The sequence below is a fragment of the Gilvimarinus sp. F26214L genome (assembly GCF_054401055.1).
The window spans coordinates 1-57,113 of the sequence record NZ_JBTIYG010000014.1 but is presented as its reverse complement, the minus strand read 5'-3'; the positions used below and the strand labels follow the sequence as shown (position 1 = coordinate 57,113).

Genomic DNA, 57,113 nt, shown 5'->3' with positions numbered 1-57,113 from the left:
CGCCTGCAATTGTCTTGCTCGCCAGCCTGGCCTTCAATGTTGCCGCAGCGCAGGACTCGGAGCTCAGCTTTTTCGTCACCAGCAAAGGTGCGGGAGACGGCGCCAATCTGGGCGGCCTCGAAGGCGCTGACCGGCATTGCCAGATGCTGGCGGAAGCCGCGGGCGCCGGACAACGGGAGTGGCGCGCCTATCTCAGCACCCAGACGGACGATGGAAAAGCTGACGTGCATGCGCGGGACCGCATCGGCACCGGCCCGTGGCATAACGCCAAAGGCGAAATGATTGCGAAGAACGTGGAGGAGTTGCACAGCGAGGATGTCAACATTCGCAAGGAAACCGCACTGGACGAACGCGGAGAACTCGTGAACGGTCGCGGTGATTCCCCCAATCAGCATGACATCCTCACGGGCTCGCAACTGGACGGCCGCGCGTTTGACGACGGCAACAATCACACCTGCGCAAACTGGACGAGCAACGCTGAAGGAAGTGCCCAGGCCGGCCACCACGATCGAACCGGGGGCGGGCCGAACCCCACGTCCTGGAATTCCGCCCATGGCACCCGCGGCTGCTCTCAGGAGAATCTGATCAGCACGGGCGGCAACGGGTACTTCTACTGCTTTGCGGCCGACTGAATCCGGCCAACCTCATCGGGCTGGTCGGGTTGCGGTAACTCGTCCGGCTGCCCGGGCGGTATCTCATTGGGCTGGTCCGGCTGTGGCGTCTCCGACGGCGGGTTCGGCTCCATTGGAACCTCCTCGGGTTCCCGGGTGGGCACAACATCGGGGCCAGGCTCCGGGATCTCTCCCGGGTCGCCCGGCTGGACGGCCAGTACGTCAAGCCGCGCGGTAGCGGGTTGAAATTCCTTTCCTTTGCTCATCCTGATTTCCTTCATTGCTCCCGTTCAGCAGCGCCCGACCGAAGCCTACTGGGGGGAGAGCGGCGCCAGCGCCTTGGGCAGATAGCCGCGAAGCTCCTGTGGCCGCAACATGGTGAGTTCCTTGTCGAGTTCAAACGTTACGTCCTGCTTGAGGTTGTTGCTCAGCTGATTGCGAATTTCTCCGAGTACATCGGGGGCAGCCACCAGCACCAGTTTTGAAAAGCGTCCGTTGTGGTGGTCCTTTTCAAGTTTGCCCACCAGGTCACGGACGAACTTGGTTGCTGACTTCTCTCGCTCGCTGGTTCGCGAGTCCACACCGTGACGCGCACGACCGGTACCTCCCTGCCATTGGCGCCCGGGTTTTGGTTCAACGAGTTCACGGTCCTGGAACGCACTGTCCGGCTGAAAGAAGGAGTCGATTTCGGTGATGTCCTGGCTGTGAGGTCGTTCGGCGGAGAAGATGCGGGCGCGTCGGCGGTCGGCGGTAAGAATCCAGATGTCGTTGCTTTTTGGCATGGTATATATCCCCTCAGTATGGCTCGGATCGATTCACTGAAGAAACGCTCATCGAAACAGAGCTTCGCCCAAGGCCCACCGGATTGCAATGGAATCGGAGGACCAAAGCCCTGGCATTTGAATTGAGGCAATCGCTGTGCCAGTCACCCGGTGATCAGGGTCACGCTGCGTCTGACGATTCAGCCGATACGAGTTCGCAAAAGCATGCCGGTAAAGCAAAGAGACCGTAGCCAAAGAGACCGTGCAAAGTGGTAGGATTGCGGTGCCCCATCTTTCAGATCAACACAACAAACGGATAAACAAGGAGCGATCATGAAACGATTATCACAAACCATTGCCCTGCTCGCGCTAAGTCTTTCGTCCGCCCTGGCTCTCGCAGGTTCAGAAGCAAGCCAGACAATTGCCGCCATTCTGAAGGACTTGAACCACTTCCCTTCAGCCGAACAGAAAGAGAGGCTGGCCGCCATTACCCAGGATGACAGCAACAGTGAAGCGATGCGAACCATCGCCGTCGCGGTGGCCAACATGGAACACAAGGTGAAATCGGCCGATGCCGCCGAACTGGAAAAAATTGCCTCTGATTCCTCGGCCAGCGAAGAAGCGCGCACCCTGGCATCCATCACACTCAACATCAACCACAAGCCGGGCTCCGACGCCGTCGCCCAGCTCGAAGAGATGTCCAAGTAACGCGAAAAACCGAAGACGCACTGGCCGGCGGCAAGCCCGGCGCCGGCCATTCCCTGACTCCCCTCACAAAGACGACCTTCCCCGCCCCCTTCAAGCTCTGCGCGGCATGCGCTTTGCTCCATGTGTTTTTGCTCAAGTTACCGAGGAAGCTGTTAAACGATACTCGGCCAGGACAACCTGCTCAGCCCATCGAAGTGCGGGGCGGCGAGCCTGTCTCCCAACAGGAGGTCAACATGCGATTCAAGAACCTGCTTTACGTTTCTCTGTCTGTTCTGGCTCTGGCGGCCTGTGAGGTGGAACAGACCGAAGAAGGCGAGATGCCAGACGTCGATGTGGAGGGCGGAGAGATGCCCGAGTACGACGTGGAACCACGGGATATTGATGTGGATGTGGATACCCAGGAGCGCGAGGTGGAAGTCCCCTCGGACGTGGAGGTGGAAACCGAGACTCGCAGCATCGAAGTCCCGGATGTGGATGTTACTACGGAAGAAGAGCCGCCGGCGGAGAGCCGCTAACGGCCCCCACGGGGCACATGCCGCTCCAACTCTTCCGACAATGATCCGCGGCACATGGCAAAAAACATCTTGAAGTCCGCCAGCAGCGACCAGAGCGGATAGGTGAAGGTGGCGGGCCGGTTGCGCTCGATAAGCCCGTGAGCCACCCAGGCAAACCCGTACCCCACCACGGGCAGGAGCAGCAGCCAGTAGGCTGATTGCACCACTCCCAGGACGACCACGGGAAAAAGAAGCAAAGTCCCGATAAAGTGCAGGCGGCGGGTGGCGGGTTTGCTGTGCTCCCGCAGATAAAAGGGCCAGAACTCCTCAAAGCTCTGGTAACGCGCATCAGTGTTGCTCATCTCGTTTCCTCCTCGGCCCCATGCTGCAGCCCATAGTCGAAAGGGCGCGCCAGGGATAATTGACTCACGTCAACACGGTCAAGTCCCGGCCAGCCTGATCCTGGGCGTATAATTGTGCAAGTCGCAAACTTCCGGGAGACACCATGAACTCGACTACCTTCAAACGCCCGCTTGCGGGATGCCTCACCCTGGGAGCGGCTCTGTTGCTGCCCCACCTCCCCACCCAGGCCCAAGTCGGGGTAGAAGCGAGTATTGTGATCCCGCCTGTTACGGTCAAGGAGATCATGGTGGGCGCCATCGAACCGGCCAGCAACGCCCTGTGGGCCATAGCCCTCGAAGAGAACGCCCCGACAACGGAGGACGGCTGGACGGCCGTGGAACACGAGGCGATTCGTCTGCTTGCCGCCAGTTCCGCCATCAGCCTGGGCGGCAGTGGAGAACAGGATAGGGCCTGGGCGGCGGACCCCAGGTGGCAGCAGTACTCCCGGGACATGGCGGGGATCACTCTGAACATCCTCGAAGCGCTGCGGGCGCGGAACTACGACGCCGCTCTGGACGCAGGGAACGCCCTGATCGAGCCGTGCGGTGCCTGCCATTCGGATTTCCCGGGTAGCAGCCAGTAGCCCTTCCCAATCCTACTTGTGCGCTTCGTCACACTTTCAGCCGACCCAAGGGGGCCGGCTTCCTCGATTTCTACTCCCCGTCGAAATTAGAAATTCGCAACCCCTTCATCCTGATTCTAAGGAGCTACGGCGAGGCAATTTTTTGCGCCGCTGGTCCACTAATATCGGAAAATATTCGTAGAATAAGCAACAATATACCGCGGAGCGTCTCCAGCCTCTGGATCCAACGCTAGACCCGCGGTAGTCCGCACGGAAGGCCTTCACCCCAGGGTTCGGGAAACTTACTTGAAATGCGTCGTAGGTAATGCCCATGTCCCGAGGACTCGTGCCCCGAGGATTCACTCTGCTGGAGCTCATGGCCAGTATCGCCGTGCTGGCCATCGTGGTCGGCGTGGCCCTGCCCTCGTTCCAGGGAATCGTTGAAAGCAATCGGGTTCAGACCCAGGCCAATACCTTCTACACCTCACTCATCGCCGCCCGCAGCGAAGCCGTCAAGCGCAATCAGCCCGTGGTCCTTTGCAAATCAGCCGACGGCGCGTCCTGCACCACCGACGACCACTGGGAGCAGGGCTGGTTGACCTATGCCGACGCCAACGGCGACGGCATCAAGGACGCCGGCGAACCCATCGTTCAGAACTACCCGGCAACTCCAGGCATTACCATCCGCGCCAGCAATGGAGCCGACGACCTTTTCGCATTTCGGGGCGACGGCACCGTAGAAGACGCGGAAACTTTCAACTTGTGCGTGGACAACGACGTAACCCGTGGCAGGCGGATCGAGGTGAATGTGACCGGCCGCCCCAGCCGGGACAAGGAGGCCAGCGCATGTCCCTGACGTCCCTTCGCAAGCAATCCGGGATCGGCTTGATCGAGGTCCTGATTGCAATGATCATCTTCGCGCTCGGCATTCTCGGGCTGGCCAGCATGCAACTGAGCGCCAAACGCACAGCCTACGACGCCCTGCAGCGCTCCATTGCCACCAATCTGGCCCGGGATGTTCTGGAGCGAATCCGCAGCAATCCCTCGCCGGCCGCCCTTGCGGTGTACGGGGCTGCGGACGAGATCGGCGGCGCTACTCTCGGCAGCGAACCCACCCCCACCTGCAGCAGCGAAGCGACCGAATGCGAGCCCGCGCAATTGGCGACTCATGACCTGTGGGAGTGGGAGCGGGCCCTGGACGGCGCATCGGAAACGCTCGCCGGCAACATGGCGGGCGGTCTGGTCTCTCCCAAGGCCTGTATCACCAATACCAACAACGTAATCAAGGTGGTCATTGCCTGGAAGGGCTCGGAAGGTCTTCAGGACGCGATCGCTGCGGAGCCCTGCGGCCAGGACCTCGGCTTGTACGGAACCGACGATAAAGACCGCCAACTGGTGGTGATATCCACCTATGTGGAGCAGGTCTGATATGAAACAGTGCAATCGAAACCGCGGCTTTACCCTGGTCGAACTGCTAGTGGCCCTGGCACTGGGCATTCTGCTGTCCGTCGGCATCGTCAACATTTATCTGGAAAACCGTCGCAACTACCTGCAGGACGAAGAGCTGGCCCGGTTGCAGGAAAATGCCCGCTACGCCCTGCGGCTGTTGAAGCGGGAACTGACGATGGCGGGCTTCATTGCAAACCTTCCGGATTATTCAGCCGTTGTCACCGACACCGTGGACGGTGGTGGCTGTGTGGCTGGCAACGACTGGACCCTTGATCTGCAAGGGGACATGGTTGAACTGATCAACAATTACGATACGGATGCGGCTGGCACTTTTACCTCTAGTAGCGGTACGGAGTGGACCTGCCTGGTGGCCGCGGATCTGCAAGACGGGGCGGACATCGTCTCAGTGAAACGGACCGCCGACCGCCCCACTCTCCAGAACGGCTCGCTGACCACCGGGGCGGAAGAGAAGGATGGCCAGTGGTACCTGCGAACCTTCGACGAGAACTCCAGCTTGGGGTGGACCTACGTGGGCAGCGGGGGCAACTTCGGTGGGGACAAGAGTCCGGGATCCAAGGTGGATTACTGGCAGTATTTCAGCAGGATCTACTTTCTACGCAATTACTCACGCTCGGCCGGTGACAACATTCCCACACTCTGCACCCACAGCCTGGTTAACGACGCCATGGCCACTGAGTGCCTGGTTGAGGGCATTGAGGACCTGCAAATCGAGGTGGGCGTGGATATCGACGAGGACAGCGTACCCGACTTCTTTACCGCCACCCCCACCGCAGCAGAAATCGAAGAGGCTGCAGTGGCGCGGATCTACTTGCTGGTGCGAAGCGTGAATGAGCTTTCCAACTACACCAATAACAAATCCTACACCCTGGGCAGCAAGACCGTCGGTTCCAAGAACGACGGCTATATCCGCCGTGTATTTTCGACAACGGTTCAGATGCGCAACGCCAAATTGCCCAACGCTTAATTAACGAGAGTCGGTATGCGAACAATCAAACGAGAACAAGGTGCGGTGCTCATTGTCGCACTGGTCTTCCTCCTGCTGACCGCGATGATCTCCGCCACTGTCATGCAAACCAGTGTACTGGAAGTGAGAATGGCCGGTAACGAGCAGCTGCGCGAGGAGGCATTCCAGCGGGTGCATGCAGTCGCCAACGCCATCACCGCCGACGCCAATAACCTGGTGGTGACTGGCGATATTGGCTACAGGATCTGCGCGACCGGCGTTGGAGCCTGTGACAGCGCCTCTATTGCCCTGGACAGCGCAATCACCGACGTCCCCAATGGAGTAACCCTCAATTACCACGCCGAACGCCTGGCACCGCTCTTTGCACCGCTGCCTTTTCGTATGAGCGAGGCCAACGCAGGCAGCGCGAGTGTGTACTCGGCGGCATTGTTCGAGATCGATGCCAGGTACGAAGGAAGCGCCGCGGGCCTGGGCCGGTCCCACATCGCCCAGGGGATTGCCGTGCGTGTTGCCAACAACGGGCAATAGAAAGCGAACTTGATTGGAGCAACAACAATGAAACGATTGATTCTATCCGGTCTGGTCGCCTTTTCAGTCTGGCACTCGTTGGCGTTTGCCGACGATACGGACATCTACCTGCTGAGCCGCGACAACAGTCCCAAGCCCTATCTGATGCTCACTTTTGACTACCGCAACGACATGACGGCCACGTTCTGTAACGGTGAGTCGGCCTGTCGCGCGCTCATGTCTGACGAGCTTTTTGAGGAATTGCAGACCGTTGTAGGAACGGACGGAGGATTCAAGGCCACCAACCTGCACGCACTGATTGCCGTGATGCAGGAGGTTTTTGACAAGTTCCATGGCATCTACGTGGGCCTGATGATGGCCAACGTCAACAATGGCGGAACCATACTGCGCGGTTTCAAGGAGTTCGAGGAGGAGGATACCAACGGGGCAAAGCAGGAGTTGATTGACATTCTGCGTGCGATTCCCATCCCCAGCAAAGGCAATCAGTACCACGAGGTGGCCCCCAAGGAGATGCATTATGAACTGTGGCGCTACCTTAACGGTGCCGCGCCCGACCGGGGAATCCATGAGGGGGAAGTTCCGGCTCTTGGATTCAATACGTCCGGTAATTTTCCCGCCGGTGTAGAAGCGGGCAGCCCGCTGGATCTGCCGGCCAACCAATATTATTACGACACGTCCATTATTTCGAACCCGAATGACGCGTCCGTTGCAAACGACACCTACATTTCGCCCTTCAACGATCCGAACATGGATTATTCCTGCACCCGGCTCTACGAGGTTTATGCCACCTCCGGCAACGCGGGCAACAAGGATGGGAACCTGGACAGCCACATCCGTCAGGACATGTCAGATGGCGCAACGGACGGTAATTTCGACGGGATGCTGGCCTATATGGCCAATAACGACCTGGTGAACGACGACCTGGCAGCCGGCGACCAGACGCTGAAAACCTGGTTTATTCAAATGGGCAATGCAGCAACCCGGACCGACGACTGGGCGAAGATCATGGGCACCTACGACCAGGTTGAGGGCATCGATCAGTACATGGAGGTTGGCGGCAAGAACGTGGACCTGACCGATGTTCAGGCGGCTCTGGAAAGCTTCTTCATCGAGGCGCTGAGTGTGAGTTCCACCTTCGTATCGGCCTCGGTACCAGTCAACGTATTCAACCGTATTCAGACACTGGATAACTTCTACATCGCTCTGTTCGAAGCCAAGAGCCATCGCCGCTGGCCGGGCAACCTGAAGAAGCTGCGGCTGGCGGACACCGACGCGCAACCGGACGGCGAGTACGACGACATTGTGGACGTTAATGGTCGCTCAGCCTTCAGCGACGAAGACGGACGCCTGTTCCACGAGGTACTGACCTACTGGACGGACCCCGGCTCGTTGCCCCCCGCTAACCCGGACGACCTGGAAGTGGAAAACCGGGACGGCCGCGCCGTGACACGCGGCGGCGCCGGTCAGAGGATCCCCGGTTACATCCCGGGCAGCGGGACTGTCGGAGCCACTACCGGGGCGAACACCCGGCAGGTGTTCGTGGAACCCTCGATCCAGCCTTCCAATGGAAACGCCGAAAGCTTCGAAGCCCTGAACGCCAGCGATGCAACACTCGCCTCACTGACAGGAGGCGATGCCACCAAGCTGGCCGAGCTCTTCGGTACCAGCAGCGAAACCGTGGCGAAAGAAACTATCGCCTGGGCTCGTGGGTTGGACGTGGACGACGAGGATGAAGACGGTATCGTCGACGAGGCGAGAGACTGGATCCTCGGTGATGCCATCCATTCACGGCCGCTTGCTCTCAACTATGGCGCAACCACCGGCTACAGCGAGACCAACCCGAATATCCGGCTGTTCATGGGAACCAACGACGGCTTTTTCCATATTTTTGAAGACACCACCCCCGCCGGCGACCAGTCGGGCCGCGAGCTGTTCGCCTTTATTCCCCGCGAGTCCGTTCCGGTCATGGGTCAACTGCGAGAGAACGACAGCAGCTTCCCTCACCCTTACGGGGTGGATGGTGAACCGGTTGCGCTGGTATCGGACGTCAACCTGAACGGCACCATTGAGAGTGGCGATGAGGTTTACGTCTATGTGGGCATGCGACGCGGCGGCAAAAGCTACTATGCACTGGAGGTGAGCAACCCGAACACGGAACCGAAGCTTAAATGGAAAATAACCAAGACCGACAATGGTGATTTTGACGAACTCGGCCTGACGTTTTCGACCCCCCGAGTCAGCAAGGTGCAATTTTCCGATACCCCCCGCGATGTTTTAATTTTTGCGGGCGGTTACGACACCAACAAGGACACCAGCGCAAAAACTGGCGCCGATTCGGAAGGCAACGCCATTTACATAGTGGATGCGCGCACGGGCGAGCTGATCTGGAAGGCGGTGGGTGGTACCGGGATCGATACCAACGAGCAGTTTCACCATGCAGAGATGACCCATAGCATTCCGTCTACGGTGGCCACTCTCGACAGCAACAGCAACGGCATCGTGGACCGGGCCTATGTGGGTGACACAGGCGGGCGCGTATGGCGTATCGACCTGCCGGAGGGCAAGGCAGAGAATCACCGTGTGGACAACTGGGAGGTCACCAAACTGGCTGATTTCAGCGGGGACACCGAAGCGGACGATCGCCGCTTCTTCCATCCGCCTGACATCGTTCAGACGCGGGATAACAGTCCCTACGACGGCGTGCTCATCGCCAGCGGCGACCGGGCGAACCCGCTGGAAGATGAGGATCAGAATTACCTGATGCTCATCAAGGACCGCGCGACGGTAAGCGGCAACCCGGCGCCAAATGCTCTGGACCTGGACGACCTGCCGGACACCACCGCCTGCGTCACGGGCTCCGAAGCAGGCTGCTCCCTGCTCAATTACAGCAATGGCTGGAAGATCAAACTGAACCCCGAAGGAAACGAGAATGGGGAGAAGGCCCTGGCATCACCGCTGACAGCCGATGGGCAGGTGTTCTTTACAACCTACCGTCCAGACGCGCGGATTGAAGGAAGCTGCGAGCCGCTTGAAGGCCTGGGCGCGCTTTACATGGTCAATCTGAAGAACGGGACTGCGGTACTTGATGAAGATGGAAACTCTCTCCTGGACGGTGGCCGCTCGGCTGAAATCGGCCCCGGCATTCCTCCTCAGGTTACCGCGCTGGGCGACGACAAGTTGATTCTCCCCGGCAGCGGCATCAGAGATCCCGACGGAGATAAGGATTCAGGTGAGAAAGAAAAACTCTTCGACACTGCCGGGAAAGGCATGTACATCATCTATTGGCGAGAGCCAGGGCTGGACGATCTGTAAAAAACAGTGAGCCAGCCCAACACAACAAAAAGCCCGCGCGGCGCGGGTGCGCAGCGCGGGCCGGCGTTCTGTACGCACTCGGCAACACATCCAACACAACCTGTCTACATCGGGAAAGAATAAATGCAATTTGGAAATGAAAGCCTGACTCACTCACCCACAAAATCTGCCGGTATCACTCTCGTAGAGCTTTTGATAGTCGTGGCCATCATCGCCATGATTGCGGCCTTCGCCATTCCCAACTATCAGAACAGCGTAATCAAGAGCAAGCGCGCAATCGCGCAGGGCGAGTTAATGGAGGTTCTGTCCCGGCAGGAGCAGGCCTTCGTCAACAACAAGGCTTATGCAACCACACTGACGGGACTTGGTTACCCGGCCAACCCCTACTACATCGACGATCAGGGCAATGCCTTGAGCGCGGTCGCGGGCAGCATCTATGAGATTTCCTTCGCCGCCGGGTCCACGGCCACGGCGTTCACGTTGCTGGCAACGCCCAAGAACGCCCAGGCTTCCGACAGCGAATGTGGAACGCTGCAACTGTCGAACACGGGACTGAAAGGCGTGGATACGACCACCGCGACCGGCACTGCGACGGATTGCTGGTAATAAGGAAACCGAGAACGGATTGAGGAATCGCGCAGGTTCACCCCACCGAATGCGAGCCGGACTTCCCTGGCTGAAAAATGGTGTTACCCAGGCTGCTGCTAGGCCCAGCGCTTGAAAATCAGCGACGTATTGATGCCGCCGAAGGCGAAGTTGTTGCTCATCACGTACTCGGTGTCGAGCGCGCGGGCCTCGCGCTGTACGTAGTCCAGATCCGCGCAGTCCGGGTCCACGGTGTCCAGGTTGACGGTGGCGTGACACCAGCCTTCGCGCATCATCTGAATGGACACCCAGGCTTCGAGAGCGCCACAGGCGCCGAGGGTGTGGCCGGTGAAGCTCTTGAAGGAGCTGATGGGAACCCTGTTGCCGAAAACCCTGTGGGTCGCGTGACTCTCGGCAACGTCGCCACGGTCCGTTGCGGTGCCGTGGGCACTGATGTAACCGATGGCGCTCGGAGGCAGATTTGCATCCGCAAGCGCTGCCTCCATGGCTTTTTGCATGGTGGACGCTTCGGGTTGGGTGACGTGGGCGCCGTCTGAGTTGGTGCCAAACCCCACCAGTTCCGCGTAGATCGTCGCCCCGCGGGCTTTGGCGTATTCCAGTTCTTCGAGGATCAAAGTCCCGGCGCCTTCGCCGATAACCAGACCGTCCCGGTCCACATCGAAGGGGCGGGGCGTCCGCTCGGGGGTTTCGTTGGCGGTACTGGTCGCGAACAGGGTGTCGAACACGGCCGCCTCGGTCGCACAAAGCTCTTCCGCTCCGCCCGCCACCATTTGCAGTTGCTGGCCGAACTTGATTGCTTCGTAGGCGTAACCGATCCCCTGGCTGCCCGAGGTGCAGGCGCTGGAGGTGGGGATGATGCGCCCTTTCAGTCCGAAGGAGACACCAATGTTCACCGGGGTGGTGTGGGACATCATCTTGATATAGGTGTTGGCGGTCAGCCCGTCCGTGCTGTGGTTCAGGAGCATGTTGCCAAACTCCTTGATCGCCTGCGGGGTGCCGGTGGAAGAGCCGTAGGAGACTCCCATGCGGCCGTCGCGAATGGATTCATCCTCCAGCAGGCCCGCATCCGCCAGCGCCTGTTCACTGACGGCGGTGGCCATGACGGCAATGCGCCCCATGCTGCGCACCATGCGGCGACCGAAGTGAGCGGGTTTGCTGAAATCGAGAATGGCCCCGCCCAGCCGGGTATTGAGGCCGTTGTAGATGTCCCACTCTTCGATATACCGAATGCCATTCTTCATGGCCTTCAGGTTGCCCGCAATGGTCGGCCAGTCCAGCCCGATGGGCGAGACGCCAGCCATACCCGTTACCACAACACGCTTCATCAAAACATACCACCGTTAACCGAGAGGACCTGGCGAGTAATATAGCCGGCGTCATCGGACATCAGGAAATTCACGGCCGCAGCCACTTCGTCGGGCCTGCCCATGCGCCGCGCGGGGATCAACTTCATCGCTTCGTCGAGTTGAAGCTCTTCGACCATGTCGGTTTCAATCAGGCCGGGCGCCACGCAGTTGACGGTGATCTTGCGCTTGGCCAGTTCCACCGCCAGGGCCTTGCAGGCGCCGATCAGGCCGGCCTTGGCGGCGCTGTAATTGACCTGGCCGCGATTGCCCATGAGACCTGATACTGAAGATAGCACAATGATACGGCCCGGCTTGCGGCGCCGGACCATGGGCATGGTGAGCGGGTTGAGAACGTTGTAAAACCCGTCCAGGTTGGTGTGCAGCACCCGGTCCCACTCCTCGCCGCTCATGGCGGGAAAGGCGTTATCCGCAGTCAGGCCCGCGTTGCAAACCACACCGTAGTAGGCGCCGTGTTCTTCCACGTCGCCGTTGAGAACGTCGGCCGCCTGGGCCCGGTCGGCAATGTCGAATTGCAGGATGCGACAGGCCCGCCCCAGGGACTGGATCTGCGCCTGTACGGCCTCCGCCTGCTCCCGCCCGGTTCGGCAATGGAGTACTACCTCGTAGCCTTCCCGGGCGAGGCGCAGGGCGATGGCCCGGCCGATGCCCCGGCTGGAACCGGTGACCAGTACTGTGTTGTCGCTGTTACTCACTGTCGCTCCGTTGTCTGAATTCGCGGGGTTCAGCCCCTACCCCATTTCCGCGAGGAAATCCTCGACGTTGTCCGGCTGAAAGACGTTCAATGCCGCCTGGGCCGTCAGCGCTTCCCCCGCTCGGGTGCGGCCGGTGATCTCACAGGCAAACACGCCCAGGCCGTTGTCCGCCTGGAATTCACGCTCCACTGTTATGCGCAGGGTAGTCCCGAAGGGGAATGTGCTGTGGCTGCTGCTGAACTTGCGGGTGCCCACCAGGAAGCCCACCACAGCCTCCAGGCCCTGTTCACGACGCTGTACCCCCGCAAATGCGGCGATGGCCTGAGCCATGTACTCGATGCCCACCCAGGCGGGTACGCCGTCGTCTTCGGCGAACAGGGTCTGGGTCGTCATGGCCACTTCGGCCACCAGATTGTCCGCTCCGCAGTCCACGACGCGGTCCAGCAGGCTCATCACGCCCGCATGAGGGACCACGTCCTCTACATGGAAATCAATGTTCACTTGCGCGCTCCAGTACCAGGGCAATGTTGTTGCCGCCGAAGGCGAATGAGTTGCTCATGGCACGGCGCATGGAACCCACCCGGCGCGGTTCGCTGACCAGGTCGATGGGGCGGTTGTCCGGGTCCTGAGCCCGGTCCCATAGTTGCACCGGCAGCTGCCAGCCCGCTCCCGTGGGAAAGCCAAGCCGGTCCTGCATCAGCGTGAGCCAGCAAAAGGCCGCCTCCAGTGCCCCGGCGGCGCCCAGAGTATGCCCCGTGTAGGCTTTGGTGGAACTGCAGGGGACCGCCGCCATGCCCGAGTTGAATACGGCCAGACTCTCCATTCTATCGTTTTGGGGCGTGGCCGTGCCGTGCAGATTCAGATAATCGATGGTGTCGGCGGGCATTTGCGCATCGGCAATGGCGCCCTGCATGGCCCGGGCGGCGCCCGCACCATCGGGTGCCGGGGCGGAGATGTGGTGCGCGTCGGAGGTTTCCCCCACGCCGCTGAGCGCGACCGGGCCCGAGTCCCGGCTCATGATGAAGAGCGCGACGCCCTCTCCGATATTGATGCCCTTGCGGTTGGCGCTGAAGGGGTTGCAGATCTGGTCGCTGACCGATTCCAGGCTGCCGAAGCCGTTGATCGTCAGCCCACAGAGCACATCGACACCCCCGGCAATAACCAGATCGCAGACTCCTGCCCGCAACAGGCGGCGTCCGCTGGCCAGTGCCTTGGCGCCCGACGAGCAGGCGGTGGAAATGGTGAAGGCGGGACCGCGTACACCCAGCCATTGGGCGAGCGCAGCGGACGGCGCGCTCATCTCCTGTTGCTGGTAGCTGTAGCTGTCCGGCCACTTGCCATCAGCCACTTTGGTGGCCATGGCTCGCTCGCCCTCGAGAATACCGGCGGTGCTGGTACCCAGAACCACCCCCACCCGCAAAGGATCGAGGTCGGCCAGACGCGGTTCCAGAGCCCGCCGTACCTGCGTCAAAGCACCCAGCAGCAACTGGTTGCAGCGGTTCTGCTGGTGGGCCGGCAGGTGATCCACGTTCGGGAGCGACCCCGAGACCCGGCCGACGGGCAGGGGCTTCCCGGGTGTGTAGTCATCGGTCAGGGTCATGCTGCCACTGACCCCGCCAAACAGGCCTTCCGCCACGCCGCGCTGGCTGTCACCCAGTGCGCAAATCAGCCCCAGATCCTGGAGGTAGACCTCGGCTGCGCTCATCGCTTCACCACGTCCAGAGTTTCCACGGTCAGACGGATTGGCGCCACGTGGCTCTCGATTCGAATCTGCTCCGGGATTCCGGTACCCGCCGCGTGCGTGCTGATTGTGAGGAAGGCACGGCCCCGGTAGAACAAACGGCGTTCGCCGGCGGCGTCCTCCAGCCGCCATTCAGTTCCAGCCAGTGCCCCCTGGATTTCGTCCAGTGGCCAATGGGCCAGTTGCAGTTGGGCGAGCACGTCGCGGCCGGGGACGGACTCCTCCAGCAGCGGGCTGTACTCTTCGAAGAATTCCCGCCCGTCGTAGGCGAGCGTCAGCAAACGCTGACCGCTGGGCGTGAGCCCCACGAAATCCAGGCGGCCGTCGCCTGTCGTCCAGGCAGCCAGAAATGTGCTTTCGCTGTTTTCGGCAGTGACTGTCACCCGCTGGGAAATCTGCAGTCCTCCCGGAAAGTCCCCGGGCGGCAGAAGTGGAATTGAGGGCGCACTCTGGGGACCGCTCAGAAAACCGCAGGCCGCCACGGCGCTCGTGCCCACCAGCAGGGCAAGACGAAACAAAGGCATCATTGGGAACGACACAACTCCGCCAGGGTGTTCATGCGCCGTTCACTGTCCTTCACGTAGGGGTTGTTCGTATCCCAGGCATAACCGGCCAGAATTGCGCAGATCATTTCGCGGACTTCGGGGGATTGTTTGCGAGCGAAGATAATGTCCTGGAAGCGGCCGTCGTACCACGCGTCCACGAAGACGCGGAAGCAGTCCACACCCTTGCGCAGAGGCTTGGCGTACTGCTCTTCCCAGTCAACATTTTCGCCGCGGAACTGGCGGTCCAGTGCCGCACAGGCGAGGCTTGCGGATTTCATGGCGATGGTTACGCCTGAGGAAAACACCGGATCGAGAAATTCCCCGGCGTTCCCGAGCAGGGCAAAGCCATTTCCCCACAAAGTGGAGACATTGCTCGCGTAGCCGGCGATCTTGCGCGCATCCATTCTGAACTCCGCCCGGCTCAGCAGATCGCGCAGGGACGGGTCCTGATCGAGAATGGACTTCAACAGCTCGTTGCCTTCGCCCTGCAACCCTTCGAAGAATTCGCTGGGAGCCACCACGCCGGTGGAGCAGCGGCCGCCGCCAAACGGGATCAGCCAGTACCATACATCTTTGTGCTCGGGATGCACGGTGATACGGATCTTGTTGCGATCGAAATCCGGATCGGTGATGTTGTCCTGCACATGGGCAAACAGCGAAGTCCGGGAAGGGAAAGTACTGGGGCGGTCCAGATCCAGCAAGCGCGGCAGAATGCGGCCAAAACCACTGGCATCCAGCACGAAGCGTGCGCGCAACTGGTAGGCATTGCCATCTTCGTCGGTAGCTCCAAGCACCGGCAGTTCGCCGCTCATGTCGGCGCTGGTAATGGAGTGGCCCCAGGCGATGCTGATGCCTTTCTTCTCCGCATGGCGGGCAAGGAGATTATCGAAATTGGCACGTTGCACCTGGTAAGTGGTGCCCCAGCCGGGCGTGAATTTTTCACGGAAGTCGAAATCGGTGGTCTCGTCCCGCCGCACGAAGGAGGCACCATCCTTGAACTGGAATCCCAGTTCTTCGGCCTGGCTGTGAACGTCCTCGAGCATGCCCGCTTCCTCGAGAAACATCATGCACTGGGGCAGCAGGCTTTCACCAATGGAAAAACGCGGAAAGTGCTGGCGCTCAACAATATGCACCCGGTAGCCCTTGTTGTGCAGCATGGTGGCCGCCACGCTGCCGGACGGTCCGGCCCCAATTACAACAACATCAAAATCGACTGCAGATTCGTTCATAGTTCTTTCCAAAAGAGCGGGCGGCGCTCAACATGTGCAATGGATCGACGGTAGCCGCGCGAGGCGCGATCAACCGTGGCTCGGGTTTGTTGTGGCCGGATGCGGCGCAGGCTCCTCGACTGACCGGATCAGACAGGGTGCAAGGCACCAGACCGCCACAATGCCCACCACCACCGTGCTGCCAAACTGCTGCAGCACCGGAGTCTTGCTCAAGGCAAGCAGGCCGAAAGCGAGCAGGGTCGTGCAGGCGGCGAGGGTGACTGCTGTCCAGGTGTAGCGGCTTCGGGCGCTCTCACGCAGGAAGATCCCCGCATCGAGGCCAATCCCCAATACCAATAACAAAGCCAGCAGGCTGAAGATATTCAAAGTCAGCCCCAACCAGCTCAGTATAGCCAAACTGGCGATACTGGCGATAGCGGGGGCCGCCACCACACGCCATGCGGAGAGGCCGTAGCGCCAGCTCAGCAGCAAAAAGACCGCTGCATAGGCAAACACAATCCAGTACTGCAGCTGCTGGCGATGGTCCTGCAGGATCGCGGTGATTTCATCGACTTTATTTACATAACGGACCCCAGGCTGCACCAGTTCGGGCAAGCTGGTGAGTGCGCGGTCGCCGACGCCGGACAGCATGATCAGAGAGTGGTACTCCCCCCCGAATTCACCGAGCCAGAGGTGACCCTGCTGCCGTCCCACCTCGGTGTTCAGCCAGGTGGCCACATCGAGGCGCTGACCACTGGTGATGGCGAACCGCGAGCGCATCTGATCGGCCAACTCGGGCGAACCGAGCCGGGCCGCAAAGGCCTCCGCCAACCCTCCGCTTGCGAACACCCGATTGGTGTTCAGTTGGACACTTTGCTCCTGGGAGGCCAGGGAAGGCAGCCACCGGGACACAGCGTGATAATCGTAAAGCTCCCCGGCGTTAACCAGCGGGTCCAGCTTGCTCCGGAACCGCTCTTCCTGTGCAAGCAGTGCCTGCTCGGACCCGGCGGACACGAGGAAGTACTGGCCCGGACTGACCGCGCGGGTCAGGGTCTGCAACCTTGCGTCCGCGGCGAGTAATTCCGGCGGGGAGGTCTGCAGTTTGCGCAAATCGTCGTCCAACTCCGTCTGGCCGAGCTGGTACAGGCAAAGACCGACGAACAGCAGGACCAGGGCAGCCACTCCGGGGCGCCGAATGTCCGGCCAGCGGGCGAGCATGCGCGCAAAGGTGTCGGCCAGGCGATGCACCGGCGCCTCCTTTGCACAACTCGCGGCCAGATGGGGCAGCCAGACCAGCACCGTCAGCCATGCGCCCAGGAGACCGCAGACAGAAAACACCGCCATCTGCCGCAAACCCGGGAACGGTGCCGCTGCTTGTGCGGCGTAAGCGAGAACACTGGAAAGAAGGCCGAGGGATATGGCCGGGAGCACATCCGCCAGACTCACCGCGCTCGCCCTGGACTCGGCGTGTGCCCTTGATTTAAAAAGAACGGTTTTTTGCGTTTTAAGGGAATCGGTTTGACGACCGGTTTCCTGCCGCGCGCAGAGATAGTGGAGCGCGTAGTCGATGGCCACCCCGATGAGGCTCGCTCCAAAGGCCAGTGTTACCAGATGAAGGCCGTCAAACAGGGCCATGCTCACTGCGAGAGCGAACACCCACCCGCAGGCAATGGGCACAAAAGCCATCAGCAAATAGCGGACGCGGCGAAAACAGTAGATCAGCAGCAGGGTGATACCCACCAGAGAGCCAAGACCGATGGTGGATATCTCGTTGCGCGCCTGCTCCGCGCCGTGGGCGGCATGAATCAGCAGGCCGGAGCTGAGAAGCTCCACGTCCGCCGGTAGATCCGCCTGCGCATCGTCCAGGAGCGACCGAACCGCAGCCTGAAAGTCCAGCTGGTAGGGGTCGCCCGCCAGGGTCCCCAGCAGGAGCCGGTAGCTGCGCCCCTCGAAGCGGCGGCTGAGCCAACCGTCTTCAGTATTCAGGGGCGTGCGGGGCGCGGCTTCCAGTTGCCAGGTGAAGAAGGTCTGCAGAGGATCGTCCAGCAGTGTGGCACCCAGAGCACTGGCCATGGGGCTGTACAGCCTCGACAGCGCCTTCTCCACCGAGGGGTGCTCATTGCCCAGTGAGCCGCTCTGAAGCTGCGCCCGATCCGCTTCCGTCGTCAGCGCATAACGGTACGGAAAGAACGATTGTTGCCATTGCCCGCCCTGCTCCTGATGGATGCGGCCCTGCAGTTCGGAGAACAAACCGCTTTGCTCCAGTCGCTCGGCAAGGGCAGCCGCCGCGGCGGCGCTTTCGCTGGGTTGTGGATGACTGACAAGGAAAAACATGCGCTGGGCGGCGAAACGGGAGAGGTGCCCGTCCACATGAGCCATCAGGTCCCGCTCGGCCTCCTCCTCTGCATGAGATGCGGGAAGCAAGGCCGTGATGTTCGAATCAAAGTTGTAGCCGCCCACCAGAGATGCGCCGATCCAGCCAGCGCAGGCGAGCAAGGTGGCGAGCCAGATCAGTGCCAGCCATGGCCGCATGAGGAAGAGCACCAGGCGAGACTTGGAGGTGATGGGCATAATGAAGTTTATGGCTCGTTCGAGCGCTGCACTGCGAAGGTGATTTCGCTGCGATCGCCATTGGCTTCCATCAGTACCATGGACTCCAGCTGGCGGTCGCCTCGCACGGTTACCGACTGAATGACCTGCTCAAGGACCGCCTCCTTCGGTTGGAGATACAGCTCCCAGGATTGCTCATTCACCTCGCCCTCCATGACGAAAAAGTTCTGCAACTCGTCCCAGTCGGTGGCGAGCACGCTGCTGATCACCCGGGTAATGGTGGTCGCCGCAGGCGTTTCCCCGTCCACTTCCCACACAGTTTTGCCTTCGACGCTCTGGTGAATGCCCTGAGCATCAAAGACCAGGCGGTTGGCAATGGGCTCCCGGGTGTCCCAGACCAGGGTTCCGCCCTGCTCGTAGGAGAACGCGCCCGACGACTTGAGAGGGGCAGGCAGCACCGCAATGAACTTGCTCTGAGCGAAGCTGCCGCGGACGGTTTCGCTGAGTTCGATTCGCCCTTCGAGCTGGGCCAGCAGATCCGGCCCCGATTCCGCAGCCAGACCGGGCAGCGCACACAGAAAAGCAAGGGACAGGACCACAATGCGACTCATGAGGATGCTCCCGGGCCGAGGCCCAATTTTTCGAGAAGGACGGGTGGCGATTCGAAGCACATCTCACCACTGACAATGTCCACCGCCACCTGAACGGTGTAACCGCGGGTCAGCCGCTGGCCTTCGCAGTTGCGGATTTCGTACTCCACTTTGAGGCGATGTTCCCACTCACTGACCCAGGCGCAAACCGTGATGGTTTCTCCGAAGGTTGCCGGTGAGGGGTAGCGTATTCTCATGTCCACAACCGGCCACGCAAAACCGGATTCCTTCATCTGCGGGTAGTTGTAGCCGCAGCTCTCCAACAACGCGCAGCGCGCTATTTCAAAGTACTTTACGTAATGGCCGTGCCAGACGACCTCCATCAGATCCACATCGTGAAACGGGACTTCGATTTTCACGCTGGTCTGCAGCAGTTTCGGCGGTCTGGCCATTGGGGGCATGCCTTACTCGTTCGGTTTACGGATTTACGGCCGGCGTAGCCCGCCGCGGGTGCGCACCTTGATCAGTGACGCACAGCACTGGCAGGCGAAGAGCCTGTTGTCGATTGCTGTTCGCCCGCTCCCCGCGCCGGTCCGTGCTCCGGGTTGTCTGGACGCCACCAGAAGTCATAGAAGTTGAACCACTGGAAGGGAAAGCGCAGCACGTAGTCCGCCAGGCGGTCTGCAAACCGCTGGGCCCATTGCTGCAACTCGCGCTCCCGCTCCTTGCGCGACAGGCGAATCTGCTGCGCGAAGGGCTCGATAAACACCTGATAGCCACTCTCTGCGCGCACACAGAAGATGGTGTACACGGGGCAGCGAAGAATGGACGCCAATATATAAGGGCCTTGGGGAAGCAGAGCCCGATCTCCGAGAAACTCCACCTCGCTGGCTCGCTCGCTGCTGCCAATGGGTGTACGGTCGCCGGCAATCACCACCACTTCGCCGGCCTCGATCTTTCCATTCAGCATGACCGCGGTGGCCGGCGTCACTTCGGTAACCTGAATCAGGTTCAGGCAACTGGCTTCATCCACTTCCTGCAGCAGACGATTGAATTTTTCCGCATGCTTGGTATGGACCAGGATATTCAGCTTCACTCGCTTGTGGGAGTCGGCGAGCATGCGGGAGACTTCCAGGTTGCCGAGATGAGACGCAATCACAAGACAACCCTGGCCGCTTTCGACTTCGCTGAGAAATTCGTCGCGCCGGCAGTATTCCACATGCGCCGGTCTGATTCCTCCCGACCAGGCCGCCAGTTTGTCCAGCAAACCGCTGCCGAAGGAGAAGAAGTGTTTGAGGTTGGCCCTTTTCAGGGAACGTCCGTCTGGAATCCCCTTCATGGCCTGAACCCGTTGCAGATAGTCCCGGGATGCACGCCGGGCACGCCCCTGGAAACAGAAGTAGTACAGAATGACGGGCGCAACGAAGAGGTGAAACACACCCCGACCCAGCACCCGGTACACCAAAAACAGAAAACGGATTCCGAGTACGCTGGTGGCCTCGTTGATCTCCGACCAGTGCTGATTCTTCATAAGGTGACCATCGCAATCCGGCAGACGGCGAGATAAATTCAACGTTGCGGGCGAAATTTTCTGCCCAGCAGGCGCGGCAGGCGAAGCAGCATGCCGAAGAACAACCGCGTGTGCATTTTGCTGATCAGCCAGTTGTCGCCCCATAATTGGAAGTGGGAAACACCATCCATAGGGTAGCTCACGCGGGTAGGAACATGAATGATCTGCCCACCGCGCCACGCCCAGCGCACCATAATCTCCGGATCAAAGTCCATTCGCTCACCCGTAAACTCCTCGTCGAGCAGACGGACCACCGGGGCCAGCGGGTACAGGCGGAAGCCGCACATGGAGTCACGAATGTCCCTCGACAGCGTATTCACACACACCCAGAAGTGGGTAAGCAGACGCCCCCAATAACGGGACGCGGGAATATCATCCCCGTAGATCGGTGCCCCTGACACCAGCGCTTCCCGGTTTTCCTGTCCAATGTCCAGAAATTGCTGCACGTCCTCGATCGCGTGCTGACCATCCGCGTCCACCTGCAGCGCGTGGGTGCAGGACATCTCCAGAGCGCGGCGCAGGCCCGCCTTGACCGCGCCTCCTTTGCCCCGGTTCTCCGGCAGTTCCACCAGCGAGACCCACTCGTTGTCGGCCGCAAGCTGTTCCAGCACTGCGCTGCAGCCGGGACGGCTGCCATCGTTGACGAGAATAACGGGCAACCCGCAGGGCTTCAGCCGCGCCACCACATCGCCCACGGCTTCTTCATGATTGTAGACCGGTATAACAACGACGGGCCGCCACTCGGAGGTCATGACGGGGCCGTTTCCGTGGTGTTCACGATGCGGCCACTCGCGTGCTGGCCTGAGTCCGAGAAATACCGAAAGGATAGCTTGGATCTGCCCCTTTTGTAGTCGAGTTCCAGACTTACGTGCTGACCGGGGCGTACCACGTGCTGGAATTTGACCGCTTCGAGATGTGAAAACTTGCCACTAAATCCCAGTAGCTCGCGGCCGTAGTGACGCGCCCACTGGAGCTGCACCACCCCGGGCAGAATGGGGGCCGCAGGAAAGTGCCCCTGAAAATAGAAAAGGTCCGGGGGAATTCGCAGTTCGAGGCGAACGCCCTCCTCCGTGTGCCGGGTCTCCATCACCTCGGGCAGCAGTGGGCGCCCCTGGCGAGTATTGGCAAAGAGCGCCGATAACTGCTGCTGGCTGACTTTGCCCTGGCTATCCATCGGCAGTTGTCCGGGGTAGCGCCAGCGGCGCGGGAGCACGGGCCGTTCGAACTGCTCCAGGAGCCAGTCACCGAACAGACGCCCCAGAGCCAGCCGGCCTTCACGAGCCAGGTGATCCGCCCCTTCGGCGGTGAGGACCACAACGGCCGCCACTTCGGTGCGCTTGCCCGACAGAACCAACACCCGGGCCGCTTCCACAAATGAATGCTGCCCCAGCCGCTGCTCCATCTCGGTGAGAGAAACCCGCTTTCCCTCGATCTTGGCGATTCTGTCGGCGCGGCCCAGAAGCTGAAACTGCCCGTCCGGATGAATAGAGACCCGATCGCTGGTGAGATACCACTGATCCGGCGGCAAATAGGGGGAAAGAATCTTCAGGCATCCGCTAGCCTCGTCGACCCCCACCCGCAGGCCGGGGACCGGGGTCCAGAGCACCTCATGATCGGCAGCCTGCTGCCGAGTTGCGATGCCTCCGGTTTCGGAACTGCCGTAGACCTCGATCGGTGAGCGACCCAGCAATTGGCGAGCACTGATGCTGGCCTCCCGGGGCAGTGGTGCACCTGAACTGAAAATGGCCCGGCAGCGGGTGCGCAGGGGACTCCAGTCGGTGTCGGCAGGGATTCGGGACAGATGGCTGGGGCTGGAAATTAACAGAACCGGCTGGTCCGCTCCGGGGAGTTCAAGGTGGTTGAGAGACTCGAGATACTCGCTCAGTTGTGCGTCGAAACGACGCCCGGAGGCGAGCGGCCAGAGCACCCGAAACAGCAGACCGTAGATGTGGTGGTGGCTGACAGTGGCCACGGTGGTAGCGCCTTCCCCCAGGTCGCCCCAAAGCCGCTCCAGATTATCCACTTCTTCGGCAAGCTGATACAGCTTTTTGCCGATGGCCTGGGGCTCACCCGAGGAGCCCGAGGTGAAGATCTCCATAACCGCCGCGTCCGGATCCAGCTCCACCGCATCCGGCAACGCAGGCGCCTGTTCCGAGGGTGGAGAGAGCAGGACTTTTCCTTCGGGAGGCTCAAAGGCGCCGATGTAGCCGGCCACCCGGTTGTCCAGATTTTTTACCACCAGGGGCTGATTGGAACCGGGTACGCAGGCCACCTTACCGCAGGCCCAAAGGGCAAAAAGCGCTGCGGAGAATTCGAAAGTGTCCGGCTCGTAGAGAGCCCAGGTCGCCCCAGAGTGGCCGGACAGGAGGGCCCGCCACTGGCTGACACGGTGGCGCCAGGCGGCCCAGCTCAGCTCATGGCCGTCGCGAATGGCCTGGGGCCGGGATGGACGCTCACAGGCGAGCAGTTTGTGAAGGCTTACGTATTCAGCCATGCACCCGCCCCATCACTCTCTGACGCACGAGCCACTCCCCTGCGAACAGAGCTCCCACCAGCAGATAGGCAATCAAACCATTGTAGAGCGCCCAGATTTCGTCACTGGCCCATAGAGCGGTTGCCAGCGAGACTGTACAGTTCAGCAGAAAAAAACCGCACCACACACACGTAACCACGCGAGTATAGCCGCGGGCCTCATCGGGAAGGTCCGGATGCCGCAGCCGCGCCAGACGCTCGATAACGGTCGGCGGGTTCCACACACTCCAGGCAAACATGATGAGAAAACTGAGGTTCAGGAGAACAGGATACAGTTTTAAACCCAGATCCGAGTTACTGAAAAGGATCCAGAACGTGAGCAGACCGAAGCACGGAACCCACAGCCAGTAATTGATGGCGGAATCCCGGTTGGAAAGCACCCGCAAGCCCGCCACCGCCACCAGCAGCAGTACCAGCGAACGTGGATCAAAATGACGCAAGCCCAGATAAACGGCCAGCGGGTACAGCAAGCTGACCAGCCCGACCGAGAGTCGTACCAGATTCATTGTTGATTGTTCATGAGCTCGCTGACGGCATCCACAATGTCGCCTACGGTACGGACATTTTTGAAGTCTTCAGGTTTTATTTTCTGGCCCGTGATCTTCTTGATCTCGACCACCAGATCCACGGCATCGATGCTGTCGATGTCCAGGTCCTGGTAGAGGTGCGAGTCCAGGGATACCTCTGCCGGCTCCACTTCAAACAGCTCGCCGAGCACCCTGACTACGCCCTGATATATTTCGTCTCTGTCGGTCATCGTATCACCCGTTTCTTTTTTACTGCGCTGATTTCCTGCGCTGAGTTGCCCTGTACTCTACGTGCTGAACTACTGCTGCCGATGAGCTTCTACGAGAGCGGCCAGGCTGTTCACACTGGCGAAGTGCTTTTTGGTTTCTGCGGAGTCGGCATCGATCTTCACGCCGTATCGCTTCTGCAGAGCGAGCCCAAGCTCAAGCGCATCAATGGAGTCCAGCCCCAGACCTTCCACAAACAGCGGAGCCTCGCTGTCAATATCCTCGACGCTGATATCCTCCAGATCGAGAGAATCAATGATCAGCTGTTTGAGATCACGCTGTAGATCGCTCATTGGTCTTGTGCTCCTTCAAGCAAGATTGTCGGCTGGGTGGTCGAGTGGAGATCTGCACCACCGCACTGCGCGGTCGCGAGACGCTCATGCACGACGCGCCATTGATAATTTTTTTAGCCGTCCGCCAGCTTCTGCGTGAAGTAATTCTGCAGATAGCGGGTTAGCCTCCTCGCCGCCCGGGACGGGTTGTCGGCCTCCTGAAACTGCGCTACGTCGATGCCGCGCTGCATTTGCATCGAAAAATGAAAACGCCGCGACGGGACCCGGTACCAGGGATTGTTCTTGGTCAAGGTCGTGGGTACGCAGCGGATCACGACCGGTGTGATCTGCACACCCGCGCGCAAGGCCACATTGGCCGCGCCCCTTTGCAACCGGAGCGGCTCGCCGGGGGTCGTTCGCGTTCCCTCCGGGAAGATGATCAGGCTGTTGCCCCGTGCGAGCGAACTGACCGTGGCTTCAATCACTTTCTCCGGATCATCGTTAGCAATGTAGCCGGCCAACCCGATGGGCCCACGTGTGAACGGGTTGCGTATCAGCGCACTCTTTACCACACAATCCGCACGCTTGATGAAGGCGATCAGGAACACTACGTCGATCAGCGACGGGTGATTGGCCAGAATAAGCTGCCCCGGGCGGTTGAAGTCCGCGGGATTCTCTACACTATAGGTCAAAATCCCAAGGCCGCGCATAATCTCAACAAAGCCGCGCATTGTATAGTGAATTGCGGCTTTTGCACGCCGTTCACGGGCCAATTTGTCTCCGGGGACAAGGTAAATCAGCGGAACGGCCACCAGGGGCAGCATTGCTCCACCAACTCCGAACAAGGTGAAGGCGAGGCCCGTGGCGACGACCCGCCACGCCCGATTGAGCCCGGTACTCATGTTGGCCCACACCCGCTTTGCATGGTCATCCTCGGTCGCGCTGCCACTGCCAGAAGTCATTGCCTGCAGGCAGACGAAGCTCCGACTGTTGCTCGTCCAGGAGAAAGCGAATCAGGGTCAGGACCTGGGGTTCGCCGGGTGGCCGCCGGGAATAGTTTTGGCCTTCTCCCCCTGTCAGAGACAAGGAAAAGCGGTTTTCAGGTGTTGTTTGCGAATCGCTCTGGCCGATGATAAAGGCGGCCGCGTAGGGCCACTGCGGTTCATTGCCGAACTCACGGTACACCTCAGGCAGCGGCGCATCGTAAACGACGCACAGCGCCTCCTCGCATTGCTGCTCCGCCAGAATGAGCCTCGCTTCCAGCATGGCCTGGCTCAAGCCTTCGTCGGGAACGGCCAGGGCTGTAATGGGGCTGGGGTCGGAGCGAGCGATGGAGAAAACTCCACCGATGGCGTTGTGTACGGAAAGGCTGAAATGGGTGGGAGACAGGTCTTCGCGCTGGGCCAGACCCCGCAGCATACCCACCGTGCGCTCGAGTTCGCCGTGCCGACTGCAAAATACACTGGGCCGGGGAGCGCTCTCGCACAGCAGCGGCCAGGCCACCGAGAGGGCCATCTTGCCGAGGGGGCTGAGCCGGCGGCGCAGCATGGGCGGTATATCCTGAACAGAGGGGCTCTCGCCGGCCACCACGTGCTTGCCGCCTTGTGCCCACTCTTTCCAATCCTGCCGGCTGGAAATTCCGGGCATCCATGCCGACCAGCGCTTGATGCTGAGATGAGTACCGCTCACGAGACCCCAAGAATCAATTCAAACTTCAATAAAAGCGAACGCGCCCGGCAGTTCACCCCACGCAGGGGCACATTCTAACCGGGTGAACCCCGATCGGGAAATGGTCACCACCCACCTTACGAACAGAGGGAGAAAAGCTGTTACCATACCCAGCCGAGCCAGTTCGAGGTCCTTCCACGACGAAGCAATCATTCTTAACGCGGACCTGCTTGAACTCCCTGAAGCAAGTATAAGATGATTCTTCCCAATCACAACTCGCCGGAGCCGCTCGCCGGCTTCGCAATGCCCTTCTCGCCCCGACGGGGCTCTTTCGAACAGCCAAGAGGACACTTCATGCGCATCATCGTGCTTGCCCTGACCCTTTTCCTGCTGGTGGGCTGCAGCAGTGGCGAACCGGCCTCCGAAGCCACACCCTACAAGCCGACCACCGAAATGATCGACATGATGAACTGGATCATGGATCCGGCAGCGGATGTAATCTGGGGAAATTCCGGCTGGGAAATCACCGAACAGGGAGAGCAGGAGCTGTTTCCCACGAATGACGAGGAGTGGCAGGCCCTGGTCAACGCTTCGGCCATGATTGCGGAATCCGGCAACCTCCTCATGTTGCCTGGCCGCGAAAACGGCGCAGACGGGCGCGGTGAAGACTGGATCGCGTACTCCCAGGCCATCGTTGAAACCGGCAATCAACTGCTGAAGGCCTCCCAGGAACAGGACAAACAAGCGATTTTCGACCTGGGCGGCCAGTTGTATCGCGTCTGCGTCGCCTGCCATCAGCGTTACGCCTACCCTGACGAAGAATAGATTGCCGATGAAGTTCAGGCTGAGTTTCGTCTTTGCGGCCCTGCTGCTCCCGGTGGTGGCAGCCGCCCATAATGTCTCCGAGGAAAATGCCCGGTTTATTGAAGGGGTGGACGGCGCGGCCATAGCGCCCTTTATGTATCTGGGAGCCAAACACATGGTGACCGGCTACGATCACCTGCTGTTTCTGGTCGGGGTTATCTTCTTTCTATACAAGCTGCGGGACGTGGCTCTCTACGTCACCCTGTTCACCATTGGTCACAGCATCACCTTGCTGGCCGGAGTCCTTGGCGGACTGCAGGTAAACGCCTGGCTGATCGATGCAGTGATCGGCCTGTCCATCGTGTACAAAGCCTTCGAGAACATGGGTGGTTTCGAGAAGATTTTCCGGGTTCGGCCGGACACCCGAGTGGCCGTGCTGGTGTTCGGCCTTTTCCATGGCCTGGGGCTCGCAACCAAACTGCAGGACTTCAGCCTCGCCGAAAACGGGCTTGTTGCTAACATTCTGAGCTTCAACCTGGGCGTTGAGATCGGTCAGATACTTGCGCTCACCGCCATTCTTCTGTTGCTCTGGCAATGGCGCCGGAGCCCGGGTTTTGCATCCAGCGCGTTCCTCGCCAACACCCTGCTGATGACGGGGGGCTTCCTCCTGACCGGGTACCAGCTCAGCGGCTACTTCTTTGGCCCCTGATCTGGGGATCAACTTTTTGAATGGTCAATCCTTCCAACAGCGTCCAATCACTTATGAATATTCACCCGACTACTGATTCCGCCTCCACCCGTCAGATCGCTGCCGCCAGCCTCACCGCACTGGCCGTGGCCGGCGCTTTGCTGGTTACAACGATTCTTCCGGCCGAATTCAACATTGACCCGCTGGGCACGGGGGCACTACTCGGCATCACCGGCATGTCCGAAGAGCAGATGGTGGGGGCGCTGAACGAACAGAACACGGAAATCCACCAGGATCGCTATCGCATCGTGCTCGCCCCCTTCGAATCGGTCGAATACAAATACCGGCTCGAACAAGGTGCGACCATGCTCTTCAGCTGGCACGCCGATGGAGACCTGGAATTCGACATGCACTCGGAACAGGATGGTATCGACCCGCAGGAGTACTCGCCGTCTTTTGCCAGGGGAAGCCGCGCAGCAGCCCGCGGCTCCTACACCGCTCCATTTTCCGGCATTCACGGCTGGTTCTGGGAAAACCGAAGCAGCCGTGAGGTGGTGCTGGAACTCAACACCACCGGATTCTTCAGTGCCGCAACCGAATTTCGCATGAACTTCATGGACGAGAAAACATTCGGTACATCAGAGTAAAACGCGGTTTATTGATCCGGATCAGCAAACCAGGCAGGACTAACCAAAGTTAACCAAACATTACGGTAGCGGATTTCATTCGCTGCCCAAGCGATGTAATGTTTCGTTTGAATGCAGGATCACACCCGAGACCCGGAACGGGGTCGACCTGCTGTAATCAGAGAGGAGAGACAAGCACGTGATCAATGAATTACTCTTTAACTTTGCCGAGTGGCTCGGGAACACCTCCGGGAGCCAGTCGCTGATCGGTTCCTTTTACATGTGGAACTGGATCGAGTCGACCCATGTTCTCACCCTGATGCTGTCCCTGGGCATGCTGTTCATGATTGACCTGCGAATGCTGGGTTGGTCCTTTACAAACATTCCCGCTTCGAAAATGAATGCCCAGATGAATATCCCGATGTTCATCGGCTTCGCCATCATGATCATCACCGGTCTCCTCCTCTACTACGCCAACGCAGTGCACGAAACTCAGAGCATCTGGTTTCGCATCAAACTTATTCTGCTCGGCGCCGCAGGCGTGAACGCCTGGCTGTTTCACAAAGCCATGGCCGCGTCCATCGACACCTGGGATCGCGCCCCTCTGCCCCCCAAGCGCATCCGCATCGGCGCCGGGCTATCCCTCTCCCTGTGGATTCTGGTCATCATCATGGGCCGCCTGATGGCCTACGACTGGTACGACTGCGACACACCCCAAGGTGCCTTCATCAACTGGGCCGTCGGCTGCGACCTCCAGTAAGCGCCAGTACCACCGTGATATTCAATTTCAAGATTTAAATATATTTGCAGGAGTTCCTCATGGAGCTATTACCCTTTTTCGAATGGTTAGAAACATCCTTGCTGGGCCAGGCCGCCAAAGCCTACGGCGGCACTTATGCCATGGTCCAATCCCTTCATTTGTTTTCCATGGCCCTGCTGGGCGGTGCAGTCATAACCACCGACCTGCGCCTGCTCAACGTAATCTTCCGCGACGTCCCCTCCAAAGTGGTCACCGACAACGCCCACAAATGGTTCAAACTGGGCCTCGCCCTGATCCTGCTCTCCGGCGTCTTCATGGCCGCAGGGGTGGCCATCAAGGTTTATCACAACGACTTCTTCTGGGCCAAAATGATCGCCCTGGCTGCGGGTATCGTGTTCGTGTTTGCGGTCAAGCGCCCACTTCTCGTGCAAGACCATGAGCAACTCAAGCCCTGGGTCCTCAAGGGCGTTGCGGTGGCCTCCATACTGGTGTGGTTTACCGTAGCAGCCACCGGCCGCTGGATCGGCTTCTCCTGATCGGTCAGCCAATCGCGACGAAACCCGAAGATATTAAGAGAGATGAACATGAGCAACGAAAGCAAATTGAGCACAATGGAAATCGTCGCGGCCGGCAGCTCCGCCGCGATTGTCCTCACCGCACTGGTATTCTGGGTCATCCAGATCCAGGGCGTCATGGAAATGCTGGAAATGGCCTACGGATAGACCGACCGCGGGTAATACCGCATAGCTCCGGTCGCGCCGACGCGCGGCCCACACACTTCCGACACTTCCACAGCTCTCAAGGATATCCCTCGAGAGCTTTTTTTGCGCAGTAATAACCCCGGAATCACCCAGCAAGTTGTCCTGAGGTCGTTGAGAAACGTCGGCGGCCAGGACGGCCGCCGTCGAGCCTGTCCACTGACGGACGTATTTTGGCGGTTTCCCGACGACCTCAGGACAACTTGCCCGCTCCAAACCCGCCCCCGCGAGACCCAAAACACCACCGGGCCATCCCGCAAGCTGTCCGGAGGTTGGCGGGAAACGTCGGCGGCCAGGACGGCCGCCGCCGAGCCTGTCCATGGACGGACGCATTTTGGCGGTTTCCCGACGACCTCAGGACAGCTTGCCAGCACCACCGGATCCGCACCGAAGCAACAACCTCAGCCATAAAAAAACCCCGCAGGATCGCTCCCGCGGGGTTTTTTGTTTGACTCAGATCCCTGCCGCAGCAGGAGGCTCTGAATTATTCGGTCGGATCAGCGCCGTCGTCCGGAGCACCAGTGCCGGAAGAGCCCATGAAGACCTTCTCACCATTGGCCAGGGTAATGTCACGACCATTGGCTTTACACTTGGGCTCGCACACCTTGTCCTTACTCTGGTAACCGCGCACGATCACATCAGTACCCACCGCCAGAGAGTTGCGGTTGATGCCGTTACGCAGCAGCGTGTTGGGAGTTCCACCCTCAACCATCCAATCGGTTTTGCTGCCGTCTTCCTCTTCCACAACAATATGAACCCAGGAGTGCGGGTTGATGAACTGAACCTTGGTCACTTGGCCGCGCAGCAATACCGGAGCGTCTGCATCGAACTCGGCGGCGAAGGCGTGGTGGGCATTAACCTGACTGAGTCCACCGATCAGGCCTGTCGCGATCATGCCTGCAATGGCAGCGATCTTGATTTTCATTGGCATATCCTCTACTTAACTAAATGTTCGATTTGTGTCTCTACTGCTGGCTGCCAGCACATTGTCTCGTGATTGCGTCCGATGCTCATTGATCCGCATCACCACACACCGAAACTCTTGACCATTTTCCCCGTGTTAACCCGGGATTCGCCAGCTCGTCAATTGATTAGACTCACATTGCGCGGGGATTTCTCCCCGCCTTGACCTGACTAAACTTAGTCTAACGGATTTTTACGCAGGTGGCCGTACATCAATTCTTCAACGAACTCGACACACTTGAACTGCTGCAACTCCGCATCCTTACCAGCCATTTTGTACAGAGTAGTCTGAATCTTCCACGGCTTAGTAAATACATCCGGGTTCTCAATGGTGGCCTCGTAAGCCATTGTGTTGGGACCGGTCTGAGTGTAGCGCTCGGTCACTGTCGCACCGTAACCAATGAAGTTGCCGGCACGATCCAACCAGGTTTCACCATTCTGTGCGGTGACTTCAATCACCAGTGTATCACCTTCCCAGCGTGCCCAGGACTGGCCCATCCAGGAATCGATCGGCGCTTCACCCGGATCTTCCAACATGATGTTGCGCACAGCACCCGCATATTCGTAAGCGAAGAACAAAGCGTCATCGTTGTGGAAAATCTGGAATGCGTAAGGCATGTAGTTGGCCCGCGGGATACCCGGCAGGTAGCACTTGATCTCCGGATCGCGCTCCAGGTAATTCTCGCGGTTGTCGTTGCGCTGCTTCAGCGCGTCGTCTTTGTAAGGGATCTCGCCGCCCTCAACGATACCCGGGCTGGCAGGAACAGCGCCTACGGCGCCCAGCGCCACCACTTCCTTCGCCGGCACCGGCACAAAGGGGCCTTCACGGAAAGCCAGAGCCGCGCGGGCGGAATGGGGCTCAACATCGTAGTTGTCCCGACCGGAGGCCTGCCACACGCCGTTAAAGTCCGGCTTGCCACTGGGGAGCCGCTCCGGCTCATAGTCTTCGGCGAATGAAGAGTTGGCCGCCAGCATTGCGGAGGACATCAGGCCAAGGAACATAATTCCTTTTCGGAAGCTGTGGCTAAGCATATGCATTCTCTCTTTTAGTAATAGACTGCTCGATTATCGCTGTTGTCTAGGCGGTAGAACAAAAGGTCCGACCAAAACGCGCTCTCGCAGGGTGACAATCTCGCCCGGACCGCAGATGATTCGGAGGCGCCCGGCACCGGGTACCTGGTGGTCAGGCGAGGATGTTAGCGAATCATACCCGGTTTCGCAAAGCGCCACGAAGGGTAACAACATAACTTAACCCATTGGATTCCGTGGCTTTCCGAGTCCCGCTGCACAGTGCGCCGGCGACTTCATTTGACTCAGAAAATGCGACTCGTTAAAAGCTCTCCGTCCCGAAAAGTTGGGACAGGCTTCACGCGAACGCGACCCGGGCCTGATCACCCGTCCAAAGGTGGCAGCTTTTGATCTCCGTCAGAGGCGAACGGATCCGCCAAAAAATTGCCCCTGTTAGCTTATGGGAGGCGCATTACAATGCAGGGAAGCATCAACATCAACAGACGAGGTGGCAGATGGGATTACTGATCGATGGACAATGGCACGACCAGTGGTACGACACCGAAGCAAGCAAGGGCAAATTTGTGCGGGAAGAGGCCAAACTGCGCAACTGGATCACCCCCACCGGCGAGCCGGGCTCCAGCGGCAAGGGTGGATTCAAGGCGGAACCGGACCGCTATCACCTTTACGTATCCCTCGCCTGCCCATGGGCCCACCGCACCCTGATCTTCCGACGCCTCAAAAACCTATCCGACCTCATCGATGTGTCGGTGGTCAGCCCGCTCATGCTCGGGAATGGGTGGACCTACGAGGAGAGCGAAGGCAGTACGGGGGACCGGCTGTATGGCTCTCAGTACCACTACGAGCTATACACCCGCCACGACCCGAACTACAGTGGGCGCTCGACCGTGCCGCTGCTCTGGGACAAAAAGAACGGAGAGATCGTCTCCAACGAATCAGCGGAGATCATCCGCATGTTCAACAGCGCATTCGATTCCATTACCGGCAACACCCTGGATTTCTGGCCGGAGGATTTGCGCGATCAGATCGAGGCCGTCAACGAACTGGTCTATCACAACATCAACAACGGGGTGTACAAGGCCGGCTTTGCCACCAGCCAGAAGGCCTACGAGGAAGCGTACAAGGAGCTCTTCTCCGCGCTGGATCAGGTGGAAGACATTCTCTCGCGGCAACGGTATCTGGTGGGCAAGGTACTCACCGAGGCCGACTGGCGGCTGTTCACCACACTGATTCGTTTCGATGCGGTGTATCACGGCCATTTCAAATGCAACCGCCAGCGTCTGGAAGACTTCCCCCACCTGTCCAACTACGTGCGGGAGTTATACCAGTACCCCGGCGTTGCGGAGACGGTCAGCTTTGATCACATCAAACGTCATTATTATTACAGCCACGACATGATCAATCCGACTCGCATCGTTCCGGTTGGGCCGGAGATCGATTACATGCGGCCGCACAACCGCCAGACCATCTGATCATCGAACGGAGCTGGCGGGGGCAGCCGGCGACTCCGGCTGCAGATTGCCTATCCGAATACCGCCATGCATTGCCGGCTCAGCATCACCAGCTCGCCTTTCTCGGTCCAGATCGAGCCGTTCTGCCAACTGTAACCGTTTTCGGCGGCAATGGCCTGGGCGTCAATGCGAAACCACTCGCAGGCGCCAAGCTGGTCGGGCGTTCTGACAAAGTCGAGTTGCCAGTTCATGGAGCTGTTTGGCGCGGGCTCGCGAAGGCGCGTCGCGATCATGGGCGGTGGCAGGTCCGCGAGGGCGGTAAGGTGTGCTTCGCTGCAGCCGGTGTCGCCCCGATGACGAACGTAGATGATGCCGTCGGTTTTGTCGCTGCCGGAAAACAAGGGGTCTCCCGCGGCAATTCGGCTCTCGAAATGACCCAGAAAGGCAGGGCGCCCCTCGGGGACGAAAGCAGATTCAGCCAACTCCGCCAGAGGAGTCGCCGGCGGCATGGCCGGATCCAGGAAGGCCTGGGAAACCCGGTCGCGGGCGAAGATTCCAACCGCAATCAACCGCAATGCGCCGCCCTGTACGATTTCCGCCTGCACTTGCCCTGCGGATTTACCCTGACGCAACAGCCGGGTGGTAACGTCCACCTCCCCCGCACCGACCGGCCCCACAAAAGTGATCTGCACACTGCGCAATGCTGCATCCGGCTGCGCCCGCTGGCGCATGGCCTGGACGGCGATCGCCGCCTGCATGCCGCCGTAGACCGTGCGCCCCTGGAGCCAGTCCTCCGTGATGTTGATGTGTAATCCGGTGTCGGACAGTACTGCACTGTCCATCATCTCGCTGAAACTCGGCATGATGGCTTCTCTGTCGTTGGTAATGAACGTGGCTTGCCGCATGGGCGGGGGCGCAGTATATATCAAGGTTGGGCCGACACCGGGCGGTCAGGCGCCTGCCAGGTCCGCCGCACCTTCCTCGAACACCGCAACAGCGTTGCGGCCATTGTTTTTGGCCACGTACAGGGCCTGATCGCACCGCCGCAGCCAACGGTCGCGGGTATCGCCGTTGCGCAGGCCGCTCACTCCACAGCTCACCGTCACCCGCGATTCCTTGAGCATGGGCGAGGACCCTATAGTCGCACGCAGCTCGTCGCCCACCGCCCGGGCCTGGGCTTCCGTGGTGTCGGGAAGAATAATGATGAACTCCTCTCCGCCCGCGCGACAAACGCTGTCGAGCACCCGCACCCGCGAGCGGATCAGCTCCACAATGCGCACCAGTATGCGGTCGCCCGTACTGTGGCCGAACAGATCATTGATCCGCTTGAAGTGGTCCACGTCCAACGCAACGAGGGCGGCTTCCCCCCGACCGCGTTTTTTCCGTTCAATCAGTTCGTCGAGCTTGGAATCCATGTAACGGCGATTGAATGCCCCGGTCAGATGGTCCGTCACGGTGAGCTTTTTCAATTCGTCGTACTGCTGTTCGAGATTGCTGACCGCAATGTTGAAGAACACCGCTGTGGTAAGAAGCGTTGCTCCGATTCGAACTGCGGTTTCAGGCGGCAGGGTCAGATAGGCGGTACCGCAAACGGCGACAAAGCACAAAGTGGCAAGTGGAACGGCCAGTCTGCGTGGATGCTTCCAGTAGAGTGCCAGCAGAATGGGGAAGGACCAGTAGGCGCCCACCGCTCCCAACTCGCGGATGACGACCACGATATCGGCAATGTAGAACAGCGAGAGAATACAGGGCGGGACATAGAACCGACCGTAGCGCCGGAAATGCAGCGCGTTGACAATGCTGAGAGCGGCCGTGGCCAGCGGCGGGACGGCGAGAAGATATTGGCCGCGGGCCAGAGCCCAGACCGAGAAAGGCGCCACAAGAAATCCTACGGCGCTGTAGATCTGATAGGCCATTACCTCGCGGTAATTGGGTCTGATTTCGATCATCCTGTTGCCTCACACATCCTTGTCGTCAAGACTTCCACGGACTTGGCAGCGACACGCGCAGATTCGAGCACGCCGGCGACGAAGCCTGTCCCGATCACAAATGGAGTCGGACCCATCTTTGGGCTGGTTCCGGCAGGAGATCCTGTGGAGCACCAGGCAGCAAGGGTTTTCGCTGACGTGTTGCTGTCGTTCGACGGGTAAATCAACAACCGGGCACGTAGAATACGGCGCGTCAGGAGCAAAGGGAACCGCCATCCGACAAATGGCGGACGGGCGGCAGATTGGAGGGGCGACCGCAGCTTTCCCGCAGGGAACGGGGCCTCAGTGGTACGCGAGGTCTAGGCGTCGCGCTTGAACGCCGCCAGCGGGTGTGTGGTGGTGATGCTCAGGGCGACCCGATCGCCGACCTGAAAGTGAGTTTCATGGCTCGCGCGGACTTCCACGAGCGGACCGTCATTCAGGCGCACCGCATAGAGGCGCGAGCCTCCTTCATACCGGTTTCGTTCAACGCGGGCATTGCCGGTCGCCGAGGACTTGATCGACAGATCGTCGGGCCTCACCAGCAAGTCCACCTCCCCGCTCGCGCCATCCATCGGCGTGGCCGGAGCGGCGCCGATGGCGGTGTGCACCACATGCTCCTCCAGGCGGCCGGGAAGGAAGGCGGCCTCACCAAGGAAGCGCGCAACGAAGCGGCTGACGGGTTCACAGAAGCAGGTTTCCGGTGGGTCCAACTGCTCGAGGTGGCCCCCGTTGAGTATGCCCACCCGATCGCCCACCGACAGGGCCTCCTCCTGGTCGTGGGTCACCCAGATTGCGGGCACGCCGGCGGTTTTCAATGCCTCGCGGATTTCCCAGCGCAGACTGTCCTTGAGTGCGGCATCCAGGTTGGACAAGGGCTCGTCGAGCAATATCAGGGCGGGTTTGTGGGCCAGGGAACGCGCCAGCGCCACCCGCTGCTTCTGCCCCCCGGACAGATTCCCCGGCATCACCCGGCGCAGGGGTTCCAGGCCAAGCAAGCGCAGCCAATGGTCCGCCGGCGTTTTGTCGGCCAGGCGGAACGCCACGTTCTGCTCCACGGTCATGTGGGGGAACAGAGCGAAGTCCTGGAAGACCATGCCCACGTTGCGCTTCTCGGGGGGCACCATACGCTGCGCATCGATATGCAGCTCACCCAGCCGGATCTCGCCCGAACTGATCGGGACCAGGCCGGCGATGGCGCGAAGTATGGTGGTTTTACCGCAGCCGGTGGGACCCACCAGCATCAGAATCTCATCGGCGCCCAGCGTCAGGCTGACGTCTTCAACCACCGGGGTCCGACCATAGGTTACGCAGAGATTCCGTATTTCCAACATCAAAGGTTCTCGTCTTTCAGTACACCCATCTCGGCGCGCCGCTCACCGCTGAGCATGAGGGCCAGCCCAAACCCGGAAATCACCACCAGCAGCAGCCCAGGTACCGCGGCACGGCCGAAGTAACCCGCCTCGTAGACCTGCCACAGATAGGTGGCCAGGGTCTCGAAATCGGTCGGCCGCAGCAGCAGAGTTGCCGGCAGTTCCCGCATGGCCTCCAGAAACACCAGGGCGCCGCCCGCAATCAGCCCCCGAAGGGTGAGCGGCATTGTAATGCGCCAGAACGCTTCGCGGGAGGACGCCCCCAGGGTTCGGGCGGCCTGGACCAGGCTCGGGTCGAGCCGTTCCGCCGTGGACCGCACCGAACCCACGGCCAGGGGCAGAAAACGGAATACATACGCAACCACGAGCAAGGCAAGGGTCTGGTACAAGACGGGCAGGCGCAAGCCCACGTAGACCAGCGCCGTACCCAGCACAATCCCGGGCACACCAAACCCCAGATAGGTGATCCGCTCCATCAACCGACCGGCCCGCCCGGCAATTGCCGCGTGAGCCACAGGCACGGCGAGCACCAGAGCCACCAGAGCCGCCAGCAGCGAGGCCTTTGCGGAATTCCAGGCATAGCCCAGCTCGAAATCGCCGGCGCCCTCGCGCCACAACCAGACTCCGAAGATCAGGAGCGGCAGGCCGACCGCGAGACCGAACACCAGCCCAAGTGCTCCAAATGCCCCCGCCACCAGAGGCTTACCCGGCCACAGCGACAACGGTCGGCCCGGGCGTTCGTGAGTGCTGCCGACCCGTGTTTCCAGGAACAGCACCAGAACCACGATGACCAGCAACTGCAGCGAGAGCATCGCCGCCTGGGTGAGGCCGAAGGCATTGTATTCCACGAAAATCACCCGGGTGAAGGTATCCACCCGCATGATCGCCGGCGTTCCGAAGTCGGAAAGGGTGTACAGGGCCGAGAGCAGGGCGCCGGCAGCAATGCCGTTGCGCACCCGCGGCAACACCACACGCCACAGGCTCTTGGGAAGCGAGAGGCCCAGGGTCCGCGCAGCATCCACGAGACTGCCATCGAGCCCCCGCAGGGACGCCCGCGTAGTCAATAGTACAAACGGATAAGTGTAGAGGGTCATCACCAGCGTCGCGCCGGCCAATCCATCCAGCCGCGGTGTAACGATACCCAGAAGATTCTCGATTTCCCCGCCGGGACCGAAGGCCGCGTAGAAGGTAAATGCGCCGATGTAGCTCGGCATCGCCAGCGGCGCCGCAAGGGCGATAAGCCACAGACGTCGCCAGGGCAACTCCACATAAGCGGCCAGAAGGGCCAGAGGAACACCGAGCAGGGTCGCGCCAAGTGCGGTCAAGCCAGTCAACAGCAGTGTGTTGGCAAGAACACCGAGGGTGCGGGCGCTGAAAACGCCCGTGGCCTCCCAGCCCAGGTCCACCAGGACGGCGACCGGAAGCAGGGCTGCGGCCGCGATCAGCGCGGCCCAGGGATAGGACAGTGGCCAGCGCCTCATAGGACGCCAACGTCACGCATGAGGTCCAGTGTGGGTCTCAGGTCGGCCAGTCGTGTGAGATTGATGTCGGGCGGGTGAATACTGTCGCGGGGAGGCAGACCCGGGGGCATGCCCATACCGCGAGCCATCGGGATCTCGTAGGCTTCGGTGGCGAGATAGGACTGCACCTCGCGAGTGAGCAGATAGCGGATGAAATTAATCGCAGTGTCACTGGGACTGAGAGCCATCACGCCGGAAGCATTCAACAGACAGCCCGCATCCTTCTCGGTGAAGGCCAGATCCACTTTCGCGTCAGGCTTGCCGGACTTGAGGCGCAATGTGTAATAGTGGTTGGCAAAACCGAGGTCGACCTCCCCCCTTTCCACGCCCATAACCACCCCCAGCTCGCCCGCGTAATTACGGGCGCGGCGGCTGACGGCCCGCAGCCAGTCGCCGGTAGCCTGTTCGCCCTCCAGCAGCCGCATGGCGGTGATAAAGGACTGGAAGGCCGCGTAGGCGGGCGCCCAGCCAACCGACAGATCACTGTCCGCCAGAGCCATGATATCGTCGGGCACCCGGTCGGCTGTCAGACGTTCGGTGTTGAATGGCAGTGTGCGGATGCGCCCCGAGACCGGCGCCCACTTCGGATAGCTGAACAGCGGATCGAATTGCCCGGTGATATCTTCCGGCAGAACATGGCCGCCGCCTTCTTCTGCAACCAGGCCGAGCGCTCCCGAATCCACGGCCCAGAAGAGATCCGCCCGGCTGATTCCGGCGCGGGCTTCCGCGACAATGGTGTTGGCGAGAGCGGCGGTCGGGCCGGTGCGCACCCGCAGGTTCAGCTTGGGATTGCGCTGGCGAATGGCTTCGAGGACATTCTCATAGAGGCCGCCTTCGCCCCGGCCAAGATAAAGGGTCAGATCCCCCTCGAGCGGCGGTAACTGCTCTACCGACACGCCTGCGCCCTCATCTGCGAGCGCGCGCAGTGCAGCCGGCGGGAGCGCGCCCAGCGCCCCCGCGGCAGCGAGAATCTGAAGGAAGTTGCGGCGGCGCACCTTAGAATACGCTCCGGCGATTCTGCTCGGCCTCCCGCAGGAGGGCCTGAGCTCGCTCCAGTTTGACCTGCATCGCCTCCACCACGCTTTTCACTTCGGCCACAGGCACCTTGCCACCCTCGATACGCAGGGGCAGTGTCACATTGAAATCTTTCTCAAGGTCCTCCACCAGAGCCGCATCCTGCTCGATGAGAGCCCCTTCAACACCTTCGAAACGGGTGGCGTAGGTATCGTGAACGATGGAGGTAGCGGCTTCAAGATCCCGCTCCGCGTACTTGGCGACCACGCGGTCCAGCTGCTCCCTCACTTCACTCAAGGTGGCAACCGGATCGGCGGCGAGGGAAGTGTCCGAGGCAACCGGCTGTTCCGCCTGATATTTGGCCGCAAGCTTCACAGCACCAAGGGCCTGCCACATGGCTTCTTCGAGCGCCTGCTGCTGTTCGCGGACTTCCGCGACCGGCTTGCCCTGCTTGATGCCGTCGTGGACGCCGAAGATGCCCTGCCAGATCGACGCGTAGACGGGGACGAAACTGGTTTCAATCGCGGCGTGAAAATCCACGGCCTCCCAGTTCTCAATCAGCTTGGCGGGATCGGCGGACTCCGGTTTGGATTCGTAACGGTCGACAATGGTGTCGGCTTCGTCCAGGAACCAGCGGACTTCGCCGGTGTAATCGTCGATGTGCGCCTCGAGGTCGTTGACGTGCTCGCCGATTTCCCCGTTTGCGTAGGCCGGGCTGGCCTGGAACGCGGCACAGGCCGTGATTAGCAACATACTGCTGAGGAATCGCTTCATGGTGCCCTCGGGAATAAGAGTCGGATGTTCTTGCAAATGATACTTATTATTAATTGGATGGTAAAGCTCAACAACTGCCGATTGTGGCGGGGGATCTGAAGGTCCCTGCGTTGACTCCGATTGAGCCGCTGCTACCATGCCCGCTCTGTCGGACAGCAACGATCACTGCGAGCAGGACATCAGCGTGGAGGACAGCAGTGAGCTGTACTTTCGCGACTACGCCGACCCGAATGTTTTTATTGCCGCAAGCGCTTCAAGAGCTGGGATCGCCGCTACGACAAACTGGCGGTGACCTGAAGTAATAACAACAATTGACCAGCAGGTTGCCAATGGCCTATCTACTTGCGATCGACCAGGGGACCACCAGTTCCCGCGCCCTGATCTTCGACACGGAGAGCAGTCAGCTCACCGTCGCTCAACAGGAGTTTCCCCAGCACTTTCCGAAGGACGGCTGGGTGGAACACGACCCCGCCGAGATCTGGGCCTCGGTGCACCATACCGTCACCGAAGCCCTGGAAAAATCCGGTCTTCGCCCCGCTGACATCGCCGGCATCGGCATCACCAACCAGCGGGAAACCACTCTCGTCTGGGACCGTTCCACGGGCGAGCCGGTTTACAACGCCATCGTCTGGCAGGACCGCCGTACGGAGCCGTTCTGTCGGGATCTGGTGGAGCAGGGCTACGAGCGCGAGGTACAGGATCGCACCGGATTGGTCATCGACCCCTATTTTTCCGCGAGCAAGATCCGCTGGATCCTGGAAAACGTACCCGGCACCCGTCGCAAAGCCAAAGCCGGGGAACTGGCCTTCGGCACCGTGGACAGCTACCTGCTCTGGAAGCTCAGCGACGGCAGGCTTCACCAGACCGACGCCACCAACGCCTCCCGCACCGCTCTGTTCAACATCCACCGGCAGGAGTGGGACGACGAACTGCTGCGACTGTTCGACATCCCTCTCGCACTGATGCCGGAGGTTCGCGACTGTGCGGCAGACTTTGGCTCGTCCAGCCACCACTGGTTCGGAGGGGAAATCCCGATTCTCGCCATGGCCGGCGACCAGCAAAGCGCGCTGGTCGGCCAGGCCTGCTTTCAGGAAGGCATGGCCAAAAGCACCTATGGCACCGGCTGTTTCCTGGTGGTAAACACCGGCAGCAAGGTGCTGAAGTCGGAACACAAACTCCTCAGTACCGTGGCCTACCGCCTCGACGGGAAGGTGAGCTATGCCCTTGAAGGCAGCATCTTCGTTGCCGGTGCGGCCATCCAGTGGCTGCGGGACGCGCTGCGCTTTATCGACACCGCCAGGGAATCGGAAGGGCTCGCCGCCCAGGTGGCTGTCGATCACGGCGTGTTTCTAGTCCCGGCCTTCACGGGGCTTGGCGCGCCCCATTGGGACCCGCACGCGCGCGGCGCGATTCTGGGCCTGAACCGGGATACGGGGATCGCCGAGATCGTCAGTGCCGGTCTGCAGTCGGTCTGCTATCAGACCCGTGACCTGCAGGAGACCATGGCCAGGGATGGAGTCAGCACCAGCGTGCTGCGGGTCGATGGCGGCATGACCGTCAACAACTGGATGCTGCAGTTCCTGGCGGACATTCTCGGCACACCGGTGGACCGTCCTCAATCCGTGGAAAGTACGGCCCTCGGCGCGGCGTATCTCGCCGGACTGCAGGCGGGAGTTTTCAGCTCGCTCGATGAGATCGCACAGCAATGGCAACTGGACAGGGAGTTCCGCCCCGCCATGCCCGAAGCCCAGCGGGAGGCCCTGTATGCGGCCTGGCTGGACGCGGTGGCCCGGGTCCGCTCCCGGCGGGATTGACCGATTGTTGAAACCAGACGGCGCCTGTGGGTTCCCGGTAAATCCGCTACAATGTTTTGCTTTGCGGTTCCAATGCTGAGAGATGTTGTATGAGCAAAGTGCTGGAAGGCGTGCGGGTGCTGGACTTCGGTCGCTATATTGCGGGGCCGTTCTGCGCCGCGCTGCTGGCCGACATGGGTGCGGAAGTAATCCGCATCGAGCGCATCGAAGGGGGGGAGGACCGCTTCACCTCGCCGGTCGCAGAGGATGGCAGCGGTGCCGCCTTTCTGCAGATGGGCCGCAACAAGCTGGGAATGACACTGAACCCGATTAAACCCGAAGGCAGGGAGGTGGTGCAGCGCCTGGTGAAGACAGCCGACGTGGTGATCGCCAACCTCCCGCCCCAGACGCTGAAGGCAATGGGCATTGATTACGAAAGCCTCACTGCCATCAAGCCGGACATCATTCTCACCTGGATCTCCACCTTCGGTTCCGGCGGCCCCTACTCCAACCGCCTCGGCTTTGACGGCCTCGGCCAGGCCATGTCCGGCAACATGCATCTGACGGGGCCCGAAGACCACCCGGTCAAGGCTGCGGTCAACTACGTGGACTTCGGCACCGCGAGCCTGAGCGCATACGGCACCATGGCGGCCCTCCTGGAACGGGAAAAGACTGGCAAGGGCCAGATCGTGGAAGCCTCCCTCTATCGCACCGCCCTGAACTTTGCGGGCAACTTTCTCACCGAACAAAGCGTCCTCGACCTCAACCGGCATGGAACCATGAACCGGCTGCAGAACAGCGGCCCGGGAGACACCTTCAGAACCCGTGACGGCTGGGTGCTCATTCAGACCGTCGGCAATGCCATGTTCGAACGGTGGGCCAGGCTGATGGGTGAAGACCACTGGCTCAGTGATCCGCGCTTCAAGGACGACATTTCGCGCGGCGACAACGGTGAATTTATCAGCGAACGCCTGGCCCACTGGTGCCTGGAGCGGACAACCGCCGAGGTGCTGGCCGCCTTCGAGGAGGCCAAACTGCCCGCGGGCACGGTGTACGATCTGCAACAGGCTCTGGATGACGAGCACGCCCAGGCGGTGGGCGCCTTCAAGGATCTGGACTATCCCGGCACCCCCCGCACCCCCAAAGTGGTGGACACTCCCGTCAAGCTGTCCCGGACGAATCCCAGTGTCGAAAGGCGGGCGCCAACCCTGTCCGAGCACACACACCAGATCATGACGGAGCTCGGCTACTCGCAGGACGAAATTGCCGTGCTACGGGAGAAGAGGATTATCTAGCAGGCTGTTGTTCCTTCGGATCGATACGACCTGTTGCAAAAAAATAATACAATCGAGTTTGCCCCTATAGCGTTACAGAATAGCGTTTCAGAACGGCCCGCCATTCCGACTCGCAAGAATAATTGAGAGAGACTCATGATCCACGAAGACACCCTGGTACTGCCTCGCAAGAGCGATCAAATCCTGGGCCACCCCAAGGGCCTGTACGTTTGCTTCTTTACGGAAATGTGGGAGCGCTTTTCGTTCTACGGAATGAAGTATCTGCTGCTCCTTTATCTGACCAAGTACCATCTGTTCACGGACAGTGAAGGCCTGGATGTACTCGGCAGCTACGCGGGCCTGGTTTACGCCATGCCGGTAATCGGCGGCTTGCTGGCGGACCGATACCTGGGCATGCGCAAATCCGTGGTGTTCGGCGGTCTGCTGCTCTGCCTCGGGCATCTGGGCATGGCCTGGGAGGGCCACGCAGCCTACCTGGAAGACGGCAAACTGGTACAGGACACCCAGGCACTGAGTGTTTTCTATTTCTCACTGGCACTCATCATTGTCGGCGTGGGCTACCTCAAACCCAACATCTCCACGGTGGTCGGCCGGCTCTATGAGCCCGGTGATCCCCGTCGCGACGCGGGCTTTACCATTTTCTACATGGGCATCAACATCGGTGCCTTTACCGCTACCCTGCTCTGCGGCTGGCTGGGTGAGACCTACGGGTGGAGCTATGGCTTCGGAGCCGCCGGCATCGGCATGCTGATCGGGCTGATCACCTTCCTCTACGGCCAGGACACCCTGCAGGGCCACGCGGAACCCAGTGACCCGGAGTTGCTGCGCAAGCCCATCGCGCCCTTCCTGAACCGGGAACGACTGATCTATCTGCTCTCCATCGGGGCGCTTTTCATTGTCTGGATAATGATGAAGCACATCCATTGGGTGGAGTATTCCCTGAACGGTCTGGCGGGCATTGCTCTGGTGGGCATCATCGCTTTCATTCTCTTTCGCTGTGAACCCCAGGAGCGAAAGAACATGACTGTACTGATGATCCTGATCCTGTTCTCGGTGGTGTTCTGGGCCCTGTTCGAACAGTCCTCCGCGTCCATGACTTTGTTCGCCGACCGGGTGGTGGACCGGGAAATGTTCGGAATCACCTTCACCGCCTCCCAGTTCGGTTCGCTCAACGCCTTCTTCATCTTCACCACGGCGCCCCTGTTCTCCATCCTCTGGGTGTGGCTGGGCAAGCGCGGCAAGGAGCCCTCCATTCCGCTGAAGTTTGCCCTGGGCATCATTCAGGTGGGCATCGGTTTCGGCGCTCTGGTGCTGGGTGCACAGGTTGCCGCCGCCGGTGGTGATGTGGGCAAGGTGGCCGCAATCTGGCTGATCCTGGCCTACTTCTTCCACACCACCGGGGAGTTGTGCCTGTCACCCATCGGTCTCTCGGCCGTGACCCAGTTGTCGGTGCCGCGAGTGGTGGGGCTGATGATGGGAACCTGGTTCCTGGGCACGGCCTACGCGGAATTCGTAGCGGCCCAACTCTCCAAGCTCGCCTCCATCGACATCGCGCCGGACGCAAGCTTTGACCTTGCAGCGGCCGTAAACATCTACGGCGATTTCTTCACATCCATGTTGTATATCGGGGTCGGGGCGGGAGCGATTCTGCTGCTGATCAGCCCCTGGCTGACCCGGGCCATCAAGAACCGGGCTGACGCATTCAAGTAGACCGGAAGGGGCGGACTTTTGTTGGGTTACGCTTCGCTAACCCAACCTACGGTGGCAGAAACCGGCACTCCAGTGCGGCGGACCGTGTAGGTTGGGTTAGGCTGAAAGCCATAACCCAACAGTGACCCACAGTTGTGGTTTGTCGCCATGGCCAGGCCCATGTTGGGTTACGCTTCGCTAACCCAACCTACGGCGGCAGGAACCGGCACCTTTGCGACGAACCGTGTAGGTTGGGTTAGGCTGAAAGCCGTAACCCAACAGTGACGCGCAGTTGTGGTTTGTCGACATGGCCAGGCCCATGTTGGGTTACGCTTCGCTAACCCAACCTACGGTGGCAGGAACCGGCACCTTTGCGACGAACCGTGTAGGTTGGGTTAGGCTGAAAGCCGTAACCCAACAGATCCCGCCTTACGCCTTGCTGGGGACTGCCCGCAGGGGAGACAACTGCAGGGGATAGGACATCTCCTGCTTATCGATGTGCTTGGCAAAATAGTCCAGAAACCGGGAGATTTTCGGCGCGAGTTGGTAGCGGCTGGAATAAAGACCGTAGGCCTTGATGGGCTCGATTGGAAGGTCCGGCAACAGGGGCTGCAGCTCGCCGCTCTGGATTTCGCCCCGGCACTGGGTCCGGGTCATCAGCGCGATGCCCAGGCCGTCTTTCGCCATCTGCTTGATGGCGGCGGAGCTGTTGGCCCACGCGCGGGGCCGAAAGCTCACCAGACGCTTGTCGGCTCCCGAACCCAGGGGCCAGATGGGCGCGGACCGGGAACTGCCCAGCATCAGGCCGTAGTGGTCCTTGAGGTCCTCCACACAGCGCGGCTCACCCTGGGCCCGGATATATGACGGGCTTGCCACCAGCACCAGGGAGCGTTCGAACAGCAGCCGCGCCACAAGATCGGAACTGGCCAGCGGACCGAACATAACGGCGATATCGCAGTTCTGTCCGATCAGGTCGATCTCGCCATCGCTAAATTGCACCTCCAGATCCACCTTGGGATGCAGCTTCAGAAAGCCGGAGCACAGGGCCGCCATGACCTCCTGGTTGAAGGCGATGGGCAAGACCACCTTGAGGCTGCCGGTAACTTCCTCTCGCGCATTCTCGATGGTGGCGTGGACCGACTGCACCTCGCGCAGAATGTTGACGCAGTTGTCGTAGACCTCGCGCCCCACCTGGGTGAGCCGCAGTTGCCGACTGTTGCGCTGCAGCAGGCGTACCCCCAGGCTCTCTTCCATCTGGGAAATCTTGCGGCTGATGGTGGACTTGGGAATCCCCGCGTCCCGCGCGGCCTGTGAATAGCTTTGCGCTTCCACAACCTTGGCGAAAAGCATCATTGCGTTGAGGTCGAGCTGCATGGGAGTCCTCCGCTGGCGAGCAACATACGGGCCGGCGTTTCATATTTGGAACAAAGCGTTCAACTGTCGGATGGTACCACAGGGTCCAAAATCGAGGATAATTGCGGACCCTCGGTCAAAAAACCCGCCAACCATGAGGAAGAGCCAGGCAGGGCTGGTGGAGAGGCTCGGCGCTCGCCGCTGACCGGCGGCCCACAAATGGGACGATCGTCACATTTCGGCTGTTTTCTCCAGGGTCGGAGATCCATTTGGCAAATAATAAGCGCCCCCTGCAATCCCCAGCTGATTGCCGGATGCGCCACACAGAAGCTTTTGACCCGGAACAACGACAACTCCCGTGGAAAAGCACGAACTGAGAGAAGCTATGACCGCAAAAACGCCACTTGATACTGCAAGCAACGTCGACGACCTGTTTATCCAGGCCGAACATCTGGCCTCTGATTTCTCCCTCTTTCCCGAGCAGAACCCGCTCTCCTTTGGTAAACACCTGGGCGGTTTGGTGGAAGAGCGCAAGGTCAAGTCGCGACTGAAGCAACTGCAGAAGCTGGACGTGGACAGCTACGTTGCCGAGGTTGTGCAACCGGCCCAGCACACCAAGCGGCCCGGAGCCAAGGAAATCATCAGCCGCCTGAATGGCAAGATCATCACCACCCAGGAAAAAGGTCCCTTCTACAGCGTTGAGATCGAGCTGGAGTTCAGCACCGGCAAACGCCGCATCGGTATCATCGCCCAGGAGCGCTCTTCCGCCAACGGCGCGTGGATGCCGGAGCATCACCTGCTCGCGAGCGAAACCATCCGCCGCTTTTCAGACCTGGCGCTGCCCATCGTCTACCTGATCGACACTCCCGGGGCCGACGCCGGGGAGATTGCCAACCGCAACAACCAGGCCCACAGCATTTCACGAATGATCACCGAAAGCACCGCTGTGGACGTGCCCACTGTGGGCATCGTAGTCGGTGTCGGCTATTCCGGTGGAGCCATTCCGCTGGCTGCCGCCAACATTCTGCTGTCCGTCCGCGACGGCATCTTCAACACTATCCAGCCTCAGGGCCTGCAAAGTATTGCGCGCAAGTTCGGCCTCTCCTGGCAGGAATGCGCCAAGGAAGTGGGCGTATCGCCCGAAGAGCTTCTGTCTCTTGGCTGCATCGACGGTATTGTGGATTACTCGCCCGAAGACACGGACGAGCGCCAGCACAACCTGCAGAAGGCCATGATTGCCAGCATCGAGGCCATCGAGAAAGCCGCGCTGGATTTCGTGGACCAGACTCCCGACCTGTTCCAGCATTATCAGCGTAATCTCGATCGCTACCTCCACCCGACGCCTTATCAGCAGGCGCTGGTGAAGAACTCCTCGATGAATCTGGTGCGCAGCCCCACGATCCAACCGAACATCTTCGGTCTGTGCTATCGCTATATGCGCTACCTGCGCCTGCGGGGCCGGATTCATTCCATCTCCAGCAACGAGTATGGCCGGCTGTCCAAGCTGACCCTTCCACAGGGCGACCTGCAAGCGCGTCTGGCCCACGAACAGGCCCGCATGTTCGCCGCCTGGATCGAAAATCCGGACAAGCTCGTTTACGACGACGGGCTTGCCAAGGCCTGGAAGAATTTCACGAGCCGACGTGAGCATGTGGATGAGGAGCGCAACACCGTTACCCGGTTCCTGCTGGGTGAACCGAAAGAAAAATATGAACGGGCCAAACAGGCCCTGCTGTTCAACCTGAGCTTCTCTCTGTACAACCGCTGGAAAAACAGCGCCGCCCACAACTTCAACGAGCTGATCAAGTTGCTCGAGGATGAAAAGGAGATGCCGTCCACCAGCACCTGGCCGGCGCTCACAGACATGACCATCCTGGACGTGGTTCTCCACGAAGAGCTGCGTCAGGATTTCATCGAGCAGTGCCAGAACGTGCTGATTTTCGATGCGCTCTACAACACCGTGGTCGCAAACCTTCCTTCCATCGCCAAAGAAGCAATGGACACCAAGGGCCTGGCCAAGGAGTCCGTGGGCAAGCTGCTGGACAGCTCACTGGCCACAGTCCTCAAGCTCAGCGACGATCAGGGTGCGGAAACCACCGCCAGCAAACAGCGTTTCGAAACCTGGCTGCAATATTTTGCGGCCCAGCGCAATCGTGGCGAGCTGCTGGTGAAGGTAGAAGAATGGAAGGGAATCGGCTTCCCGCAGATGAACGACAGTCTGTTCGTGATTCTCACCTACTTCTTCGAGAACCTGCTGCCCGAATACTATGCGAGCGAAAGCGATGGCAGCTTCAAGGGCGCCATCAACCCGGTGCGCATCGGTCGTCGCAAGGACTTCTGGAACCGGTTGGTGATGGGTTATCGCGACCTGCTCATCCAGCGTCTGCTGGACGACGTAAAACGGGAGACCAAACTCGCCCCGGACACCATCATCAATCACTTCTTCACCGACTTCATCGAACTGGATGCGGACAAGGCCAGCTCCAACCCGGTGAACTTCCCCGGTTTCCGCCAGGCCATCGAGACGGCCATCGAAAAAAACATGCGCCCCTCTGGCCTGGTCACCGGTCTCGCCCGGTATGCCCGTTCCGACAGCAAGGGAGCAAACCGGGTGGGGATTGCGGTTTCAAACGTGTCCTTCCAGGCGGGCGCCTTCGACATGGCCAGCGCGGAGAAATTCTGCCATCTGCTGGTTGAGTGTGCGAAGCAACAGTTGCCCGTGGTCTGCTTCATCAGTTCCGGCGGCATGCAGACCAAGGAAGGAGCCGCGTCCCTGTTCTCCATGTCGGCGGTGAACGACCGCCTCACCCGCTTTGTGGTGGACAACGATCTGCCCGTGGTGATCTTCGGTTTCGGTGACTGCACCGGGGGCGCCCAGGCGAGCTTCGTCACCCACCCGCTGGTTCAGACCTATTATTTCTCCGGCTGTAATATGCCGTTTGCAGGCCAGATGGTGGTGCCGGCCTACCTGCCGTCCACCTCCACACTGTCCAACTACCTCTCCAGTAACCCGGAGTCCATGGCCGGCCTGGTGAAGCATCCCTTCGCCCCGGACCTGGATACAAAGCTGCGGGAGATCGATCAGAGCATTCCGGTTCCACACCTGTCGGTGGAAGAAATCATCGAGAACACCTTCACCAAGGTTCTCCCCAGCGCGCCCGTGGAAGACGTGGAGCTGATGGTGGACCCGAAGGCCCTGATGAAGCCGGTCAGGAAGGTACTGGTTCACGCCCGCGGCTGTACCGCCGTCAAACTGATTCGCAAAGCCCACCACAGCGACCTGCAGGTGGTACTGGTGGCCTCGGACCCGGACATGAATGCGGTACCGGCGAAAATGCTGCAGCCGCGGGATCGCCTGGTATGCCTCGGTGGCAATTCTTCGGACGAGAGTTACCTGAACGCCCACTCCATTCTGCAGGTTGCGGAGTACGAGCAGGTGGACTCACTGCACCCCGGCATCGGCTTTCTGTCCGAAACACCGCAGTTTGCCAATCTGTGCGTAAACCACAACGTCAACTTCATCGGTCCCAGTGCGTACAGCATGATGACCATGGGCAACAAGTCGAACGCGATTCAGACGGTCCAGGAGTGCGATGTCCCTGTGGTTCCGGGCAGCCATGGCATTCTGGTGAGCGCCGAGCAGGCGGCCAACATTGCCGATACCATCGGCTACCCGGTTCTGCTGAAAGCGGTTCACGGTGGTGGCGGCAAGGGCATCCAGGTGGTGCGTTCGCCGGCCGACATGTACAAGTACTACACCATGATCAGCACCGAAGCGCGCTCCGCCTTCGGTAACGGCGACCTGTACCTGGAGAAATTTGTCACCTCCATGCGCCACATCGAGGTGCAGCTCCTGCGTGACAAATACGGTAATGCGCGCGTCCTCGGCCTGCGCGACTGCTCCGTACAGCGCAACAACCAGAAGGTTGTGGAGGAGTCCGGCTCCACCCTGCTTCCCCAGGAGCTGAAAGACAAGGTGATGGAATACACCCTGCGCATCGCCGACAAGGTGGACTACATGGGCGCAGGAACTGTGGAGTACATCTACGACCTGGAAGCGAACGCCGTGTACTTCATGGAAATGAATACCCGTCTGCAGGTGGAGCACCCGGTTACGGAGGCCACCTCCGGCGTGGACATCGTGAAGGCCCAGTTCGACATCGCCTCCGGCGAAAGCATTGAAAACATGCAGCCCCAAGAGAAGGGCTACGCCATCGAGGTTCGTGTCACTGCGGAAAAAGTGGCGGTGGACAGCGACGGCGATATGCAACTGGTTCCCAACCCGGGCAAGATCCTCAACTGCGTAATGCCCGAGCGCGATGACGTGGAGCTGATCTCCATTGCCGCAACCGACATGGAAATATCGCCGTTCTACGACAGCCTGATCGCCCAGGTGATCATGCGTGGCGAAAGCCGGGAAGACGTGGTCGACAAGTTGCACGACTACCTGGATTCCGTGGTCATCGAAGGTATCCCGACGAACATCCCGCTGCTCAAGCGGATCCTCAAGGACCCGACCTTCCGTGGCGGAGACTACGATACCAACTATCTGCCCAAGTTCATGGCCACTCTGGACGCCGAGGACTTGATCAAGGAAATCGAGGACGCGGCACGCAGCGACGCGGCTGCGGCCCTCGATACCGACTCCATCCGCGTGAAGGACAGCCAGGAGCTGAAGGTTTTTGCCCAATCCTCGGGCATCTTCTACAGCGCCTCCTCGCCGTCCGATCCGGACTTTGTGAAGCAGGGCGATATCGTGACCACCAGCCAGACCCTGGCTCTGATGGAAGCCATGAAGATGTTCAGCCAGGTTTCCCTCGGTCAGTACAATCGCAGTGGTGCGGAGCTTTATCCCGCCAGCAAGAAGTACCGCATCGAGCACATCAACGTAGCCAATGGCCAACAGGTCTCCAGCGGCGACTTGCTCTTCATCGTGAGCATCGTCGACGGAGATTGATCCAGAAGGCACCCGAAGCGTTCAGCTTCTGACCCCATCGAGCCCGGCCGGAGCCACTCCCGCCGGGCTTTTTTTTGCTCCGCGTTCCGCCTTGCTGTTCCGCGTTCGCGCTTTTGGTCCGTTCCGCCGTCGGCCTGCTCATCCCGCGTTTTTCGCCCTCCGCTGTCATGTTTCTGTCATCCGTACGCAATCCCACTGCAACATCTCCGCAACGCTCCTGAAATATTGATGGCTTAGTGTTTCGCACGCTGCACAGGTCCATACCGGATGCGAATTTAAGGCTCTACTCGTTAATAGGAGTTCATACTCACAATGAAGATTAAAACCATGATCAGCATCAGCGTGCTGGCGGCGACGCTGGTTGGCTGCGGAAGCGACGACGGAATCACTCTGGCTCCCACAACAGTTACCAACCCGCCCGCCAATTCGGGTGGCGGCAATGACAACAACGATGGCGGCACCAGCGGCGACTACACCGGCCCCTGCGCGTACTACGCGGAGGGCGACGCGGTGGTTCACGGTCAGTTCGACCAGGAGAGCGGAAACTGTGAGTACCTGTCGGCCTTCGTGGGCGAAGCCAACCCTCTGAGTGAAGGCACCATGTTTGTTCCGGCGCTGGATAATGGCGGTGTGCACCTGTTCCACGACAGCCTGTTCATCGGTTCCGATGTCACCGAAGCGGATGCCCAGGGCGGAACGCCGGTGCCTCAGGAAGGTGAAGGGGCCAAAGTCGAAATCGAAGGGGGCGCGTTGATCGCGTTCACCAGTTCGGACGATTACGTGCGCGTAGCCCGCGGCTCGCAGATTTTCGCGGAAGGCTCGGCAGAGGCACCCATCATCTTCAGTGGTGAGAAGGACCTGGTGGATGGCGCGGCCAACGAAGGGGACCGCGGCCTCTGGGGCGGTGTTCAGATCAACGGCAACGGCCAGACCAACAAGTGCACCCTGGCCGAAATCAGCGATAACAACTGCCACGTTACTGCTGAAGGCAAGCCGGCCACCTACGGCGGCAACAATAACGAAGAAAGCTCCGGTGTGATGCGGTACGTGCAGATCCGCCACGCTGGCTTCGAGGTGGTGGACGGTGACGAGCTGAACGGCCTGACCCTGAACGGCGTGGGCTCCGGCACGACCATCGAATACGTTCAGACCTACACGACCCAGGACGATGGCTTCGAGATGTTCGGTGGCGCTGTTAACCTGAAGAATGTGGTTGCCGTGAACGTTGGCGATGACTCACTGGACTTCTCCGAAGGCTGGCAAGGTAACGTTCAGTACGCACTGATCGTCCACACCTCCGGCTCCAACCGCTGCATCGAAGCGGACAACAACGGCAGCGATAACGCCAAACAGCCCTTCACCAAGGGTCGCGTTTCCAACATGACCTGCATCACCTCCAATGTGGCCCAGGACGAAGGGACTTTTGCCACCTCCAAGGGTAGCTCCGAAGGGGTACTGTTCCGGGAAGGGGCGTTCTTCGAACTGTACAACTCTGTGATTACGTCCAACGCTGACGCCATGGCCAGTCACGAGTGCGTGGAAATCAATCAACCGCTGACGGCCCAGGGCGTGGAATCGGATGGTTACTCAGTGGCCCGCAGCAACGTCGTGGCCTGCGGAGAGCCCTTCAAGTTCGACTCCGCCGACAGCCCCACCTTTGACATCGCTGCTTGGTGGACTACGGATAACGTGAACGCCAATCTGCCCGCCACCGTCATCGATGGGCTGAGCTCCAGTGCACCCACGGCATACGTCACCGCGGCTTCCATGAGCGATGCCGACGGTTCGATCGCGGTAATCCCCTACGACGTCAGCCAACTCCAGGACTCGTTCGCCCCCGATGCCGCGCCGGCCGAAGGCAGTGGCGGAAGCAGCAGCTTCTTCGAAGCCGTTGACTTCATCGGTGCGATAAGCGCGGACGACGATTGGGTCGCCGGCTGGACCACAGGCCTGTAAGCGGACTTTGCTCTGCCCTGGGGTAAGGCGCGCAAGCGCCTTACCCCGTTGGGCGACCGGACCTGCCCACATCTACAGAACTCTCTTAAGGTAACGCACAATGAACCCAGCCACATTCAGACGCAAGGAGCTGGCACTTGCCGTCGCTTATTCTGTTATTGCTGCCGGCCTCAGCGCGGGCGCTTCCGCTCAGGAGGCAAACAACCCGGTCGACACACCGCGGCCCACAGTTGCCGGCCCCGCCATTGAAGAGATCGTGGTCACCACGCGTTTGAAAGACAGCGCTGCGGAGTTGGTGATGGAGCGCATGGAGCAGCCCTTCTCGGCGGAAATCCTGGGAGTGGATCAGATCGTGCGGGTGGGCGATTCCGATGTCGCCGCGGCGCTGCGCCGGGTAACCGGTCTGACGCTTATCGGCGGCCAATATGTCTATGTGCGCGGGCTCGGCGAACGTTACTCCAGCACCACCCTCAATGGTGCCCATGTACCGTCCCCAGAGCTCAGTCGCAACGTGATTCCGCTCGACCTGTTCCCCACTTCGATCCTGAGCTCCGTGAAAGTGCACAAAGCGTATTCGCCGGACCAGCCGGCCGCGTTTGGCGGCGGCAACATCGACATCCGGACCCGGGGTGTTCCCAATGGCCCGGTGTTCAATGTGAGCTTCGGTACCGGCTGGGACAGCAACTATTCCGACAAGGGTCTGAAGACTCTGGGTGATAACGGCGATCTCCCGGGAGCCATTGCCGGTGCTCTGGCCCCCAATCAGGGCAACCTTCAGAACGCGCCGGACAACCGGGACTTGATGCTTTCCCTTGACCGCGGGATCGACCTGAGCGAAGAGTCGCTGGATCCAGACATGAACGGCTCCATCAGTGCCGGCAATTCCTGGCTGGTGAATGATGACTGGGAGATCGGCTTGCTCGCCAACTTCAATCAGAAGAGCCAGACCCGCAACCGCGATCAGGTCGAACGGGACTGGGCCTTCCCCGGCATCGAGTACGAAGTGGAAGCCCGCACCGTCAAGGAGGAGAACCAGACCGCGGCTCTGAACTTCGGGGTCAATTATCAGGACAAACACTACCTCAGCACCAATAGCTACCTGCTCCAGAACGACGAAGACCAGAGCTCCATTATCCTGTCCCAGAACAACGACTTCGTCCTCGCCGATGGGCAGCAACGGAAAACCTATTCATCCCGCCTGGAAAAACGCGAGCTGATGGTCAACCAGCTGATCGGTGAGCACCGGTTCGAAGACGGGGATTTTGGAGCCCTGCATCTGCCGGACTTTGTCCAGGCCATTGACGTAAACTGGATCTACTCGGATGCAACCGCCAGCACCGAGGTGCCCAACGCGGTTACAGTGCAGGCATCCAACAGCATCGATCCCTCTACGGGACAGGTCCTGAGGACCAGTCTCAACGTGGGCACCAGCTCCCAGTTCAGCTTCCTCGAGTTGGAAGATGAGATGGAAAGCGGCGGCTTCACTGTGTCAGTGCCCTTCGAGTTCGATCGAGTATTCGGGACTGTATCAGGGGGCTATCTGGATACCACGAAGTCGCGGGAGTATTACGGCTACACAGCCAACATCAACGCAACGTCTTCGGCCGACCGGGTTGGGCTGCCGTCGGAGGTTCTGGGTAATGACCGTCTCTCAGATCCCGCCAATGGCTTCTATCTCACCATGGGCTCCCAGTTCGGCACCGAAAGCTATATCGCGGCCGAAACGGTTCAGGCATACCACGGCACCGTCGACCTGACTCTCGACCACACCTGGCGTCTCACTGCAGGTTTTCGCTGGGAGGACTTCAAGCGGGGCGGACCCATTCCGCTGGACTTGCTGGATTACAGCGGGGAGTCCATGAAGCGCGTCATCGAAGCCATGCAGGACCCCAATCAGACCTATGCGTTTCAGGAAGACGACTTCTATCCCTCCATCGCGGTCACCTACATGGGTCACGATCTTCTGAATGCGGATGACTACCAGATCCGATTCGGCTACGGGAAAACCGTCGTACGCCCGGACCTCCGGGAAGTGAGCGACGTCATGTACCTGGACCCGGAACTTAACAAGCGGGTGGTGGGCAATCGCAACCTGGACGTGGCGGAAGTGGATCACATCGATCTGCGTGCCGAGTTCTACTACGGGGACGGAAGCAACCTGACCGCCTCATTGTTCTACAAGGACATCACCGACCCGATCGAGCAGATCGAACTCGCCGGCGCGCAGGATATCGACGTGCTCAGTTTTCTGAATGCCGAATCCGGTGCAGTGTACGGTATCGAGTTGGAAGGTCTGAAAGAGCTGGGGAGAGGATTTTTCCTCACCGGTAACGTAGTGCTCAGCGATTCGGAGATCGACTTTGGAGGAGACAGCGCCCAGACCAGCCGCACCCGCCGCATGACCGGCCACTCCGAGTATGTGGTCAACGCGCAACTCGGTTACGACTCGGCCGACGGGCTGCATTCCGTGTCCGCGGTTTACAACGTATTCGGTGATCGCATTTTCTCCGGTGGCCGCCAGCCGAACCCGGACACCTTTGAGGAGCCTTTCCACTCCCTGGACCTGGTGTACTCCTTCTACCCCACGGAGCAGGCGAGCGTGAAGCTCAAAGTGCAAAACCTGCTCGGCGAGGAGCGGGAGTTCACTCAGGGGTCGGTTACGGCCATCGAAGAGGAAGTGGGCACCAGCGTCGGTCTCGACTTCAAGTGGTCCTTCTAGCCGGAATCCACCTTCTACCAGGCGACAGGGAATAAGCCGCCGCAACAATACCCATGGATTGGACTCGCTTCAGGCTGCCTCGCGCAGCCTTTTTTTTGTTCAGCGAACCGCCAGCATTTTGATTCGTGGGTCTCAATCCGCTTGGGAGCGGGATGGGGCTCGGGAGATGTCGTAAGTACCCGTGGCTCGGTGCTCACGGGGATTTGTGTTGGGTTACGGCTGCGCCTAACCCAACCTACACATCGCGCACCACGGTGACTTCGTGTGCAGCTTTCCCACGGCACCGCATTACAGGAGCAGTTCGGTCTCGAAGCTGAAGCTACGCTGGAACCCGCACCCAGCCTTCCATCAGAACTCGCGCGCTGCGACTCATGCCGGCCTTTACAGCCGTCCACTGGCCATCGACCCGTGCAACTTCTCCACCCACGGTCAGTGTCCCGCTCGGGTGTCCGAAGCACACGGACTTACGCTCGCCACCGCCGGCAGCCAGGTTCACCAGGGTACCCGGCACCGCCGCGGCAATACCAATGGCCACCGCCGCCGTGCCCATCATGGCGTGGTGCAGTTTGCCCATGGAGAGCGCGCGCACCAGCAGGTCGATGTCTTCGGGGGCAACCGCTTTGCCGCTGGAGGCGGTGTAGCCCTGGGGTTTTGCGACGAACGCGACCTTGGGGGTGTGTTGCCGCTGGGCCGCTTCGTCGATGTTGTTGATGAGCCCCATGCGCAAAGCGCCTTGGGCGCGAATGGTTTCGAACATGGCAAGCGCCTGGGGATCGCTGTTGATGTGATCCTGCAATTCGGTCCCGCTGTAGCCAATCGCCTCGGCGTTAACGAACACGGTGGGGATGCCGGCGTTGATGAGGGTTGCTTTGAGGGTGCCGAGCCCCGGCACTTCGAGGTCATCCACGACGTTGCCGGTGGGGAACATGGCTCCTTCGCCGTCGGCCGGATCCATGAATTCCACTTTCACTTCCGCGGCCGGAAAGGTCACGCCATCCAGTTCAAAATCGCCGGTCTCCTGTACTTCACCATCGGTGATGGGAATGTGGGCGATGATGGTTTTCTGGATGTTGCATTGCCAGATTCGCACCTGGGCGGTTCCATTGTGGGGAATGCGGCTGGGCTCGACGAGGCCGTTGCTGATGGCAAAGGCTCCAACGGCCGCGGTGAGGTTGCCGCAGTTGCCGCTCCAGTCGATGAAGGGTTTGTCGATGGACACTTGGCCGAACAGGTAGTCCAGGTCGTGGTCGGGCTGTTCGCTTTTGGACAGGATGACGGTTTTGCTGGTGCTGGACGTCGCACCCCCCATGCCGTCGGTGTGCTTACCGTAGGGATCGGGGCTGCCGATCACGCGTAATAGTAATTTATCTCGCGCCTCGCCGGGGACCTGGGCCGCTTCAGGGAGGTCCTGCAGACGGAAGAATACACCTTTGCTGGTACCACCGCGCATGTAGGTAGCGGGAATTTTGATCTGGGCTGGTTTGGGCATAGTGTTGTTTCTTAAGCTTGACGTTTGCTTGTTTGGGTGCACCAGAGTTCTTGATCCTTTGGTTCACCCTTTGGATTCGGGGTTACGGGTTCCTTATCCGTTTGGTGATGGAGGCCGGCGTTTCGAAAACGCGGTGAATCCATCCCTGGAGCTCCCTCGCGTGGTCCCTCACGCGAGGGTTTCGAAAC

The 57,113-nt window shown here is 60.2% G+C and carries 54 protein-coding genes (1 of these 54 running past the window's edge); 24 read left to right on the top strand and 30 right to left on the bottom strand.

All coding sequences use genetic code 11. From position 1 onward, the window contains the following. Positions 1–632 carry the 3' portion of a hypothetical protein gene (locus tag ACURWW_RS14385; protein ID WP_445617975.1) on the top strand. It extends 22 nt beyond the left edge of the window, so 632 of the gene's 654 nt are visible here — the last part of the coding sequence; its start codon lies off the left edge, out of view; it ends in the stop codon at positions 630–632. On the opposite strand, the gene ACURWW_RS14380 is transcribed toward ACURWW_RS14385, so the two are convergent. Beyond that, positions 611–877 carry a hypothetical protein gene (locus tag ACURWW_RS14380; RefSeq protein ID WP_445617976.1) on the bottom strand — a complete coding sequence of 89 codons (267 nt, stop codon included), beginning with the start codon at positions 875–877 and terminating at the stop codon, positions 611–613. The genes ACURWW_RS14385 and ACURWW_RS14380 overlap by 22 nt on opposite strands. A 45-nt stretch (positions 878–922) precedes the next feature. Continuing rightward, complete coding sequence (locus tag ACURWW_RS14375; protein ID WP_445617977.1) at positions 923–1,393, bottom strand: host attachment protein; 471 nt, start codon at positions 1,391–1,393, stop codon at positions 923–925. Positions 1,394–1,705: 312 nt separating this feature from the next. Between ACURWW_RS14375 and ACURWW_RS14370 the strand changes: the two genes are divergently transcribed. Both ACURWW_RS14370 and ACURWW_RS14365 read left to right on the top strand, forming a co-directional pair. Beyond that, positions 1,706–2,080, top strand: a complete 375-nt coding sequence (locus ACURWW_RS14370) for a hypothetical protein (RefSeq protein ID WP_445617978.1) — start codon at positions 1,706–1,708, stop codon at positions 2,078–2,080. Between the two features lie 233 nt (positions 2,081–2,313). Beyond that, on the top strand, positions 2,314–2,595 hold the full coding sequence (locus ACURWW_RS14365) for a hypothetical protein (RefSeq protein ID WP_445617979.1): 282 nt from the start codon (positions 2,314–2,316) through the stop codon (positions 2,593–2,595). Here the strand turns inward: ACURWW_RS14365 and ACURWW_RS14360 are convergent. After that, positions 2,592–2,936 carry an Mpo1-like protein gene (locus ACURWW_RS14360; protein ID WP_445617980.1) on the bottom strand — a complete coding sequence of 115 codons (345 nt, stop codon included), beginning with the start codon at positions 2,934–2,936 and terminating at the stop codon, positions 2,592–2,594. The genes ACURWW_RS14365 and ACURWW_RS14360 overlap by 4 nt on opposite strands. 143 nt (positions 2,937–3,079) lie before the next feature. Between ACURWW_RS14360 and ACURWW_RS14355 the strand changes: the two genes are divergently transcribed. The 7 genes from ACURWW_RS14355 to ACURWW_RS14325 all read left to right on the top strand — a co-directional run bounded on the left by ACURWW_RS14355 (position 3,080) and on the right by ACURWW_RS14325 (position 10,418). Continuing rightward, on the top strand, positions 3,080–3,559 hold the full coding sequence (locus tag ACURWW_RS14355) for a hypothetical protein (RefSeq protein WP_445617981.1): 480 nt from the start codon (positions 3,080–3,082) through the stop codon (positions 3,557–3,559). A gap of 310 nt (positions 3,560–3,869) precedes the next feature. After that, on the top strand, positions 3,870–4,394 hold the full coding sequence (locus ACURWW_RS14350; protein WP_445617982.1) for a GspH/FimT family pseudopilin: 525 nt from the start codon (positions 3,870–3,872) through the stop codon (positions 4,392–4,394). Beyond that, on the top strand, positions 4,385–4,966 hold the full coding sequence (gene pilV, locus ACURWW_RS14345; protein WP_445617983.1) for a type IV pilus modification protein PilV: 582 nt from the start codon (positions 4,385–4,387) through the stop codon (positions 4,964–4,966). Before ACURWW_RS14350 ends, pilV begins: the two co-directional genes overlap by 10 nt. Position 4,967: 1 nt before the next feature. Next, the gene (locus ACURWW_RS14340) at positions 4,968–5,972 is read left to right on the top strand and encodes a PilW family protein (RefSeq protein ID WP_445617984.1); all 1,005 of its coding nucleotides are present in this window, start codon (positions 4,968–4,970) and stop codon (positions 5,970–5,972) included. A gap of 15 nt (positions 5,973–5,987) precedes the next feature. After that, entirely contained in the window at positions 5,988–6,500 is a 513-nt protein-coding gene (locus tag ACURWW_RS14335) for a pilus assembly PilX family protein (protein ID WP_445617985.1), read from the top strand. Between the two features lie 27 nt (positions 6,501–6,527). After that, positions 6,528–9,812: a pilus assembly protein gene (locus ACURWW_RS14330; RefSeq protein ID WP_445617986.1), complete on the top strand. Its 3,285-nt coding sequence runs from the start codon at positions 6,528–6,530 to the stop codon at positions 9,810–9,812. Between the two features lie 123 nt (positions 9,813–9,935). Beyond that, positions 9,936–10,418 (top strand): type IV pilin protein, encoded by a 483-nt coding sequence (locus ACURWW_RS14325; RefSeq protein WP_445617987.1) that lies wholly within the window; start codon positions 9,936–9,938, stop codon positions 10,416–10,418. A gap of 98 nt (positions 10,419–10,516) precedes the next feature. Here ACURWW_RS14325 and ACURWW_RS14320 read toward each other — a convergent pair whose 3' ends face one another. From ACURWW_RS14320 to ACURWW_RS14240, 17 genes are all read right to left on the bottom strand, one after another. Further along, positions 10,517–11,743: a beta-ketoacyl-ACP synthase gene (locus ACURWW_RS14320; protein ID WP_445618028.1), complete on the bottom strand. Its 1,227-nt coding sequence runs from the start codon at positions 11,741–11,743 to the stop codon at positions 10,517–10,519. Continuing rightward, complete coding sequence (gene fabG, locus ACURWW_RS14315; RefSeq protein ID WP_445617988.1) at positions 11,743–12,477, bottom strand: 3-oxoacyl-ACP reductase FabG; 735 nt, start codon at positions 12,475–12,477, stop codon at positions 11,743–11,745. Before fabG ends, ACURWW_RS14320 begins: the two co-directional genes overlap by 1 nt. 36 nt (positions 12,478–12,513) lie before the next feature. After that, complete coding sequence (locus tag ACURWW_RS14310) at positions 12,514–12,978, bottom strand: ApeP family dehydratase (protein WP_445617989.1); 465 nt, start codon at positions 12,976–12,978, stop codon at positions 12,514–12,516. After that, positions 12,968–14,182, bottom strand: a complete 1,215-nt coding sequence (locus ACURWW_RS14305) for a beta-ketoacyl-ACP synthase (RefSeq protein WP_445617990.1) — start codon at positions 14,180–14,182, stop codon at positions 12,968–12,970. The genes ACURWW_RS14310 and ACURWW_RS14305 overlap by 11 nt, the downstream gene beginning before the upstream one ends. Further along, positions 14,179–14,745 (bottom strand): DUF3261 domain-containing protein, encoded by a 567-nt coding sequence (locus ACURWW_RS14300; protein ID WP_445617991.1) that lies wholly within the window; start codon positions 14,743–14,745, stop codon positions 14,179–14,181. The genes ACURWW_RS14305 and ACURWW_RS14300 overlap by 4 nt, the downstream gene beginning before the upstream one ends. Further along, positions 14,742–15,992: an NAD(P)/FAD-dependent oxidoreductase gene (locus ACURWW_RS14295; protein ID WP_445617992.1), complete on the bottom strand. Its 1,251-nt coding sequence runs from the start codon at positions 15,990–15,992 to the stop codon at positions 14,742–14,744. Before ACURWW_RS14295 ends, ACURWW_RS14300 begins: the two co-directional genes overlap by 4 nt. 69 nt (positions 15,993–16,061) lie before the next feature. Continuing rightward, positions 16,062–18,542 carry an MMPL family transporter gene (locus ACURWW_RS14290; protein WP_445617993.1) on the bottom strand — a complete coding sequence of 827 codons (2,481 nt, stop codon included), beginning with the start codon at positions 18,540–18,542 and terminating at the stop codon, positions 16,062–16,064. An 8-nt stretch (positions 18,543–18,550) separates the two neighbouring features. After that, positions 18,551–19,132 (bottom strand): outer membrane lipoprotein carrier protein LolA, encoded by a 582-nt coding sequence (locus ACURWW_RS14285; RefSeq protein ID WP_445617994.1) that lies wholly within the window; start codon positions 19,130–19,132, stop codon positions 18,551–18,553. After that, entirely contained in the window at positions 19,129–19,563 is a 435-nt protein-coding gene (locus ACURWW_RS14280; protein WP_445617995.1) for an acyl-CoA thioesterase, read from the bottom strand. The genes ACURWW_RS14285 and ACURWW_RS14280 overlap by 4 nt, the downstream gene beginning before the upstream one ends. Before the next feature lie 71 nt (positions 19,564–19,634). Next, positions 19,635–20,642 carry an LpxL/LpxP family acyltransferase gene (locus ACURWW_RS14275; RefSeq protein ID WP_445617996.1) on the bottom strand — a complete coding sequence of 336 codons (1,008 nt, stop codon included), beginning with the start codon at positions 20,640–20,642 and terminating at the stop codon, positions 19,635–19,637. Positions 20,643–20,680: 38 nt separating this feature from the next. Further along, positions 20,681–21,433, bottom strand: a complete 753-nt coding sequence (locus tag ACURWW_RS14270) for a glycosyltransferase family 2 protein (RefSeq protein WP_445617997.1) — start codon at positions 21,431–21,433, stop codon at positions 20,681–20,683. Then, a complete protein-coding gene (locus ACURWW_RS14265) occupies positions 21,430–23,175 on the bottom strand; it encodes an ApeI family dehydratase (protein WP_445617998.1) in 1,746 nt (581 codons plus the stop codon). The genes ACURWW_RS14270 and ACURWW_RS14265 overlap by 4 nt, the downstream gene beginning before the upstream one ends. Beyond that, positions 23,168–23,719 (bottom strand): hypothetical protein, encoded by a 552-nt coding sequence (locus ACURWW_RS14260; RefSeq protein WP_445617999.1) that lies wholly within the window; start codon positions 23,717–23,719, stop codon positions 23,168–23,170. Before ACURWW_RS14260 ends, ACURWW_RS14265 begins: the two co-directional genes overlap by 8 nt. Then, positions 23,716–23,970: an acyl carrier protein gene (locus ACURWW_RS14255; RefSeq protein ID WP_445618000.1), complete on the bottom strand. Its 255-nt coding sequence runs from the start codon at positions 23,968–23,970 to the stop codon at positions 23,716–23,718. The genes ACURWW_RS14260 and ACURWW_RS14255 overlap by 4 nt, the downstream gene beginning before the upstream one ends. Before the next feature lie 69 nt (positions 23,971–24,039). Continuing rightward, entirely contained in the window at positions 24,040–24,300 is a 261-nt protein-coding gene (locus ACURWW_RS14250) for a phosphopantetheine-binding protein (protein WP_445618001.1), read from the bottom strand. A 113-nt stretch (positions 24,301–24,413) separates the two neighbouring features. Beyond that, entirely contained in the window at positions 24,414–25,241 is an 828-nt protein-coding gene (locus ACURWW_RS14245) for a lysophospholipid acyltransferase family protein (protein WP_445618002.1), read from the bottom strand. Then, positions 25,207–25,968 carry a beta-ketoacyl synthase chain length factor gene (locus ACURWW_RS14240; RefSeq protein WP_445618003.1) on the bottom strand — a complete coding sequence of 254 codons (762 nt, stop codon included), beginning with the start codon at positions 25,966–25,968 and terminating at the stop codon, positions 25,207–25,209. Before ACURWW_RS14240 ends, ACURWW_RS14245 begins: the two co-directional genes overlap by 35 nt. A gap of 234 nt (positions 25,969–26,202) precedes the next feature. On the opposite strand from ACURWW_RS14240, the gene ACURWW_RS14235 reads away from it, so the two are divergent. The 6 genes from ACURWW_RS14235 (at position 26,203) to ACURWW_RS14210 (ending at position 29,547) form a co-directional block, all read left to right on the top strand. Then, positions 26,203–26,772 (top strand): hypothetical protein, encoded by a 570-nt coding sequence (locus ACURWW_RS14235; protein ID WP_445618004.1) that lies wholly within the window; start codon positions 26,203–26,205, stop codon positions 26,770–26,772. Positions 26,773–26,779: 7 nt separating this feature from the next. After that, positions 26,780–27,460 carry a HupE/UreJ family protein gene (locus ACURWW_RS14230; protein WP_445618005.1) on the top strand — a complete coding sequence of 227 codons (681 nt, stop codon included), beginning with the start codon at positions 26,780–26,782 and terminating at the stop codon, positions 27,458–27,460. Positions 27,461–27,513: 53 nt separating this feature from the next. Further along, positions 27,514–28,086, top strand: a complete 573-nt coding sequence (locus ACURWW_RS14225; protein ID WP_458618504.1) for a hypothetical protein — start codon at positions 27,514–27,516, stop codon at positions 28,084–28,086. Between the two features lie 178 nt (positions 28,087–28,264). After that, complete coding sequence (locus tag ACURWW_RS14220; protein ID WP_445618007.1) at positions 28,265–28,825, top strand: hypothetical protein; 561 nt, start codon at positions 28,265–28,267, stop codon at positions 28,823–28,825. A gap of 59 nt (positions 28,826–28,884) precedes the next feature. Next, a complete protein-coding gene (locus tag ACURWW_RS14215) occupies positions 28,885–29,361 on the top strand; it encodes a DUF6644 family protein (RefSeq protein WP_445618008.1) in 477 nt (158 codons plus the stop codon). 48 nt (positions 29,362–29,409) lie between these two features. Continuing rightward, positions 29,410–29,547: a hypothetical protein gene (locus tag ACURWW_RS14210; protein WP_445618009.1), complete on the top strand. Its 138-nt coding sequence runs from the start codon at positions 29,410–29,412 to the stop codon at positions 29,545–29,547. Between the two features lie 520 nt (positions 29,548–30,067). Here the strand turns inward: ACURWW_RS14210 and ACURWW_RS14205 are convergent. Together ACURWW_RS14205 and ACURWW_RS14200 are read right to left on the bottom strand one after the other, a co-directional pair. Further along, complete coding sequence (locus ACURWW_RS14205; RefSeq protein WP_445618010.1) at positions 30,068–30,508, bottom strand: DUF6152 family protein; 441 nt, start codon at positions 30,506–30,508, stop codon at positions 30,068–30,070. 215 nt (positions 30,509–30,723) lie between these two features. Beyond that, positions 30,724–31,578 carry a hypothetical protein gene (locus tag ACURWW_RS14200; RefSeq protein WP_445618011.1) on the bottom strand — a complete coding sequence of 285 codons (855 nt, stop codon included), beginning with the start codon at positions 31,576–31,578 and terminating at the stop codon, positions 30,724–30,726. 491 nt (positions 31,579–32,069) lie between these two features. Here ACURWW_RS14200 and ACURWW_RS14195 point away from each other — a divergent pair, with 491 nt between their 5' ends. Then, complete coding sequence (locus ACURWW_RS14195; RefSeq protein WP_445618012.1) at positions 32,070–33,047, top strand: glutathione S-transferase family protein; 978 nt, start codon at positions 32,070–32,072, stop codon at positions 33,045–33,047. A gap of 50 nt (positions 33,048–33,097) precedes the next feature. On the opposite strand, the gene ACURWW_RS14190 is transcribed toward ACURWW_RS14195, so the two are convergent. The 6 genes from ACURWW_RS14190 to ACURWW_RS14165 all read right to left on the bottom strand — a co-directional run bounded on the left by ACURWW_RS14190 (position 33,098) and on the right by ACURWW_RS14165 (position 39,674). Continuing rightward, a complete protein-coding gene (locus tag ACURWW_RS14190; protein WP_445618013.1) occupies positions 33,098–33,889 on the bottom strand; it encodes an acyl-CoA thioesterase in 792 nt (263 codons plus the stop codon). An 87-nt stretch (positions 33,890–33,976) separates the two neighbouring features. Next, complete coding sequence (locus ACURWW_RS14185; protein WP_445618014.1) at positions 33,977–34,975, bottom strand: GGDEF domain-containing protein; 999 nt, start codon at positions 34,973–34,975, stop codon at positions 33,977–33,979. Between the two features lie 338 nt (positions 34,976–35,313). Beyond that, the gene (locus ACURWW_RS14180; RefSeq protein WP_445618015.1) at positions 35,314–36,327 is read right to left on the bottom strand and encodes an ABC transporter ATP-binding protein; all 1,014 of its coding nucleotides are present in this window, start codon (positions 36,325–36,327) and stop codon (positions 35,314–35,316) included. Then, positions 36,327–37,847: an ABC transporter permease gene (locus tag ACURWW_RS14175; protein ID WP_445618016.1), complete on the bottom strand. Its 1,521-nt coding sequence runs from the start codon at positions 37,845–37,847 to the stop codon at positions 36,327–36,329. Before ACURWW_RS14175 ends, ACURWW_RS14180 begins: the two co-directional genes overlap by 1 nt. Beyond that, positions 37,844–38,881, bottom strand: a complete 1,038-nt coding sequence (locus ACURWW_RS14170; protein ID WP_445618017.1) for a substrate-binding domain-containing protein — start codon at positions 38,879–38,881, stop codon at positions 37,844–37,846. Before ACURWW_RS14170 ends, ACURWW_RS14175 begins: the two co-directional genes overlap by 4 nt. 1 nt (position 38,882) lies before the next feature. Further along, on the bottom strand, positions 38,883–39,674 hold the full coding sequence (locus ACURWW_RS14165; protein WP_445618018.1) for a hypothetical protein: 792 nt from the start codon (positions 39,672–39,674) through the stop codon (positions 38,883–38,885). 136 nt (positions 39,675–39,810) lie between these two features. On the opposite strand from ACURWW_RS14165, the gene ACURWW_RS14160 reads away from it, so the two are divergent. The 4 genes from ACURWW_RS14160 to ACURWW_RS14145 all read left to right on the top strand — a co-directional run bounded on the left by ACURWW_RS14160 (position 39,811) and on the right by ACURWW_RS14145 (position 44,472). After that, complete coding sequence (locus ACURWW_RS14160; protein ID WP_445618019.1) at positions 39,811–39,966, top strand: hypothetical protein; 156 nt, start codon at positions 39,811–39,813, stop codon at positions 39,964–39,966. A gap of 37 nt (positions 39,967–40,003) precedes the next feature. Next, the gene (gene glpK / locus ACURWW_RS14155; protein WP_445618020.1) at positions 40,004–41,488 is read left to right on the top strand and encodes a glycerol kinase GlpK; all 1,485 of its coding nucleotides are present in this window, start codon (positions 40,004–40,006) and stop codon (positions 41,486–41,488) included. Positions 41,489–41,577: 89 nt separating this feature from the next. After that, positions 41,578–42,762 (top strand): CaiB/BaiF CoA transferase family protein, encoded by a 1,185-nt coding sequence (locus ACURWW_RS14150; protein WP_445618021.1) that lies wholly within the window; start codon positions 41,578–41,580, stop codon positions 42,760–42,762. 135 nt (positions 42,763–42,897) lie between these two features. After that, positions 42,898–44,472, top strand: coding sequence for a peptide MFS transporter (locus ACURWW_RS14145; RefSeq protein WP_445618022.1), 1,575 nt, complete (start codon positions 42,898–42,900; stop codon positions 44,470–44,472). A 408-nt stretch (positions 44,473–44,880) separates the two neighbouring features. Here the strand turns inward: ACURWW_RS14145 and ACURWW_RS14140 are convergent, their stop codons facing one another. Then, the gene (locus ACURWW_RS14140; RefSeq protein ID WP_445618023.1) at positions 44,881–45,825 is read right to left on the bottom strand and encodes a LysR family transcriptional regulator; all 945 of its coding nucleotides are present in this window, start codon (positions 45,823–45,825) and stop codon (positions 44,881–44,883) included. A gap of 364 nt (positions 45,826–46,189) precedes the next feature. Here ACURWW_RS14140 and ACURWW_RS14135 point away from each other — a divergent pair, with 364 nt between their 5' ends. The 3 genes from ACURWW_RS14135 (at position 46,190) to ACURWW_RS14125 (ending at position 55,436) form a co-directional block, all read left to right on the top strand. After that, on the top strand, positions 46,190–50,761 hold the full coding sequence (locus ACURWW_RS14135) for an ATP-binding protein (protein ID WP_445618024.1): 4,572 nt from the start codon (positions 46,190–46,192) through the stop codon (positions 50,759–50,761). Between the two features lie 312 nt (positions 50,762–51,073). Next, a complete protein-coding gene (locus ACURWW_RS14130; protein WP_445618025.1) occupies positions 51,074–52,717 on the top strand; it encodes a hypothetical protein in 1,644 nt (547 codons plus the stop codon). Between the two features lie 100 nt (positions 52,718–52,817). After that, positions 52,818–55,436 (top strand): TonB-dependent receptor domain-containing protein, encoded by a 2,619-nt coding sequence (locus tag ACURWW_RS14125; protein WP_445618026.1) that lies wholly within the window; start codon positions 52,818–52,820, stop codon positions 55,434–55,436. Positions 55,437–55,755: 319 nt separating this feature from the next. Here the strand turns inward: ACURWW_RS14125 and prpF are convergent, their stop codons facing one another. Further along, positions 55,756–56,925 carry a 2-methylaconitate cis-trans isomerase PrpF gene (gene prpF, locus ACURWW_RS14120; RefSeq protein WP_445618027.1) on the bottom strand — a complete coding sequence of 390 codons (1,170 nt, stop codon included), beginning with the start codon at positions 56,923–56,925 and terminating at the stop codon, positions 55,756–55,758. Positions 56,926–57,113: the final 188 nt, after the last annotated feature.

Coding starts and splice junctions, on each gene's coding strand:
- ACURWW_RS14165 (WP_445618018.1), bottom strand. CDS start 39,674: ATGAAGCGATTCCTCAGCAGTATGTTGCTAATCACGGCCTGTGCCGCG.
- ACURWW_RS14365 (WP_445617979.1), top strand. CDS start 2,314: ATGCGATTCAAGAACCTGCTTTACGTTTCTCTGTCTGTTCTGGCTCTG.
- ACURWW_RS14230 (WP_445618005.1), top strand. CDS start 26,780: ATGAAGTTCAGGCTGAGTTTCGTCTTTGCGGCCCTGCTGCTCCCGGTG.
- ACURWW_RS14245 (WP_445618002.1), bottom strand. CDS start 25,241: ATGACTTCTGGCAGTGGCAGCGCGACCGAGGATGACCATGCAAAGCGG.
- ACURWW_RS14130 (WP_445618025.1), top strand. CDS start 51,074: ATGAAGATTAAAACCATGATCAGCATCAGCGTGCTGGCGGCGACGCTG.
- ACURWW_RS14335 (WP_445617985.1), top strand. CDS start 5,988: ATGCGAACAATCAAACGAGAACAAGGTGCGGTGCTCATTGTCGCACTG.
- ACURWW_RS14195 (WP_445618012.1), top strand. CDS start 32,070: ATGGGATTACTGATCGATGGACAATGGCACGACCAGTGGTACGACACC.
- ACURWW_RS14180 (WP_445618015.1), bottom strand. CDS start 36,327: ATGTTGGAAATACGGAATCTCTGCGTAACCTATGGTCGGACCCCGGTG.
- ACURWW_RS14355 (WP_445617981.1), top strand. CDS start 3,080: ATGAACTCGACTACCTTCAAACGCCCGCTTGCGGGATGCCTCACCCTG.
- ACURWW_RS14340 (WP_445617984.1), top strand. CDS start 4,968: ATGAAACAGTGCAATCGAAACCGCGGCTTTACCCTGGTCGAACTGCTA.
- ACURWW_RS14255 (WP_445618000.1), bottom strand. CDS start 23,970: ATGACCGACAGAGACGAAATATATCAGGGCGTAGTCAGGGTGCTCGGC.
- ACURWW_RS14175 (WP_445618016.1), bottom strand. CDS start 37,847: ATGAGGCGCTGGCCACTGTCCTATCCCTGGGCCGCGCTGATCGCGGCC.
- ACURWW_RS14225 (WP_458618504.1), top strand. CDS start 27,514: ATGAATATTCACCCGACTACTGATTCCGCCTCCACCCGTCAGATCGCT.
- ACURWW_RS14295 (WP_445617992.1), bottom strand. CDS start 15,992: ATGAACGAATCTGCAGTCGATTTTGATGTTGTTGTAATTGGGGCCGGA.
- ACURWW_RS14250 (WP_445618001.1), bottom strand. CDS start 24,300: ATGAGCGATCTACAGCGTGATCTCAAACAGCTGATCATTGATTCTCTC.
- ACURWW_RS14235 (WP_445618004.1), top strand. CDS start 26,203: ATGATTCTTCCCAATCACAACTCGCCGGAGCCGCTCGCCGGCTTCGCA.
- ACURWW_RS14185 (WP_445618014.1), bottom strand. CDS start 34,975: ATGATCGAAATCAGACCCAATTACCGCGAGGTAATGGCCTATCAGATC.
- ACURWW_RS14290 (WP_445617993.1), bottom strand. CDS start 18,542: ATGCCCATCACCTCCAAGTCTCGCCTGGTGCTCTTCCTCATGCGGCCA.
- ACURWW_RS14200 (WP_445618011.1), bottom strand. CDS start 31,578: ATGCTTAGCCACAGCTTCCGAAAAGGAATTATGTTCCTTGGCCTGATG.
- ACURWW_RS14360 (WP_445617980.1), bottom strand. CDS start 2,936: ATGAGCAACACTGATGCGCGTTACCAGAGCTTTGAGGAGTTCTGGCCC.
- pilV (WP_445617983.1), top strand. CDS start 4,385: ATGTCCCTGACGTCCCTTCGCAAGCAATCCGGGATCGGCTTGATCGAG.
- ACURWW_RS14145 (WP_445618022.1), top strand. CDS start 42,898: ATGATCCACGAAGACACCCTGGTACTGCCTCGCAAGAGCGATCAAATC.
- ACURWW_RS14370 (WP_445617978.1), top strand. CDS start 1,706: ATGAAACGATTATCACAAACCATTGCCCTGCTCGCGCTAAGTCTTTCG.
- ACURWW_RS14135 (WP_445618024.1), top strand. CDS start 46,190: ATGACCGCAAAAACGCCACTTGATACTGCAAGCAACGTCGACGACCTG.
- ACURWW_RS14140 (WP_445618023.1), bottom strand. CDS start 45,825: ATGCAGCTCGACCTCAACGCAATGATGCTTTTCGCCAAGGTTGTGGAA.
- ACURWW_RS14330 (WP_445617986.1), top strand. CDS start 6,528: ATGAAACGATTGATTCTATCCGGTCTGGTCGCCTTTTCAGTCTGGCAC.
- ACURWW_RS14150 (WP_445618021.1), top strand. CDS start 41,578: ATGAGCAAAGTGCTGGAAGGCGTGCGGGTGCTGGACTTCGGTCGCTAT.
- prpF (WP_445618027.1), bottom strand. CDS start 56,925: ATGCCCAAACCAGCCCAGATCAAAATTCCCGCTACCTACATGCGCGGT.
- ACURWW_RS14260 (WP_445617999.1), bottom strand. CDS start 23,719: ATGAATCTGGTACGACTCTCGGTCGGGCTGGTCAGCTTGCTGTACCCG.
- ACURWW_RS14215 (WP_445618008.1), top strand. CDS start 28,885: ATGGAGCTATTACCCTTTTTCGAATGGTTAGAAACATCCTTGCTGGGC.
- ACURWW_RS14285 (WP_445617994.1), bottom strand. CDS start 19,132: ATGAGTCGCATTGTGGTCCTGTCCCTTGCTTTTCTGTGTGCGCTGCCC.
- ACURWW_RS14280 (WP_445617995.1), bottom strand. CDS start 19,563: ATGGCCAGACCGCCGAAACTGCTGCAGACCAGCGTGAAAATCGAAGTC.
- ACURWW_RS14265 (WP_445617998.1), bottom strand. CDS start 23,175: ATGGCTGAATACGTAAGCCTTCACAAACTGCTCGCCTGTGAGCGTCCA.
- ACURWW_RS14270 (WP_445617997.1), bottom strand. CDS start 21,433: ATGACCTCCGAGTGGCGGCCCGTCGTTGTTATACCGGTCTACAATCAT.
- ACURWW_RS14305 (WP_445617990.1), bottom strand. CDS start 14,182: ATGAGCGCAGCCGAGGTCTACCTCCAGGATCTGGGGCTGATTTGCGCA.
- ACURWW_RS14275 (WP_445617996.1), bottom strand. CDS start 20,642: ATGAAGAATCAGCACTGGTCGGAGATCAACGAGGCCACCAGCGTACTC.
- ACURWW_RS14160 (WP_445618019.1), top strand. CDS start 39,811: ATGCCCGCTCTGTCGGACAGCAACGATCACTGCGAGCAGGACATCAGC.
- glpK (WP_445618020.1), top strand. CDS start 40,004: ATGGCCTATCTACTTGCGATCGACCAGGGGACCACCAGTTCCCGCGCC.
- ACURWW_RS14300 (WP_445617991.1), bottom strand. CDS start 14,745: ATGATGCCTTTGTTTCGTCTTGCCCTGCTGGTGGGCACGAGCGCCGTG.
- ACURWW_RS14325 (WP_445617987.1), top strand. CDS start 9,936: ATGCAATTTGGAAATGAAAGCCTGACTCACTCACCCACAAAATCTGCC.
- ACURWW_RS14375 (WP_445617977.1), bottom strand. CDS start 1,393: ATGCCAAAAAGCAACGACATCTGGATTCTTACCGCCGACCGCCGACGC.
- ACURWW_RS14380 (WP_445617976.1), bottom strand. CDS start 877: ATGAGCAAAGGAAAGGAATTTCAACCCGCTACCGCGCGGCTTGACGTA.
- ACURWW_RS14205 (WP_445618010.1), bottom strand. CDS start 30,508: ATGAAAATCAAGATCGCTGCCATTGCAGGCATGATCGCGACAGGCCTG.
- ACURWW_RS14125 (WP_445618026.1), top strand. CDS start 52,818: ATGAACCCAGCCACATTCAGACGCAAGGAGCTGGCACTTGCCGTCGCT.
- ACURWW_RS14320 (WP_445618028.1), bottom strand. CDS start 11,743: ATGAAGCGTGTTGTGGTAACGGGTATGGCTGGCGTCTCGCCCATCGGG.
- ACURWW_RS14350 (WP_445617982.1), top strand. CDS start 3,870: ATGTCCCGAGGACTCGTGCCCCGAGGATTCACTCTGCTGGAGCTCATG.
- ACURWW_RS14190 (WP_445618013.1), bottom strand. CDS start 33,889: ATGCCGAGTTTCAGCGAGATGATGGACAGTGCAGTACTGTCCGACACC.
- ACURWW_RS14210 (WP_445618009.1), top strand. CDS start 29,410: ATGAGCAACGAAAGCAAATTGAGCACAATGGAAATCGTCGCGGCCGGC.